This window comes from Streptomyces sp. MMG1121 (genome assembly GCF_001280015.1).
Taxonomy (GTDB): Bacteria; Actinomycetota; Actinomycetes; order Streptomycetales; family Streptomycetaceae; genus Streptomyces.
In genome coordinates this window covers 1-45,151 of record NZ_LGDV01000215.1, presented here as the reverse complement: position 1 = coordinate 45,151, position 45,151 = coordinate 1, and the positions used below count along the sequence as shown (strand labels likewise).

At 71.6% G+C, this 45,151-nt stretch carries 40 protein-coding genes; 18 read left to right on the top strand and 22 right to left on the bottom strand.

What is annotated here, in order from left to right:
* The first annotated feature begins 144 nt into the window (after nucleotides 1–144).
* The 3 genes from ADK64_RS31465 to ADK64_RS31455 all read left to right on the top strand — a co-directional run bounded on the left by ADK64_RS31465 (nucleotide 145) and on the right by ADK64_RS31455 (nucleotide 3,730).
* Nucleotides 145–957: a GNAT family N-acetyltransferase gene (locus ADK64_RS31465; protein ID WP_107093141.1), complete on the top strand. Its 813-nt coding sequence runs from the start codon at nucleotides 145–147 to the stop codon at nucleotides 955–957.
* 101 nt (nucleotides 958–1,058) lie between these two features.
* On the top strand, nucleotides 1,059–1,577 hold the full coding sequence (locus tag ADK64_RS31460) for a hypothetical protein (RefSeq protein WP_053664592.1): 519 nt from the start codon (nucleotides 1,059–1,061) through the stop codon (nucleotides 1,575–1,577).
* 101 nt (nucleotides 1,578–1,678) lie between these two features.
* Nucleotides 1,679–3,730, top strand: a complete 2,052-nt coding sequence (locus tag ADK64_RS31455) for an NAD(+) synthase (protein WP_053664590.1) — start codon at nucleotides 1,679–1,681, stop codon at nucleotides 3,728–3,730.
* A gap of 9 nt (nucleotides 3,731–3,739) precedes the next feature.
* Here ADK64_RS31455 and ADK64_RS31450 read toward each other — a convergent pair whose 3' ends face one another.
* The 3 genes from ADK64_RS31450 to ADK64_RS31440 all read right to left on the bottom strand — a co-directional run bounded on the left by ADK64_RS31450 (nucleotide 3,740) and on the right by ADK64_RS31440 (nucleotide 6,670).
* Nucleotides 3,740–4,795: a hypothetical protein gene (locus ADK64_RS31450; RefSeq protein ID WP_053664587.1), complete on the bottom strand. Its 1,056-nt coding sequence runs from the start codon at nucleotides 4,793–4,795 to the stop codon at nucleotides 3,740–3,742.
* Between the two features lie 106 nt (nucleotides 4,796–4,901).
* Complete coding sequence (locus tag ADK64_RS31445; RefSeq protein ID WP_053664585.1) at nucleotides 4,902–5,654, bottom strand: TIGR03943 family putative permease subunit; 753 nt, start codon at nucleotides 5,652–5,654, stop codon at nucleotides 4,902–4,904.
* Complete coding sequence (locus ADK64_RS31440) at nucleotides 5,651–6,670, bottom strand: permease (protein WP_053664583.1); 1,020 nt, start codon at nucleotides 6,668–6,670, stop codon at nucleotides 5,651–5,653. Before ADK64_RS31440 ends, ADK64_RS31445 begins: the two co-directional genes overlap by 4 nt.
* 159 nt (nucleotides 6,671–6,829) lie before the next feature.
* Between ADK64_RS31440 and ADK64_RS31435 the strand changes: the two genes are divergently transcribed.
* Nucleotides 6,830–8,671 (top strand): NAD-binding protein, encoded by a 1,842-nt coding sequence (locus ADK64_RS31435; RefSeq protein ID WP_053664581.1) that lies wholly within the window; start codon nucleotides 6,830–6,832, stop codon nucleotides 8,669–8,671.
* Nucleotides 8,672–8,675: 4 nt separating this feature from the next.
* Here ADK64_RS31435 and ADK64_RS31430 read toward each other — a convergent pair whose 3' ends face one another.
* Nucleotides 8,676–10,511 carry a prolyl oligopeptidase family serine peptidase gene (locus ADK64_RS31430; protein ID WP_053664579.1) on the bottom strand — a complete coding sequence of 612 codons (1,836 nt, stop codon included), beginning with the start codon at nucleotides 10,509–10,511 and terminating at the stop codon, nucleotides 8,676–8,678.
* 83 nt (nucleotides 10,512–10,594) lie between these two features.
* Between ADK64_RS31430 and ADK64_RS31425 the strand changes: the two genes are divergently transcribed.
* Nucleotides 10,595–11,437, top strand: a complete 843-nt coding sequence (locus ADK64_RS31425) for a class I SAM-dependent methyltransferase (RefSeq protein ID WP_234384768.1) — start codon at nucleotides 10,595–10,597, stop codon at nucleotides 11,435–11,437.
* 60 nt (nucleotides 11,438–11,497) lie between these two features.
* Complete coding sequence (locus tag ADK64_RS31420; protein WP_199829756.1) at nucleotides 11,498–12,292, top strand: SURF1 family protein; 795 nt, start codon at nucleotides 11,498–11,500, stop codon at nucleotides 12,290–12,292.
* Nucleotides 12,293–12,301: 9 nt separating this feature from the next.
* Here the strand turns inward: ADK64_RS31420 and ADK64_RS31415 are convergent, their stop codons facing one another.
* The 4 genes from ADK64_RS31415 to ADK64_RS31400 all read right to left on the bottom strand — a co-directional run bounded on the left by ADK64_RS31415 (nucleotide 12,302) and on the right by ADK64_RS31400 (nucleotide 16,977).
* Nucleotides 12,302–13,417, bottom strand: coding sequence for a hypothetical protein (locus tag ADK64_RS31415; RefSeq protein ID WP_324614460.1), 1,116 nt, complete (start codon nucleotides 13,415–13,417; stop codon nucleotides 12,302–12,304).
* 148 nt (nucleotides 13,418–13,565) lie between these two features.
* Nucleotides 13,566–14,240: a SigE family RNA polymerase sigma factor gene (locus tag ADK64_RS31410; protein WP_078992948.1), complete on the bottom strand. Its 675-nt coding sequence runs from the start codon at nucleotides 14,238–14,240 to the stop codon at nucleotides 13,566–13,568.
* A gap of 384 nt (nucleotides 14,241–14,624) precedes the next feature.
* On the bottom strand, nucleotides 14,625–15,677 hold the full coding sequence (locus ADK64_RS31405) for an aspartate-semialdehyde dehydrogenase (RefSeq protein ID WP_053664575.1): 1,053 nt from the start codon (nucleotides 15,675–15,677) through the stop codon (nucleotides 14,625–14,627).
* Nucleotides 15,678–15,705: 28 nt separating this feature from the next.
* Nucleotides 15,706–16,977 (bottom strand): aspartate kinase, encoded by a 1,272-nt coding sequence (locus ADK64_RS31400; protein WP_053664573.1) that lies wholly within the window; start codon nucleotides 16,975–16,977, stop codon nucleotides 15,706–15,708.
* Between the two features lie 198 nt (nucleotides 16,978–17,175).
* Here ADK64_RS31400 and ADK64_RS31395 point away from each other — a divergent pair, with 198 nt between their 5' ends.
* Nucleotides 17,176–17,901 (top strand): sulfite exporter TauE/SafE family protein, encoded by a 726-nt coding sequence (locus ADK64_RS31395; protein WP_053664596.1) that lies wholly within the window; start codon nucleotides 17,176–17,178, stop codon nucleotides 17,899–17,901.
* 61 nt (nucleotides 17,902–17,962) lie between these two features.
* On the opposite strand, the gene ADK64_RS31390 is transcribed toward ADK64_RS31395, so the two are convergent.
* The 3 genes from ADK64_RS31390 to ADK64_RS31380 are packed head-to-tail and all read right to left on the bottom strand — an operon-like array spanning nucleotide 17,963 to nucleotide 19,613.
* A complete protein-coding gene (locus ADK64_RS31390) occupies nucleotides 17,963–18,625 on the bottom strand; it encodes a DUF5063 domain-containing protein (protein WP_053664571.1) in 663 nt (220 codons plus the stop codon).
* The gene (recR, locus tag ADK64_RS31385) at nucleotides 18,618–19,217 is read right to left on the bottom strand and encodes a recombination mediator RecR (protein WP_053664569.1); all 600 of its coding nucleotides are present in this window, start codon (nucleotides 19,215–19,217) and stop codon (nucleotides 18,618–18,620) included. Before recR ends, ADK64_RS31390 begins: the two co-directional genes overlap by 8 nt.
* A gap of 51 nt (nucleotides 19,218–19,268) precedes the next feature.
* Nucleotides 19,269–19,613 carry a YbaB/EbfC family nucleoid-associated protein gene (locus tag ADK64_RS31380; protein WP_053664594.1) on the bottom strand — a complete coding sequence of 115 codons (345 nt, stop codon included), beginning with the start codon at nucleotides 19,611–19,613 and terminating at the stop codon, nucleotides 19,269–19,271.
* Nucleotides 19,614–19,880: 267 nt separating this feature from the next.
* Between ADK64_RS31380 and ADK64_RS31375 the strand changes: the two genes are divergently transcribed.
* Nucleotides 19,881–20,630: an SLATT domain-containing protein gene (locus ADK64_RS31375; protein ID WP_053664567.1), complete on the top strand. Its 750-nt coding sequence runs from the start codon at nucleotides 19,881–19,883 to the stop codon at nucleotides 20,628–20,630.
* A 16-nt stretch (nucleotides 20,631–20,646) separates the two neighbouring features.
* Here ADK64_RS31375 and ADK64_RS31370 read toward each other — a convergent pair whose 3' ends face one another.
* Both ADK64_RS31370 and ADK64_RS31365 read right to left on the bottom strand, forming a co-directional pair.
* The gene (locus ADK64_RS31370; protein WP_053664564.1) at nucleotides 20,647–22,188 is read right to left on the bottom strand and encodes a substrate-binding domain-containing protein; all 1,542 of its coding nucleotides are present in this window, start codon (nucleotides 22,186–22,188) and stop codon (nucleotides 20,647–20,649) included.
* Nucleotides 22,189–22,318: 130 nt separating this feature from the next.
* Nucleotides 22,319–24,259, bottom strand: a complete 1,941-nt coding sequence (locus tag ADK64_RS31365) for a serine/threonine-protein kinase (RefSeq protein WP_053664562.1) — start codon at nucleotides 24,257–24,259, stop codon at nucleotides 22,319–22,321.
* Between the two features lie 203 nt (nucleotides 24,260–24,462).
* Between ADK64_RS31365 and ADK64_RS31360 the strand changes: the two genes are divergently transcribed.
* The 3 genes from ADK64_RS31360 to ADK64_RS31350 all read left to right on the top strand — a co-directional run bounded on the left by ADK64_RS31360 (nucleotide 24,463) and on the right by ADK64_RS31350 (nucleotide 27,385).
* Nucleotides 24,463–25,818, top strand: coding sequence for an aspartate aminotransferase family protein (locus tag ADK64_RS31360; protein WP_053664560.1), 1,356 nt, complete (start codon nucleotides 24,463–24,465; stop codon nucleotides 25,816–25,818).
* Between the two features lie 115 nt (nucleotides 25,819–25,933).
* A complete protein-coding gene (locus ADK64_RS31355; protein WP_053664558.1) occupies nucleotides 25,934–26,629 on the top strand; it encodes a GntR family transcriptional regulator in 696 nt (231 codons plus the stop codon).
* A 105-nt stretch (nucleotides 26,630–26,734) separates the two neighbouring features.
* Nucleotides 26,735–27,385 (top strand): hypothetical protein, encoded by a 651-nt coding sequence (locus tag ADK64_RS31350; RefSeq protein ID WP_053664556.1) that lies wholly within the window; start codon nucleotides 26,735–26,737, stop codon nucleotides 27,383–27,385.
* Here ADK64_RS31350 and ADK64_RS31345 read toward each other — a convergent pair.
* Complete coding sequence (locus ADK64_RS31345) at nucleotides 27,378–27,770, bottom strand: hypothetical protein (protein WP_053664554.1); 393 nt, start codon at nucleotides 27,768–27,770, stop codon at nucleotides 27,378–27,380. The genes ADK64_RS31350 and ADK64_RS31345 overlap by 8 nt on opposite strands.
* 116 nt (nucleotides 27,771–27,886) lie before the next feature.
* Here ADK64_RS31345 and ADK64_RS31340 point away from each other — a divergent pair, with 116 nt between their 5' ends.
* The 3 genes from ADK64_RS31340 to ADK64_RS31330 all read left to right on the top strand — a co-directional run bounded on the left by ADK64_RS31340 (nucleotide 27,887) and on the right by ADK64_RS31330 (nucleotide 30,550).
* Nucleotides 27,887–28,732 carry a helix-turn-helix domain-containing protein gene (locus tag ADK64_RS31340; protein ID WP_053664552.1) on the top strand — a complete coding sequence of 282 codons (846 nt, stop codon included), beginning with the start codon at nucleotides 27,887–27,889 and terminating at the stop codon, nucleotides 28,730–28,732.
* Nucleotides 28,729–28,977 carry a DUF397 domain-containing protein gene (locus ADK64_RS31335; protein WP_053664550.1) on the top strand — a complete coding sequence of 83 codons (249 nt, stop codon included), beginning with the start codon at nucleotides 28,729–28,731 and terminating at the stop codon, nucleotides 28,975–28,977. Before ADK64_RS31340 ends, ADK64_RS31335 begins: the two co-directional genes overlap by 4 nt.
* Nucleotides 28,978–29,218: 241 nt before the next feature.
* Entirely contained in the window at nucleotides 29,219–30,550 is a 1,332-nt protein-coding gene (locus tag ADK64_RS31330; RefSeq protein ID WP_159046376.1) for a hypothetical protein, read from the top strand.
* 79 nt (nucleotides 30,551–30,629) lie between these two features.
* Here ADK64_RS31330 and ADK64_RS31325 read toward each other — a convergent pair whose 3' ends face one another.
* Both ADK64_RS31325 and ADK64_RS31320 read right to left on the bottom strand, forming a co-directional pair.
* The gene (locus ADK64_RS31325; protein ID WP_053664546.1) at nucleotides 30,630–32,444 is read right to left on the bottom strand and encodes a bifunctional metallophosphatase/5'-nucleotidase; all 1,815 of its coding nucleotides are present in this window, start codon (nucleotides 32,442–32,444) and stop codon (nucleotides 30,630–30,632) included.
* 169 nt (nucleotides 32,445–32,613) lie between these two features.
* The gene (locus ADK64_RS31320; protein WP_053664543.1) at nucleotides 32,614–33,897 is read right to left on the bottom strand and encodes an adenylosuccinate synthase; all 1,284 of its coding nucleotides are present in this window, start codon (nucleotides 33,895–33,897) and stop codon (nucleotides 32,614–32,616) included.
* 197 nt (nucleotides 33,898–34,094) lie between these two features.
* Between ADK64_RS31320 and ADK64_RS31315 the strand changes: the two genes are divergently transcribed.
* On the top strand, nucleotides 34,095–34,913 hold the full coding sequence (locus tag ADK64_RS31315) for a hypothetical protein (RefSeq protein WP_053664541.1): 819 nt from the start codon (nucleotides 34,095–34,097) through the stop codon (nucleotides 34,911–34,913).
* A 139-nt stretch (nucleotides 34,914–35,052) separates the two neighbouring features.
* A complete protein-coding gene (locus tag ADK64_RS31310; protein ID WP_053664539.1) occupies nucleotides 35,053–36,564 on the top strand; it encodes an APC family permease in 1,512 nt (503 codons plus the stop codon).
* Between the two features lie 90 nt (nucleotides 36,565–36,654).
* Here ADK64_RS31310 and ADK64_RS31305 read toward each other — a convergent pair whose 3' ends face one another.
* Nucleotides 36,655–37,155, bottom strand: a complete 501-nt coding sequence (locus ADK64_RS31305; RefSeq protein ID WP_053664537.1) for a GbsR/MarR family transcriptional regulator — start codon at nucleotides 37,153–37,155, stop codon at nucleotides 36,655–36,657.
* Nucleotides 37,156–37,229: 74 nt separating this feature from the next.
* On the opposite strand from ADK64_RS31305, the gene ADK64_RS31300 reads away from it, so the two are divergent.
* Both ADK64_RS31300 and ADK64_RS31295 read left to right on the top strand, forming a co-directional pair.
* Nucleotides 37,230–38,123: an ABC transporter ATP-binding protein gene (locus ADK64_RS31300; protein ID WP_053664535.1), complete on the top strand. Its 894-nt coding sequence runs from the start codon at nucleotides 37,230–37,232 to the stop codon at nucleotides 38,121–38,123.
* Complete coding sequence (locus tag ADK64_RS31295; protein WP_053664533.1) at nucleotides 38,120–39,694, top strand: ABC transporter permease; 1,575 nt, start codon at nucleotides 38,120–38,122, stop codon at nucleotides 39,692–39,694. The genes ADK64_RS31300 and ADK64_RS31295 overlap by 4 nt, the downstream gene beginning before the upstream one ends.
* Here ADK64_RS31295 and ADK64_RS31290 read toward each other — a convergent pair whose 3' ends face one another.
* The 5 genes from ADK64_RS31290 to ADK64_RS31270 all read right to left on the bottom strand — a co-directional run.
* Complete coding sequence (locus ADK64_RS31290) at nucleotides 39,695–40,918, bottom strand: cytochrome P450 (RefSeq protein WP_053664531.1); 1,224 nt, start codon at nucleotides 40,916–40,918, stop codon at nucleotides 39,695–39,697.
* Between the two features lie 19 nt (nucleotides 40,919–40,937).
* Nucleotides 40,938–41,603 (bottom strand): response regulator, encoded by a 666-nt coding sequence (locus tag ADK64_RS31285; protein ID WP_053664529.1) that lies wholly within the window; start codon nucleotides 41,601–41,603, stop codon nucleotides 40,938–40,940.
* Nucleotides 41,600–42,946: a sensor histidine kinase gene (locus ADK64_RS31280; RefSeq protein ID WP_078992946.1), complete on the bottom strand. Its 1,347-nt coding sequence runs from the start codon at nucleotides 42,944–42,946 to the stop codon at nucleotides 41,600–41,602. The genes ADK64_RS31285 and ADK64_RS31280 overlap by 4 nt, the downstream gene beginning before the upstream one ends.
* Nucleotides 42,947–43,056: 110 nt before the next feature.
* On the bottom strand, nucleotides 43,057–43,740 hold the full coding sequence (locus tag ADK64_RS31275) for a response regulator (RefSeq protein ID WP_053664525.1): 684 nt from the start codon (nucleotides 43,738–43,740) through the stop codon (nucleotides 43,057–43,059).
* Nucleotides 43,737–45,151: sensor histidine kinase (locus tag ADK64_RS31270; protein ID WP_053664523.1), on the bottom strand; the 1,415-nt coding region annotated here is incomplete at its 5' end. The genes ADK64_RS31275 and ADK64_RS31270, both read right to left, overlap by 4 nt.

The window sequence follows — 45,151 nt, the reverse complement described above, 5'->3', positions numbered from 1 at the left end:
GCGACGAGCGGGTCGCCCCGGCACCGGCCGCGACGGAGGACCGCACGGTCCGCCGCCTGAACAAGCTGGCGGACCTGCTGGTCGGCCGCACCGCCTGAACCTCCGGCGCCTCGGCGGGAGCACCCGGACCGCCGGACCGCCGGAATGAAGAACACCGGACCGACCGAAGCGGAGTTCCTGTTGATCGAGATCCCGGCACCGGATCCACGGGCCCTCGCACGCTGGTTCCCCACCGGCGCCCCCGGCCCCGCCACGATCGGCGAGCACGCGCTGGCCACCGGTATCGGCCGGTGGTGGGCCGACCGGCCGGTCCAGCCGCGCACGGTCGCCGTCGCCTGCGCCGGCCACGTCGTGCTGCGCGGCAGCCCCGAGGACCTCGCGCCCGGCCTCCTCGCCCCGCTGGCTGGCAACCGGGTCGAGGCCCCGGCCCGGTTCCTGCCCGCGCTCGGCGCCGCCTTCGACCGGCTCACCCCGTGGGAGCGCATGGTCTGGACGCTCCAGGCCCCGCCCCGGCCCGCGCCCGTCCCGCACGCGGTGACCGTACGGCGCCTGGAGCCGTCGGACGCCGACGCCGTGCGCGCCCTCGGCCCGGACGCCTCCTGGCTCTCGGCCAGCTGGGGCGGACCGCGCGGCCTCGCCGGCTGCGGACACGCCTGGGCCGCGGTCACCCGCAGCGGCCGCGTCCTGGCGGTGGCCTGCACCTATTTCCGCGGCACCGAGTACGAGGACGTGGCGGTCTACACCGTCCCCGACCGCCGCCGCCATCACCTCGCCCTGGCCTGCGTCACCGCCCTGTGCCGGGACATCACCGCCCGCGGCCACCGGCCCGGCTGGAACTGCTCCCTGCACAACCGCGCCAGCCGCCTGCTGGCCTGGCACGCGGGCTTCCGGCTGGTCCGCGAGTACGTCCATTACGCCGCGGGGAGCCCGGTACGCCACAGGAGGCTCACCGCGTAGCCGGGGTGCGCGTAAGGATCGCGTCAGGATCGAGCCGGGCCGCGTCAGGGGTGCGTCAGCAGCGGTCGCCGGGTCCCCCGGGGGCGCCTAGCGTCGGCAGTATGCGACGGAGCGGAGCGGCGAGCACCGCCGGTGACCGCCACTGGCATGGCAGCGCCCGGCTCGCGGTGGGCTGCGCCGTCCTCTTCGCCACGCTGGCCTTCCTGGTCGACTGGGACGCCGGCACCCTGACCGCGCCGCGCGCCCTGCTGTGGACCGCCCTGTCGGCCGCCGTGTGCGTCGTGCTGCTGCCGCAGCGGGTGAGCGCGGGCCCCGGCTGGCTCGCGGTGCGCACGCCCTGGCGCCGGCGCGTGGTGCGCACGGACGCGCTGGCCGCCGTACGGCAGTACGACGGCGTCTCCTCGCATCTGGTCCTGCGGGACGTCCACGGCCACATCCTGGAACTCGACCCCCGGATACTCGTCGCCAACCCCCTGCTCTGGCACGAGCTGGACACGGGCGTGCGCCGCTCCCTGGAACGCGGCACGCTGCGCCACGGCGCGGACGTCCTGGACCGGCTCGGGCACCGCATAGACGACGAGGCCGCGCAGGCGGTCCTCCGCGCGTCGGGCCTGTCCTGACCTCCTCGGCACCTTCCCCGCCCCCTCTCCCCGGCCCTCTTCGCGCGACCCCTTTAGGCTTCCCCTTGTAGGAACGTCGTGGAGCCGTGAGTGAGGTCCCGTTGAGCTTCTGGTCGATCTATCAGCACGGCTTCGCACGTGTCGCCGCCTGCACCGGCCACACCGTCATCGCCGACCCGCCCGCCAACGCCGCCTCCGTCCTGCGCCACGCCCGCCGGTGCGCCGAGGAGGGCGTGGCCGTCGCCGTGTTCCCGGAGCTGTGCCTGACCGGGTACGCGATCGAGGACCTGCTGCTCCAGGACGCGCTGCTCGACGACGTCGAGAAGGCGCTCGCCACCGTCGTCGCCGAGTCGGCCGACCTGCTGCCGGTGCTGGTCGTCGGCGCCCCGCTGCGCCACCGCAACCGGATCTACAACTGCGCGGTGCTCGTGCACCGCGGCCGGATCCTGGGCGTCGTGCCGAAGTCGTACCCGCCGAACTACCGCGAGTTCTATGAGCGCCGGCAGCTCGCCGGAGGCGACGACGAGCGCGGCGGAACGATCCGGCTGGGCGGCGCGGACATCCCCTTCGGCGTGGACCTGCTCTTCGCGGCCGACGACGTCCCCGGTCTCGTGCTGCACGCGGAGATCTGCGAGGACATGTGGGTCCCGGTGCCGCCGAGCGCGGAGGCGGCACTGGCCGGCGCGACCGTCCTCGTCAACCTCTCGGGCAGCCCCATCACGGTCGGCCGCGCCGAGGACCGCAAGCTGCTGTGCCGCTCGGCGTCCGAGCGCTGCCACGCCGCCTACGTGTACGCGGCGGCCGGTCTCGGCGAGTCGACCACCGACCTGTCCTGGGACGGCCAGACCCTGATCTACGAGAACGGGGTGCTGCTGGCCGAGACCGAGCGCTTCCCGCTCGGCGAGCAGTACGCGGTGGCCGACGTCGACCTCGACCTGCTGCGCCAGGAACGGCAGCGGATGGGCACCTTCGACGACAACCGCCGCACCCACGCCGCCCGCACCGACGACTTCCGCACGGTGTCCTTCGCGCTCTCCGCGCCGGCCACCACCGACCTGGGCCTGCGCCGCCGCCTCGAGCGCTTCCCGTTCGTGCCCGCCGACGCCGGCCGGCTCGCCCTGGACTGCTACGAGGCGTACAACATCCAGGTCGCCGGCCTCCAGCAGCGCCTCGCCTCGATCGGCGGTCCCAAGGTCGTCATCGGCGTCTCCGGCGGGCTCGACTCCACGCACGCGCTGATCGTCGCCGCCCGCGCGATGGACCGCGCCGGCCGCCCGCGCAGCGACATCCTGGCCTTCACCCTGCCCGGCTTCGCCACCAGCGACCACACCAAGGACAACGCCCACCGCCTGATGCGCGCGCTCGGTGTCACCGCGGCCGAGCTGGACATCACGCCGACCGCACGGCTGATGCTGAAGGAGATGGACCACCCCTTCGCCTCCGGTGAGCCGGTCTACGACGTCACCTTCGAGAACGTCCAGGCGGGCCTGCGCACCGACTACCTGTTCCGGCTGGCCAACCAGCGCGGCGGCATCGTGCTCGGCACCGGCGACCTGTCCGAGCTGGCGCTCGGCTGGTGCACGTACGGCGTCGGCGACCAGATGAGCCACTACAACGTCAACTCGGGCGTGCCGAAGACGCTGATCCAGCATCTGATCCGGTGGGTCATCAGCAGCGGGCAGTTCGACGACGAGACCGGCAAGATCCTCGCCGCGATCCTGGACACCGAGATCAGCCCCGAACTGGTGCCGGGCGAGGAAATGCAGTCCACCGAGTCGAAGATCGGCCCGTACGCGCTGCACGACTTCACCCTCTACCACGTGCTGCGCTACGGCTTCCGGCCCTCGAAGATCGCCTTTCTCGCCTGGCACGCCTGGCACGAGAAGGAGGCCGGCGCCTGGCCGCCCGGCTTCCCCGAGGCCGACCGGGGGGCGTACGACCTGCCGGAGATCCGCCGCTGGCTGGAGGTCTTCATCCGCCGCTTCTTCGGCTTCTCCCAGTTCAAGCGCTCGGCGATGCCGAACGGTCCGAAGGTCTCGGCAGGCGGCTCCCTCTCCCCGCGCGGCGACTGGCGGGCCCCGTCGGACGGCAACGCCCAGGCGTGGCTGCGCGACCTGGAGCGTTTCGACATGACGGAGCCCACCGGGCGCTGACCGGTCCTTTCACCCCCGCACGGGCTGCAACGCGCGCAGGATGAGGGCGAGGTCGTCGGGGTCGGCGGCGAGCCGGACCGGCCGGCCGGCGTCGCCGAGTTCGGCGATGTGCCAGCTGTGCGCAACGAGCTCCCCCTCCTCGCCCCGGGCCCGCCGCACCGTCCGCAGCGTGAGCCGGTCGACGGGTATCGCCTTCGCCGCGAACCGCCCCGGCCCGGGATGCGGCGTCACGGCGGGCCCCTGCGCGCCGAGCACGACATGCGTGCCGAAGCGGTGCGGGTTGTAGTCGGTGTGCTCCAGGAACCGGGCGGGCAGGAACACGTCCTCCCCGTCCGGGAGTTCACGGGCGGCGCGCGCCGGCACGGGGGTCTCCTCGGGCACCCGGATCCGGGTCGCGTGCCAGGCCCAGCCGGTCAGGCCCAGGCTGACCACCCCGCCGACGCCCCACCACAGGAGTGTCCCGGTGGAGCCGAACAGGGACGTCGGGTGCTGACAGCACAGCGGCAGCAGCCACACCGCGGTGCCGAGCAGCGGGGCCAGGAACGGCAGCGGCGAGGGCAGGACCTCCTCGGCCGGCCGGCGGCGCCCGCGCACCAGAAGCAGCAGCCGCGCTCCCGGATACCCGGCGCCCAGCGCGAGCCCGGCGGCGAGGACGGCCATGCTGCCCCCGGTGGTCACGTGCTCGTGCCAGACGTAGTGCTTCCCGGAGACCTTCATCACCTCCCCCCGCCAGTACGTCAACTCGACCCGGTCACCGGCCTCGAAGGACTCGGCGGCCTCGTACGACACCTCCAGCCGGGCCGGCGGACGGTCGCCGGTGAAGTACAGATGGCTGCTCTTCCTGGGCCGGTGCGGGTCGGTGCGCTCGATCACGGCCGGGACGGTGCTCAGACACTCGTGCCCGCGTTCCCCGGCCGCGCAGGGGCCGGCCGCCTGCCACGCCCGCTCGTACGCGGTGGTATCGGCCACTGCCTGGGCGACCCCCCACGCGAGCAGCAGCAACAGCAGACAGGCGGCCAGCGGCTTGGTCCAGCCGCCGGGTGCGGCACCTTCCCGGATGTACATGCCCGGCATTCTCGCGCCACCGGCACCCGCCGTTCATGTGCTGGCTCCGGCAGCCTGAACCGGGCCCTGGCTGCCGGAGCCAGCACATGAACGGCGGGGGGCCGGTTCAGTTGTTCCAGGTCTCGTCGTACGGGTCGTGCGGCACCGGTACCGGCTGTGCCGAAGTGACCGACAGATACGGGATCGGGCCGTTGTTGACCGGGTCGCGGCCCAGCCGGGGGCTGTAGCTGCCGGTCACCTGCAGCCAGGCGTCCGGCCGCAGCACCGGGGGCAGCTGCCCGGTCAGCGCGATCTTGATCGGCTGGGCGTCCGCGGCACAGCAGTTGAGGGCCATGCGCACCAGATACGGCGCCCCCGAACCGTCCAGCGCGAGAAACCCGGTGACCCGGACCGGACGGCCGTCGAGGGAGCGGCCGTGGCCGTAGGCGGCGCGGGAGGCGTAGTCGACCACGGAGAGCGGGACCGGACCGCTGCCGCGGGGCAACGGCCCGAGGTCGTACGGCTTCTGCAGCGCCGTGCCCGAGCGCAGGGCGCTGTAGGAGCCGAGGGCGGGCGGGGCGACGAGGATGAGGGCGAGGAGGGGGAGCAGGAGGAGCCAGGAGACACGGGGTTCGGGGTGGGCGTGGCCGTGGCCGTGGCCGTGGCCGTCGGATTCGGCGGGGGTGTGCCCCTGACGGCGATTGCGCCGGTGCTCGTACCAGACGGTGGCCAGCGCCCCCGCGATCAGCACCGCGCCCGAGGCGAGCAACAGCGGCTGCAGTCCCGCCTTGACGTAGCGCAGGTAGAGGCCGGTGCTGCCCGCGTGCAGCAGGGCGGCGCCGAGCAGGAACATCACCGCCGCCTGGGACGGCCGGTTCACAGCAGCACCGTCCCGGTCACGACCGCGCCCGCCACGGCCATCGCGAAGGTGGCCGGCGCGAAGCGCAGGGCGAAGCCGCGGCCGAAGGTGCCGGCCTGCATCGCGAACAGCTTGAGGTCGATCATCGGGCCCACCACCAGGAACACCAGCTTGGCCGTCAGGGAGAACTGGGTGAGGGAGGCCGCGACGAACGCGTCCGCCTCCGAGCAGATGGACAGCAGCACGGCCAGCACGGCGAGGGCGAGCACGGAGACGAGCGGGTTTCCGGCCGCCGTGCGCAGCCACTCCGCCGGGGTCGCCGCCTTCAGCGTGGCCGCGGCCATCGCGCCGAGCACCAGGAAACCGCCGGCGTGCACGGTGTCGTGCCGTACCGAGTTCCAGAAGGCCTCCCCCTTGGTCGCGCCCTCGTGCGCGGCGTGGGCCGGCGGGCGCAGCCAGTCGGTACGGCCCAGCCGCTGCCACAGCCAGCCCATCACGCAGGCCACCAGCAGGCTCGCGAGGAACCGGCCGAGGACCATCTCCGGGTTCCTGGGGAAGGCGACGGCGGTGGCGGTCAGCACGATCGGGTTGATCGCCGGAGCGGAGAGGAGGAAGGCCAGGGCGGCGGCCGGGGTGACTCCCCTGCGCACCAGGGCGCCTGCCACCGGCACCGACGCGCACTCGCAGCCCGGCAGCACCGCGCCCGCCATCCCGGCCACGGGCACGGCCAGGGCGGGGCGACGCGGCAGGGCGCGCGCGAAGAAGGACGGCGGCACGAACACCGCGATCGCCGCCGAGAGCAGCACGCCGAGCACCAGGAAGGGCAGCGCCTGCATGGTCACCGCGACGAACACCGTCATCCAGCTCTGCATCAGCGGGGTGCCGAGGAGCCCGCGGATCGGGGACTGGGCGAGCACCGCGAGCAGCAGGATCAGCGTCAGCACGAGCGGGGAGCTGAGCCGCCGGCTCTCCTGGCCCGACGGTACGTCGGCAGGGCCGGCCGCCGCACCGGGCGGGGCGTCTTCGGTGATGGCCACGGATGGCTACCTTTCGGCTGGGTGCTCCCTCCCCTTCAGTACGCGGGTCCGGGTGCGCGCGTTCAGTCCGTCGCTGGAACCACCCGCCCTCTTGGGGCACTCTTTTCCCTCGTGGCGAGCGTTCCGTATCAAGGGGGGCCGGGTGCCCCGCCGGCGCACATGGTGGTGTGCGGTGACGACGGGCTCGCGCACCGGCTGACCGCCGAGTTGCGCGGAGTCTACGGCGAGCAGGTCACCCTGGTGGTACCGCCGAACGGGCGCACGGCGCGGCCCCCGGTGGTCGGCCGGGCCCGGGCCGCGTCGGCGGCGCTGTTCGACCGTATGGTCAACGCCGCCGTCGGCCGGACGGGCGCCGCCACCGGGGCCACGGCCTCGCCGCCGAGCACCTCCGGCGGCCCCAACGGGGTCGACGGGCCACGGGTGTTGGAGGCCGCCGAGCTCAGCGAGGCCGTGCTCGCCGAGGCCGGGGTGGAACGGGCCACCGCGCTCGCCCTCGTCTTCGACGACGACGAGACCAACATCCGGGCCGCGCTGACCGCCCGCCGGCTCAACCCCCGGCTCCGGCTCGTCCTCAGGCTCTACAACCGCCGCCTGGGCCAGCACATCGAGGAACTCCTCGACCAGGCGGCCGCGTTGGCGACCGGCAACGGGGAGGGCGGCACGGACGCGTCCACGACCGTGCTGTCCGACGCCGACACCGCCGCCCCCGCGCTCGCCGCCACCGCCGTCGCGGGCACCAGCAAGGTCGTCCAGACCGAGGGGCTGCTGCTGCGGGCCGTCGAACGGCAGCCGAACCCCGACGGGCGGGTGCCCGCCTCGGGGCTGTGCACGCTCGCGCTGCTCTCCCCGGCCGGTGCGGACCCCACCGGCGGGGACGGGCCCGAGGGCGGCGCCGACCAGGAGCCGCGGCTGCTGCCGGACGACGACGAGGTGCGGCAGGCCGTGGGGCGGGCGGCCGTGGTGCTGGAGCAGGCGTCGGCGGCGGTCGGCCCGGAGTCGGCCGCGCCCCGCCGCCGGGTGGGCGGCGTGCCCCCGCTCGCCTCGCTGTTCTCGCGGCGGCTGCGCTGGTCGCTGGCCGGCATCGTGGGCTGTGTGGTCGCGCTCGCCGTCGCACTGTGGCTGGTGACCGGCATCCATCCGCTGGGTGCCTTCTACCTCACGCTGCTCGACCTGTTCGCGATCGACAACCCGGCCATCGGGGAGTCGCTGGGCCGTCAGATCCTCCAACTCCTCTCCGGACTGGTCGGGTTGCTGCTGCTGCCGGTGCTGCTGGCGGCCGTGCTGGAGGGGCTGGGCACCTTCCGCACCGCCTCCGCCCTGCGCAAACCGCCGCGCGGCCTGGGCGGGCACGTGGTGCTGCTCGGGCTCGGGAAGATCGGCACCCGGGTGCTGACCCGGCTGCGCGAGCTGAACGTGCCCGTCGTGTGCGTCGAGTCCGACCCGGAGGCGCGCGGGCTCGCGACCGCGCGCCGCCTGCGGGTGCCGGTGGTGCTCGGTGACGTCACCCAGGAGGGGGTGCTGGAGGCCGCCAAGATCCACCGGGCCTACGCACTGCTCGCGGTGACCAGCGGCGACACCACGAACCTGGAGGCCGTGCTGTACGCGCGCACCGTACGGCCCGATCTGCGGGTGGTGCTGCGGCTGTACGACGACGACTTCGCCACCGCCGTGTACCGCACCCTGCGGGCCGCGTATCCGCAGGCGCTGACCCGGAGCCGGAGCGTGACGCACCTGGCCGCGCCCGCGTTCGCCGGGGCGATGCTCGGCCGGCAGGTGCTCGGGGCGATTCCCGTGGAGCGCCGGGTCCTGCTGTTCGCCGCCGTCGACGTCGCCGGCCATCACCAGCTGGAGGGCCGCACCGTACGCGAGGCCTTCCAGGCCGGTTCCTGGCGCGTCCTGGCCCTGGAGGGCCGCACCGACACGGCCCCCGACCATGTCCTGGAGAAGGGCGACCGGGTGGTGGTGGCCGCGACCCGCCGGGGGCTCGCGGAGCTGCGGTGACCGGCTACGCGCCCGGCAGGTTTCTCTTCGCGAAGTCCATCTCCAGGCGGAGCTGCTTGATGCGCTCGTCCACCACCAGGGAGCCGTGCCCGGCGTCGTAGCGGTAGACCTCGTGGGCGGCGCCGCGGGCCTCCAGGCGCTTGACGTAGTTGTCGATCTGGCGGATCGGGCAGCGCGGGTCGTTGACACCCGCCGAGATGTAGACCGGGGCCTTGACGTCGTCGACGTACGTCAGCGGGGAGGACGCCTCGAAGCGCTCCGGGACCTCCTCCGGGGTGCCGCCCAGCAGGGTGCGGTCCATGGCCTTCAGGGCCTCCATCTCGTCGTGGTACGCCGTGACGTAGTCCGCGACGGGCACGACCGCGATGCCCACCGTCCACGCGTCGGGCTGCGTGCCGATGCCGAGCAGCGTGAGATAGCCGCCCCAGGAGCCGCCGGTGAGGACCAGACGGTCGGGGTCGGCGAGGCCGGTGGAGACCGCCCAGTCGCGCACCGCGGCCACGTCCTCCAGCTCGATCAGGCCGACCCGGTGCTTGAGCGCGTCGGTCCAGGCGCGGCCGTAGCCCGTGGAGCCGCGGTAGTTGACGCGGATCACGGCGTAGCCCTGGTCGACCCAGGCGGCCGGGCCCGCGGCGAAGGAGTCGCTGTCGTGCCAGGTCGGGCCGCCGTGCAGGTCGAAGACGGTGGGCAGGGGGCCGCTCGCGCCCGCCGGCTTCTGGATCAGGGCGTGGATACGGCCGCCGGGGCCCTCCACCCAGGCGTCCTCCACCTCCACCGACGGCGGGCACGTCAGACCGGGCGGGTCCAGGACGACCCCGCCGGACGTGGAGCGCACCGTCGACGGCTGTGCGGCCGACGACCACAGGTACTCCACGCTGCCGTCGGGGCGGGCCGTGGCGCCGGAGACCGTGCCGGGCGGGGTGGGGATGCGGGTCAGCTCGCGGGTCGCCAGGTCGTAGCGGAACAGCTCGCTGCGGGCCTCGAAGCCGTGGGCGACGAGCAGGGCGGAGCCGTCCGGGTACCACTCGGCGCCGACGTCACCCGGCAGGTCCAGGTCGAGGTCCGTCTGCTCGCCCGTCGCCACGTCCCACACCAGCGGCTCCCAGCGGCCCCTGCGCTGGTGGCCGATGAGCAGCCGGGTGTCGCCGTCGACCGGGGCGAAGCCGAGCACCTCCAGGCCCAGTTCCTCGGTGCCGCCCTTGGTGTCGTCCAGCTCGGCGACCGCCCGGCCGTCGGGGCGCAGCACGCGCAGCGCCGCGTGCATGGCGTCGCCGTGCTCGGTGTGCTCGACGGCGATCAGGGAGCCGTCGTGGGAGAGGTCGCCGACGCCCGCCGACTCGCGGTGCCGGTAGATCTCGACCGGTTCCTCGCCCCGGCGGGCGAGGTGGATCGTCGTACCGTCCTCGTCCGTGGAGCGGCCGACGACCGCCGTGCGCCCGTCACGGGCCAGGGCGAGCCCGGCCGGGTAGGAGGCGTCGAGGCCGGGGACGGCCGCTTCCGCCTCGCCGCCCGCGAAGGGCTGGCGGCGCCAGATGCCGAACTCGTCGCCGTCCTTGTCGTCGAACCACCAGATCCAGGTGCCGTCCGGGGAGAGCACGCCGTCCGTCGTGCCGTTCGGCCGGTCCGTCGCCTGCCGCTGCTCGCCCGTCGTACGGTCCCAGGCGTACAGCTCGTACGTCCCCGTCGCGTTCGACACGAACAGGGAGCGGTCCGGCGCGTCCTCCGCCCAGTCGGGCAGCGACACCCGCGGCGCCCGGAAGCGCTTCTCCCAGTCCGGCATGTCCCGCGTATCCGGCGTGCTCGACGCATGCGGCGTGCTCGGCGTGTTGCTCTCACTCATGGCCCCAGTCATGCGCCCATACTGCCTGGCCGCGCCGACAATTGGGTGGCGAGCGCCCCCAGCCTGTGGATAACTTTCCGATCATGAGTGCCGAACCCACCGCGCCGTCCGTCCCCTCCCGCTGGCGCGAGGACAACCGGGCCATGTGGGATGAAAGGGTCCCTGTCCATGTCGCGGGCGAGTTCTACGACCTCGACGGCTTCCGCGCCCGCCGGGACGACGTACGGGACTTCGAGGCAGCGGAGGTCGGCGACGTCACCGGCAGGACCCTGCTTCACCTCCAGTGCCACATCGGCACCGACACCCTCTCCTGGGCCCACCGTGGCGCCGCCCGCGTCGTCGGCCTGGACTTCTCCGCCCCCGCCGTGGAAGCCGCCCGCTCCCTCGCCGCCGACCTCGGCTACGGCCCCGAGCGCGCCGCCTTCGTCACCGGCGACGTCTACGACGCACGACAGACGGTGCCCGAGGAGTCGTACGACATCGTCTACACCGGGCTCGGCGCGCTGTGCTGGCTGCCGGACATCCGGCGCTGGGCGCAGACGGCCGCCTCCCTCGTCTCGCCCGGCGGCTTTCTCTACCTGGCCGAGTTCCACCCGATCACCGACGCCCTCGACGACGCGACCGGCACCCGGTTCGTGCGCGACTACTTCGCCCGCGACGCCCAGGTGTGGGACGAGGCCGGCACCTACGCCGACCTGTCCGCCGCGACGGTCCACAACCGCAGCGTCCAGTGGACGCACACCCTGGGCGACGTCGTCTCCGCACTCGCCGCGACCGGTCTGCGCCTGGAGTTCCTGCACGAGCACGACGTGTCGCTCTTCCCGCGCTTCGAGAACCTCGAGGTCCACGACGGCTACCACCGCTTCCCGCCCGGCCATCCCCGTATCCCCCTCGTCTACTCGCTGAAGGCGAGCAAGGAGAGCTGACGGTGGGCGAGGGCCGACCCGCGGGCGGGCGCCCGGCACCGGCGCCGTACCGTGGAGGGCGTGTACCGGTTTCTGCTGACACCCCGCTGGTGGGGCATCAACGTCTTCGTGCTGCTCGCCATCCCGTTCTGCATCTTCATGGGGTCGTGGCAGCTGAGCCGGTTCGAGGGGCGGGTGCACGACAGTCGCGCCGCGACCGAGCAGGCCGCCTCCGACCATCGCGAGGCGGCACAGCCGCTGGACAAGATGCTGCCCGTCGACAAGGCGACCTCGGGCCGCCGGGTCAGCGTGCACGGCCAGTACGGCAAGCAACTGCTGGTGCCCGGCCGCCAGCTGGACGACAAGAACGGCTTCTACGTCCTCACCCTCCTGCGCACCGACTCCGGCGAGGCACTTCCGGTGGTGCGGGGCTGGCTGCCGGGCCGGGCGGACGCCGCGAAGGCCCCGGCCCCGCCCGCCGGCGAGGTCACCGTGACCGGCGCGCTCCAGGCGTCCGAGACGCCCGGGGACAACGGGGTCAGCGCCCAGGGCGGGCTCCCCGCCGGACAGACGGCGGCGATCAGCTCGGCGTCCCTGGTGAACCTGGTGCCGTACAAGCTGTACGACGCCTGGGTCACCCTCGACAAGGCCGACTCGGGGATGAAGGCCGTCCCGGCGAGCGTCCCGGACGGCAGCGGCCTGGATCTGAAGGCCTTCCAGAACCTCGGCTACACCGGCGAGTGGTTCGTCTTCGCCGGCTTCGTGGTCTTCATGTGGTTCCGGCTGCTGCGGCGCGAGGCGGAGACGGTACGGGACGTCGCGCTGGGCCTGGTGCCGGCGGAGGAAGAGGCTCCGGCACAGGTGAGCGCCGGCTGACCGGCGGGGCTACGAGCCCGCCAGCACCCCGGTGTAGTAGACGGTCCCCGCACACTCCTGCGGCACGGTCGCCGAGGTGGACGGCGATCCGCCCGCTGCCGTGTGCGTGACCACGACACTGCCGTCGGCCGTGCCCTCCTCCGTGACCAGCTGGGTCGTCGTACCCGACGCACTGCCCGTGTCGGAGCCGCCGGCGGCACTCGCGTCCTGCGAGGGCGTCGGGTCCGGCGACGCGCCGCCGGTGTCCGAGCCGCCGGTCGTGGTGGAGCCGCCGGTCGTGGGACAGGCCTGCGAGGGCACGAAGGCGAACTTCTCCTCGTAGGCCGCGCCGGGCTGCAGCACCAGCCCGGAGATCTCCAGGCTGGGATCGGGCAGAGCGGTCGCCGCGTCACCGGCCGCGTGCCGGGCGGTGGTGATCTTGGCAGGGTCGGCCGCGCCCTGTGCGGTGGGGGTGACGGTGCCCGCGCCGCTGACGGTGCAGGCGGCGGTGGAGGTGTTCGTGACCCGGAACGTGCCGTAGACGACGCCCGCGGAGTCCGGGACCTCGGCGCTGCCGGTGGCGGAGCCCAGCTGGGCGGGGCTGCACAGCGGGGCGCTGCCCGAGGCGAGCGTGGCGGTCGGGTTGACGCCGCCGGTCGAACCGGTGACACCGCCGCCGCGCTTGCCCTTCTCGCCGCCCGCGTCGGTCGGCCTGCCGGGCGTGGCGCTCGGACCGCCGGTGTCCTTGCGGCCGCCCGTCCCGTCGCCCTTGTCCTTGCCCTGCCCGCTGCCGCCCTGGGCCTGCGAGGACTGGCCGGCCATGGCGGTGTCGGGGTCGGAGCCGCCGGAGGCCGAGACGTGTACGAGGGCCGGGATCGCGGTGCCGAAGAACAGGGCCGCGGCGGCCATCCCGACGACGGCCTGCCGCTTGCGGGCCCGTCGGGCCGGCACCGCCCGCCGCAGTTGTTCCAGTGTCCCGGCGCGCGGCTCCACGTCGTCGACGGCGGAGTGCAGCATCCGCCGCAGAGCGAGCTCGTCGTCTCCGAGTCCGCCGAGATCCGACCCGAGCCCGCCGAGGTCCGAGCCACCCCCGCCTGCTTCCGGGCCGAGCCCCTCGGGGTGCTTCTCGTCGGGGCCGTGGTTCACAGTTCCGTTCCCAGCGTGCGATTGCGTGTGCTCTTGCTCAGTCCGCTTCGTCGGCCGGCGCCGGGCGAAGGGCTCGTGGCGTTCGGGGGAACGACCCGCATCGGGATCACCCCCTGCCTCTCGCTCGCTCATGTTCCGCCCCGCTCGCTCATGCCGGTGCCTCCATGGCCACCCGCAGTGCGGCGATGCCCCGCGAGCCGTACGCCTTCACCGAGCCCAGGGAGATCCCGAGGGACTCGGCGACCTGCGCCTCGGTCATGTCCGCGAAGTAGCGCAGGACCAGGACCTCGCGCTGACGGCGCTGCAGGCCCTTCATCGCCTTGATGAGATCGCGGCGCTCCAGCTGGTCGTAGGCGCCCTCCTCCGCACTCGCCATGTCCGGCATCGGCTTGGACAGCAGCTTCAGGCCGAGGATGCGCCGGCGCAGCGTGGACCGGGAGAGGTTGACGACCGTCTGGCGGAGGTAGGCGAGGGTCTTCTCGGGGTCGCGGACACGTTTGCGGGCCGAGTGCACGCGGATGAAGGCCTCCTGGACGACGTCCTCGCAGGAGGCGGTGTCGTCGAGGAGCAGCGCGGCCAGGCCCAGCAGCGAGCGGTAGTGCGCGCGGTAGGTCTCGGTGAGGTGGTCGACGGTCGTCCCGGCGACCGCGTCCGCCGCGGCCTCCTCGGATCCGTCACGTTGACCTGGTATGCGGGTGGGCCGCGCGGCGGGCATGGGCGCGATCACCGGCATGCCGCCGGACGTGCGGGGCCGGAGCACCGCACGGGGCGGCCGGAGAGCCGCGGTGCCGCGGGCCGCACTGAGTTCGAGTACCTCTGCCACGCCTGTTGGACACGTCTCCCCCCGCCAGGGTTGTACGTGCCGGGCGTCACATGTGCGACAACCGGCGGCGCCTCAAGTGCCGTCATGCGTCCCGCTCTTCCCTTATGTCCCATGCGCCCTGAGCGTCCCCACGCCCCGGTCGCGACGTCCCCACGTCAGGATCGTTCGCCCTCAGGCCCCGCAAGGGTGACCGCAAAGACGCTCCCCGCCCTGCAGCGGTTGCGCAGGGCGGGGAGGAAAATCCTCTGCTGATCCTCTGTTGCCGTAAGGCCTGGTTCAAGTGGTCCGGACCATGCTCCTGAACACATTTCTTACTCAGACCCTACAAATTCCACACACAAGGAACGACGTCGCGTACGAATACGCGTGGGCGGGGCCCGGCACTCAGCAGAACTCCGCGGCGACCAGCTCCGCGATCTGCGCGGTGTTCAGCGCGGCGCCCTTGCGGAGGTTGTCGCCGCACACGAAGAGTTCGAGCGCGGTCGGGTCGTCCAGGGTCCGCCGGACCCGGCCCACCCAGGTCGGATCGGTGCCCACGACATCGGCCGGGGTGGGGAACTCCCCGGCGGCCGGGTCGTCGTACAGCACCACGCCCGGCGCGGTGGCGAGGATCTCGCGGGCGCCGTCGACGGTGACCTCGCCCTGGAAGCGGGCGTGCACGGTCAGGGAGTGCGTGGTGACGACGGGCACCCGGACACAGGTCACGGCGACGGGCAGCCGGGGCAGTCCGAGGATCTTGCGCGCCTCGTCGCGGACCTTCATCTCCTCCGAGGACCAGCCGTCCTCGCGGAGCGAGCCGGCCCACGGCACGACGTTCAGCGCGACGGGCTCCGGGAACGGCCCCGTGTTCTCGCCGACGGCCCGCCGTACGTCACCGGGGGTGGTCCCCAGTTCCGTACCCGCGACCAGGGACAGCTGGGCCCGCAACGTCTCCACGCCCGCGCGCCCCGCCCCGCTCACCGCCTGGTACGACGACACCACCAGCTCGCGCAGCCCGAACTCGGCGTGCAGCGCGCCCAGGGCGACGATCATCGTCAGGGTCGTGCAGTTGGGGTTGGCGACGATCCCGCGCGGACGCATCCGTACGGCGTGCGGGTTGACCTCGGGCACCACCAGCGGCACCTCGGGGTCCAGCCGGAAGGCGGCCGAGTTGTCGACGACGACCACACCGCGCGCGGCGGCGATCGGCGCCCACTCGGCGGCCACCTCGTCCGGCACGTCGAACAGCGCGATGTCGACCCCGTCGAAGGCGTCCTCCGTCAGGGCCGCCACCTCGACCTCCTCCCCGCGCACGGCCAGCTTGCGGCCGGCCGAGCGGGGGGAGGCGAGCAGCCGGATCTCGCCCCAGATGTCCGCCCGCTGGGACAGGATCCGGAGCATGACCGCGCCGACGGCTCCGGTCGCTCCCACGACCGCGAGCGTCGGCTTGCCGGTCATCGTCGTACGCCTCCGTACCGGGAGAAGGTCATCGGCCGGTGCCGCCGTAGACGACGGCCTCGTCGGTGTCGGAGTCCAGCCCGAAGGCGGTGTGCACGGCACGGACGGCCTCGGGCACGTCGTCCTTGCGCGTGACGACCGAGATGCGGATCTCGGAGGTCGAGATCAGCTCGATGTTCACGCCCGCGTCGGACAGCGCCTCGAAGAACGAGGCGGTCACGCCCGGGTTGGTCTTCATACCGGCGCCGACCAGCGAGATCTTCCCGATCTGGTCGTCGTAGCGCAGCGAGTCGAAGCCGATCCCCGGCCGGTTTCGCTCCAGCGCGTCGATGGCCCTGCGACCCTCGGTCTTCGGCAGCGTGAACGAGATGTCCGTCAGCCCGGTGGACGCGGCGGACACGTTCTGCACGACCATGTCGATGTTGATCTCGGCATCGGCGATGGTCCGGAAGATCGCGGCGGCCTCACCCGGCTTGTCCGGCACGCCGACGACCGTGATCTTGGCCTCGGAGGTGTCGTGCGCGACACCGGAGATGATGGCCTGCTCCACCTTCTGGTCCCCAATCGGCTCACTGCTGACCCACGTGCCCTGAAGTCCGCTGAAGCTGGACCGCACGTGGATCGGGATGTTGTAGCGGCGGGCGTACTCGACACAGCGGTGCAGCAGCACCTTGGAACCGGAGGCCGCCAGCTCCAGCATGTCCTCGAAGGAGATCCAGTCGATCTTCTTCGCCTTCTTCACGACGCGCGGGTCGGCGGTGAACACGCCGTCGACGTCGGTGTAGATCTCGCAGACCTCGGCGTCGAGCGCGGCGGCGAGCGCCACGGCCGTCGTGTCGGAACCGCCACGACCGAGCGTGGTGATGTCCTTCTTGTCCTGGCTGACGCCCTGGAAACCGGCGACGATCGCGATGTTGCCCCGGTCCAGGGACTCACGGATCCGGCCGGGCGTGACGTCGATGATCCGGGCTTTGTTGTGGACCGAGTCGGTGATGACGCCTGCCTGGCTGCCCGTGAACGACTGGGCCTCGTGGCCCAGGTTTTTGATCGCCATCGCCAGCAGGGCCATGGAGATCCGCTCTCCGGCGGTCAGCAGCATGTCGAATTCGCGCCCGGCAGGCATCGGAGACACCTGCTCGGCGAGATCGATCAGCTCGTCCGTCGTGTCGCCCATCGCGGAAACGACGACGACAACCTGGTTGCCGTTCTTCTTCGCTTCCACGATCCGCTTGGCGACGCGCTTGATGCCTTCGGCATCGGCTACGGAGGAACCTCCGTACTTCTGCACGACAAGGCCCACGTGCGCTCCTCGCTCGGTTCGTTTGTGTCGGCTCAGTCTAACGAGCGTCCGAATTCCACCACCCTGCTCCCGCATGGTGAGACATCGGAATGGTGAGGCACCGGACGTCCGCATCCGGCATCTGCCCAGCGTTCGGCCTGCCACGCGGAAAAGTGCCCTGGGTCACAGCACCACCGCCGGTGGTGTATGCAGATGTTCATGACAATGGAGGTGTCGCTCGCGGCGATCGTCCTGCTCGGCGGATGCGTCCAGTGGCTGACCGGCATGGGCTTCGCCCTGGTCGCCGCACCGGCCCTGGTCCTGCTGCTCGGCCCGGCCCAGGGCGTGATCCTCGCGAACTGCGCCGCCGGAGCGATCAGCGTCGTGGGCCTGGCGGGCGGCTGGCGCCGCGTCCGTCCGGCGGCGATGGTGCCGCTCTGCCTGGCGGCGGCCTGCACGGTCCCGGCGGGCGCCTGGATGACCCGCCAACTCCCGCGCCCGGTCCTGCTGTCGGTGACGGGCGCGCTGGTGACGGCGGCCGTCCTCCTCGTCCTGCACGGCGCCCGCGTCCCGGCCCTGCGGGGCGGCAAGGGAGCGGTGACGGCGGGAGCGGTGGGCGGCTTCATGAACGCGGCGGCAGGAGTGGGCGGCCCCCCGATCTCCCTCTACGCCCTCAACGCGGGCTGGACGGTACGGGAGTTCGTCCCCAACGCCCAGTTCTACGGCGTAGCCGTCAACACCCTCTCCCTCGCCGCGAACGGCGCCCCCCACCTGACCGCCCCCCAGTGGGCCGTCACCGCCACGGCCCTGACGGCAGGCGCCCTGACAGGCAGCAGGATCGCCCCCCGCATCCCCGAACACCGGGCCCGCCACCTGGTCCTGCTCCTGGCGGGCGGCGCCACGACGATGACGAAGGGCCTGTGGGGAGTGTGGGCCGGACATTAGACCCGGACATGAGACACGGAGCCGGCCCGTCGCATCGGTTTCCGGCCGCCGGTCGCTCCTGCTACTTCCCCCGCCGCATCCCCAACGGCTCGCCGATCTCCTCCTCCATGACCCGGCCCGCCTCGAACTCCAGCGTCTCGTCACCCATCGTCGCCTGGTCGGTGTCGAGGCCGTCCAGCTCCTCCAGGGGCTGGTTGAGGCGGACGTGGATGAGGACCGACTGCAGGGCGCGCAGGACGGCGGAGGCGGTGGGGCCCCAGTTGGAGAAGTAGGAGAACTGCCACCACCACAGGGCCTCCGTCGTACGGCCCGAGCGGTAGTGGGCCATGCCGTGGCGGAGGTCGGTGATGGTGTCGGCCAGGTCGTCCGAGATACGGGCCGGGACGGGGGCCCTGCGGGGCTCGTAGGGGTCGAAGACCTCCGAGTAGACGTCGACCGGCTCCAGCAACCGCGCCAGGTTCTCGCGGAGTTCGTCCACGTCCGGTTCCGGGCCCAGGTCGGGCTCGTAGCGCTCGTCGGGGACGATGTCCTCGTGCGCGCCCAGACGGCCGCCGGCCAGCAGGAGCTGGGAGACCTCCAGCAGGAGGAAGGGCACGGTCGAGCCGGGCTCGTCGCCCCTCGCCACCTCCGTGACGGCCACCAGGAAGCTCTCGATCTGGTCCGCGATCTGGACCGCGAAGTCGTCCGGGTCCTGCATCGTGGCGTGCAGCGTGGCGTCAGACATCTAGGAGTCGTCTCCCCTCGAAGGCGCGGCCGAGGGTCACCTCGTCCGCGTATTCCAGGTCGCCGCCCACCGGGAGGCCGCTGGCCAGGCGGGTGACCTTCAGGCCCATGGGTTTGATCATCCGGGCGAGATACGTCGCCGTCGCCTCGCCCTCCAGATTCGGGTCCGTCGCCAGGATCAGTTCCGTGACCGTCCCGTCGGCCAACCGCGCGAGAAGTTCCCGTATACGGAGATCGTCGGGACCCACACCCTCGATGGGGCTGATCGCGCCGCCCAGGACGTGGTAGCGGCCCCGGAACTCACGGGTGCGCTCGATCGCCACCACGTCCTTCGGCTCCTCCACCACGCAGATGACCGAGGGGTCGCGGCGCGGGTCACGGCAGATGTTGCACAGCTCCTCCTGTGCCACGTTGCCGCAGGTCGCGCAGAAGCGGACCTTCGCCTTCACCTCGAGCAGGGCCTGGGCGAGGCGCCGTACGTCCGTCGGCTCCGCCTGCAGGATGTGGAAGGCGATCCGCTGCGCGCTCTTGGGACCGACGCCGGGCAGCCGCCCCAGCTCGTCGATGAGGTCCTGGACCACGCCTTCGTACACCGGACTGCCCTTCCTGGAGACCTTTCGGTACGTACGGTAGTTGGCCGGGACTCAGAACGGCAGACCGGGGATGCCCGTGCCGCCGCCGAGTCCCTGGGCCAGCGGGCCGAGCTTCTGCTGCTGGAGGGTCTGCGCGTTCTCGTTGGCCGCGTGCACGGCCGCCACGATCAGGTCGGCGAGGGTCTCGGTGTCCTCCGGGTCCACGGCCTTCGGGTCGATCTTCAGCGCACGCAGCTCGCCGGCGCCGGTCACGGTGGCCTGCACCAGACCGCCGCCCGCCTGCCCGTCGACCTCCGTGTTCGCCAGTTCCTCCTGCGCCCGCTGGAGGTCCTGCTGCATCTTCTGGGCCTGCTGGAGCAACTGCTGCATGTTGGGCTGGCCACCACCGGGGATCACGATCAGCTCCTCTACGTTCTTCTCCTTGAGCATGAGCCTACGTGGTCCACGGCCCCGTCGCCCCGCCACTCTTTCGAGTGAGAAGTCCAGCAGTCCTATACCTGATCAAGACCCTCTTCCGGGCGGAAAAGCCGGGAAAGCTCCCTCTCCGCCACCCATTGGGCGGTAGGAAGGATCCCGCGCGTCGTCAGGCGATGTCACGCTACGTGACCGGTCGGGATCATCGGGATCAGTCGGGATTCAGTCAGGATCAGTTGGGAGTGCCGGGTGGGTCAGCCGGAGATGCAGCCCGAGGGACCGCCTCAGGACGGGCGGGGCGAGGGTTGGGCCGGGCTGCGGCCGGGCGAGCTGACCGGGCGGGCCTTTCCGCTCGGGGACTGGGGGGAGCCCGCCGAACGGCTGGACGAGCTGTACCAGTGGGTGGAGCGCGGAGCGCTGCAGACGGCGTCCTGGTATCTGCGCGACCGGGTCTGGAAGCGGCGCGGGGCCCAGGGGCTGCGGGCCGGTGCGGCGGCGGGCGCGGCGGCCGGTGCGGCGCTGCCGCTGCTGGATCTGACCGGGGTGGCCCGCGGGGTGGCGCCCTGGGGCTGTCTGGCGCTGCTCCTCGCGGTGGCCTGCGTCGGCATCGACCGGTTCTTCGGCGTGACCTCCGGCTGGATAAGGGACGTGGCCACCGCGCAGGCCGTGCAGCGGCGGCTCCAGGCGTTGCAGTTCGACTGGGCCTCCGAGAGCATCCGGGAGGTGCTGGGCCCGGCGGAGGGCACGGCGAGCGAGGCGGCCGAGCGGTGCCTGGGCGTGCTGCGGCGCTTCTCGGAGGACATCACGGAGCTGGTGCGCACGGAGACGACCGACTGGATGGTCGAGTTCCGTACGGGGTCGGCGCCGCTGGGCATCCAGACGGCGGTCGCCTCCGTACCGAGGCAGGAGGGCGCGGGGCCCGGGGGCCGTTTCCCGCTGCCGCCCGCCAACGGGACCCGGCCGAACATGCCGAGGCAGCGACCGCCGGAGCCCCGGTAGACAGCCGCTCACGCGGCTACGCGCACAGCTTCATCCCCTCCGGGGTCCAGCACGGCACATGCCCGTGCGTCCGGATGACGTCCTGCCCGGTCCCCCGGATCAGATAGGTCAGGAAACTGGACACCAGGGAGTCGGCGGGCGGCTGGCCGTAGGTGTAGGCGTACTCGATCTCGCGGTAGGGATAGGCGCTGTCGCCGTGCTCGATGGCGTCCACCGAGGGCGCGTCGCCGTCCAGGTCGAGCACGCGCAGCCCCTTCGCGTCGGTGGCGAGGTTCAGCTCGCTGTAGCCGATCGCGCCGGGCAGCTGGGCGACCTCGTTCAGCACCTGCTCGGTGGAGTCGAGTTCGCAGCGGGTCACCGGGGCCGTCGGGTCGTCCTTGTGGACGCAGTCGACGGAGGAGTTCGCCATCTCGCCCCGGCCCAGGACGCGCCGCTGGAAGACCTGCCGGGTACCGGAGTTGGCGTCCCGGCTGACGAGACGCACGGGCAGTGAACGGCCGCCCAGCTGACTCCAGTTGGCGACCTTCCCCTGGTACAGACGTCGTACGTCCGCCGTCGACAGGTTCCGCACCCCCACGTCGTCGTTCACGACGAGTGCGAAGACCGACAACGCGACGCGGTTCTCCCGCAGTTCGGGCATGTCGTCCGGCTTGGGCCCGTCGGAGAGGGCCACGAGGGCGGGCGACCCCTTCGCCTTCGCCTGCTCCCCCGCCGCCGCCAGCTCCCGTACGCCCGCCGTGGATCCATGCGCGTCCACCGTGACGCTCGACCCCGTGCAGTCGTGCTCGTACTTCTTCGCCACCTCCTGCATCACCGGCGCGAACGCGGTCGACCCGGTGACGGTCAGCTCGCCCTTCGCGCAGCCGATCGGCGGCGGGGCGCCGTCGCGGGCCACGACGATCGCGGCCAGGGTGACCACGGACACCGTCAGCATGACGGTGATGAGCCGGGAGGCGCGGCTGAACAGCGGCGGCTTGTCGTCGAGGGTGGCGCTGCGGTTGGGATGGACCTCGCCCTCCCGGATCCCGCCGACGATCCGGATGTCCCGGCCGACGTCCCCGCCGGTCAGCAGCACGAGCAGCTTGAAATGGTCGCCCTTGTTCAGCGGGACGCGCGGGATGCGCAGGGTGTTGCCGTCGTAGCCGAAGCCGCGCTCGGTGGTGAAGTGGTCCATCAGGTGGTCGGTGTCGGTCGGCTGGGTCACCGAGACACCGCGGACGGTACGGTCCGTGAACACCGCGGTCAGACCGTGCCGCTCGGGGCTGGTGTAGTCGTCACGGTCGATGCCCATCGAGCCGTCGTTCTCGATGCGGAGCAGGACGAGCGTCGCGTCGCTCATGTCCGGCGCCCCGTCGAAGTCGAAGAGCAGCAGACCGAGCCGGCGGTCGGCGCGGCCCGAACGGACGTCGTCCCCTATGGGGTTGTCCATCTGCACGCGGTAGCCGACGCGCTTGCGGCGCGGCACCCGGCGCTCGTAGCCGACCATGCCGGCGGACGCGGCGATGCCGAGCAGCGCCGTGCCGACCGCGACGATGTTCTCCGTGCTCAACCACGACATGTGGTGCCCCCGCCACTCCCCGGAGCCGGATCGTGGGGGTCACGGTACGCGCGCGGAAGGGGACGAACCGGACGCGTTCGCCGAAGTTCGCCGAACGTTCAACCACCCCATCGGAAGCGGGAGTTCAACGTCACCGTCTGCTGTACGTCAGGCTCTCCCCGCCACCCTTCTGCACCCGCTTCAGCGTGCCGCCCGGCTGCAGCGTGATCTCGGTGGCGTCGCCCGGGGTGCAGGAGGAGGCGGGCTCGCCGGAGCTGACGGTGGACGGCCCGATCTCCAGCGGACCGTCCGCGCCGGGCTGTTGGGTCAGCCTGGCCTCGAAGACGCAGTGGTACGACCCACCGCCGTCGGCCGGCCCCTCCGCGACCAGGCTCAGTACGGCGTCGCCCACCGCGCCCTGCCGGATGGTCAGCTGACGGAAGCCGGTCCCGGTGGTGCTGTCGATCGTCGCCCCCCAGGTGCCCAGATAGGCCGCCGGTATCGCCCCGCCCGGGGCGGCGGAGGAGGACGGCGCGGAGGTGGTCGGGCCGGAGGAGGCCACGGCGGGCGCGGAGCCCCCCTTCCCGCCGTCTCTGGTGTGCCCACCGCCGCCGTTCATCAGGGCGTACACCGAGCCACCGGCTCCCAGGGCCACGACCAGCGCGACCGCGACGAGCAGCGCGGTCGACCGCCCGCTGCGCCGCTCCGGCTCCTCCTCGCCCGGGCGGGGGAACGCCGGAGTCGAGTAGCCCGGCCGGGCGTACGGCGGGGCGGTCGGGGGGGACGACGTGGCCGTCTCGGCATACGGCGGGTACTGCGGATGCTGCTGCGCGTGCCCCTGCGCCCCCGGCACGTCCCCGGGCCCGGGAGTCACGGGGGGCACCCCGGGCGCCGGAAGCCGGCCCGACACGACAGTCGTCTGCCGATCGATCCCGCCCCCGCCCGAAGTGGCCCCCTCATCAGAGACAGCGGCATGCTCGGGGGACCCACCAGCGCCGTCGGCACCACCCGCGTCGGCTTCCGTCGGCCGACCGCCCGCGGCGCCCGTGCCGCCAGGCCCACCGGAATCATCAGGCCCACTCGCCCCGCCGGTGTCCCCCGCACCCGCCGACGACGAGACCGTCGCGGGTGGTGCGGGCGGGAGCGGAGGGGCGGCGTCGTTTGCCTCCGGCTCCTCCACTTCCAGCAACCGCACGGCGTGTCGGCCCAGTTGAGCGACGAGCACCCCCGGCAGCCAGGGATCACGAGAGCGCCCGCCGGACACGGTGTCCTCCGCCCCGGTCCGCTCGAGGATCGCCTCCAGCGAAGGCCGCTCCCCCGGTTCCTTGCGCAGGCACCCCCGCACCAGGTCGGCGATCCCCTCCGGCACCCCCGTCAGATCCGGCTCCTCCTGGGCGATCCGGAACATCAGCGCGTGCACACCGCTGGTGGCCGTGCCGAACGGCTGTGTCCCCGACGCGGCGTAGGCGAGCACGGACCCCAGGCAGAAGACGTCGCACGCCTGCGTGATCCGGTCCCCCCGCACCTGCTCCGGCGCCATGAACCCGGGCGACCCGACCAGCGACCCGGTCTGGGTGAGCCCCTCCCCGCCCAGCGAGGCCGTCTCCAGCGCCCGGGCGATGCCGAAGTCGATGACGCGCGGCCCGTCGATGGTCACGAGCACGTTCGACGGCTTCAGGTCCCGGTGCACGATCCCCGCCGCGTGGATGTCCTTCAGCGCGTGCGCGAGCCCCGCCGCCAGGATCCGTACCGACCGCTCGGGCAGCGCCCCGTGATCGCGGCCGACGACCTGCTGCAGGCTGGGCCCGGCCACGTACCCGGTCGCCACCCACGGCACGGCCGCCTCGGTGTCCGCGTCGAGCACGGGCGCGGTCCAGTACCCGCCGACCCGCCGCGCGGCCTGCACCTCCTGCCGGAAGCGGGCCCGGAACTCCTCCCGCTCGGCGAGTTCCCCGCGGACGAGTTTCACGGCGGCCGTACGGCCCCGGTCCGACCGGGCCAGGTACACGTGCCCCATCCCGCCGGCCCCCAGCCGCGCCAGCAGCCGGTAGCCCCCTATCCGCTTCGGATCCCCCGCCCCCAGTTTCTCCATGCCCGTCCGCCTTCCCCACCCCAGACATACAACGCACGCATACGTGTACGACGGACCGAGAATAATGCGGCCCTACGGGGAGTCGCCCGACCCGGGGGGCGCGGTTCCGCCACCCGCTTTCGACAATCTGTCGCGGAAACCGCCCGTCCACAGAACAAGACGCCGATAGGCCTTCCGCATCGTGGACATCTACGCTCGGCCGCATGACCCCTCAGCCCCATCCCGAAGCCGGCGCCGCAGTGAAGGCCGCGGACCGCGCGCACGTCTTCCACTCCTGGTCCGCCCAGGACCTCATCGACCCGCTCGCCGTCGCCGGCGCGGAGGGGTCGTACTTCTGGGACTACGACGGCAAGCGGTACCTGGACTTCACCAGCGGGCTCGTCTTCACCAACATCGGCTACCAGCACCCCAAGGTCGTCGCGGCGATCCAGGAGCAGGCCGCGACGATGACGACGTTCGCGCCCGCGTTCGCCGTCGAGGCGCGCTCGGAGGCGGCCCGGCTGATCGCGGAGCGGACCCCCGGCGACCTGGACAAGATCTTCTTCACGAACGGCGGCGCCGACGCCGTCGAGCACGCGGTGCGCATGGCCCGGCTGCACACCGGCCGCGCGAAGGTCCTGTCGGCCTACCGCTCGTACCACGGCGGCACCCAGCAGGCGATCAACATCACCGGTGACCCGCGCCGCTGGGCCTCCGACGGCGGCGCGGCCGGTGTCGTGCACTTCTGGGCGCCGTTCCTCTACCGTTCCCGCTTCTACGCCGAGACGGAGGAGCAGGAGACCGCGCGGGCGCTGGAGCACCTGGAGACCACGATCGCCTTCGAGGGGCCGGGCACGGTCGCGGCGATCATCCTGGAGACCGTCCCGGGCACGGCCGGGATCATGCTCCCGCCGCCCGGCTATCTGGCCGGTGTGCGCGAGATCTGCGACAAGTACGGCATCGTCTTCATCCTGGACGAGGTCATGGCGGGCTTCGGCCGCACCGGCGAGTGGTTCGCGGCCGACCTCTACGGGGTCGTCCCGGACCTGATGACCTTCGCCAAGGGTGTGAACTCGGGTTACGTCCCCCTCGGCGGTGTGGCCATTTCACAGAAGATCGCCGAGACCTTCGGCAAGCGCCCCTACCCCGGCGGACTGACCTACTCCGGCCACCCGCTCGCCTGCGCCGCCGCCGTCGCCACGATCAACGTGATGGCCGAGGAGGGCGTGGTGGAGAACGCCAGGCACCTCGGTGCCACCGTCGTCGGTCCCGCGCTCGCCGAGCTGGCCGAGCGCCACCCGAGCGTCGGTGAGGTGCGCGGCACCGGCATGTTCTGGGCGCTCGACCTGGTCAAGAACCGCGAGACCCGCGAGCCGCTGGTGCCGTACAACGCGGCCGGCGAGGCCAACGCCCCCATGGCCGCCTTCACCGCCGCCGCCAAGCAGCACGGCCTGTGGCCCTTCGTGAACATGAACCGCACGCACGTGGTCCCGCCCTGCAACGTGACCGAGGCCGAGCTGAAGGAGGGCCTGGCCGCGCTGGACGCCGCGCTGACCGTGGCCGACGAGCACACGGCGTAGTACGTCGCAGTACGTCCGAGGATCCGAACGCGTAAGGTGACGTGCTCGTGAGACATACGCGAATACGTGCGTATGTACGAGCATCACACCCGAACGCGTGAGGAGAGCCCCGATCATGCCCGGCAACGGCGCCGTGACCCGCAGCACCCTGCGCCAGCAGATCGCGGACGCGCTCCGCGACGAGGTGCTGGCGGGGCGGCTGCGGCCGGGCCGGGCGTTCACGGTCAAGGAGATCGCCGAGCAGTACGGCGTCTCCGCCACCCCCGTCCGCGAGGCGCTGGTCGACCTGTCCGCGCAGGGCATCCTGGAGGCCGACCAGCACCGCGGTTTCCGCGTGCCCGAGTACTCGCTCGCCGACTACCGGAACATGATCGAGGCCCGCAGCCTGGTCACCGACGGCATGTTCCAGGCCCTCAGCACCGGCCACCCCGCCTTCCGCACCCCGCCCGAGGACCCCCGCACGGCCACCGCGCTCGCCACCGTCCGCCGTCGCGGCGAGGAGGCCGCGCGGGCCGCGTCGGCCGGCGACCTCACGATCCTCATCGGCTACGACCTCCGCTTCTGGCGCGAACTGAGCGCCCTCTTCGGCAACCCCTACCTCGGCGACTTCCTGCACCGACTGCGCGTCCAGTCCTGGGTCTGCGCGGTCCAGCACCTGCTGCGCCTGCCCGACCTGCGCGGCCGCCTCTGGGCCGGGCACACGGACCTGGTCGACGCGCTGGCCCACCGCGACGCCGACGCCGCCCGCTCGATCGTCGCCGCCTCCAACGCCCACTCGCTGGCGCTGCTGGAAGGAATGGCCGCCGGCTGAGCGGACGCACGGGTAGCGGTCGAGAGGGGTATGGGACCTGGACCGCACCGACTACCCTGCCCAGACCACCTTCTCTGACCACCTTCTCTGTCCGAGGAGCCCTCTTTGGCCTGTGACCTGTGGCTGGTACCGCTCGTGGACGTGTTGTGCCACACGCCGGACAATCCGTTCGCCGAGGAACTCGCGCACTACAACAACGTGCTGGCGGAGGCCGGGCTCCCGCCGGTGCCGGTGTACCAGTACATGCCGGGCCTGTCCGGCGAGGTCGCCCCCGTGGCCGGCTTCGACTACGACGCCCTCCACTTCCTGCGGCGCGCCTACCTGCTCCAGATCTGCGGCCTGCCGGTGACGCCGGTGGGCGAGCTGGGCGGCGACTACGAGCAGCTGCTGGAGATGTTCGAGTCCACGGCCCAGCAGTCCCATCTGGTCTGGCACTACGACCACGCGGGCGCGTACGTCCCGGTCGACTTCCCGCACCCGCTCTCCAGCGACGAACTCCTCGCGGGAGGCGGCCCGTTGGGCTCCTCCCAGACCCTGCTCCGCGAGCTGGAGCACGTCGCCCCGTCGATCGGCATCGACCCGGCGAACCCCCCGGCACCCCCGGCGGCCCCCGCGGGCCCCACGGAGCTGGAGGAACCGGCGGTCCCGGCGCCGTACGACCCCAGCCCGTTCGCCCGCGAGCGGCACGTGTGGCTGGGGCTGCACGCGGCGGCGACCCGTTCCCTGGCCCAGGGCTCGATGATCGTCTTCAGCTGAGCGCACCGCGCAACAGGCGGGTGTGGACCAGCCGGCCGGGCGCGGTGGGGGGATAGCGCCAGGTGAGCGGCCAGGTGGGCCCGTCGAGCGCGGGTACGGGGATGAAGCTGATCCGGTACGGGCCACTGGTCAGCCGGGTCACGCATTCCGGCCAAGGACGGCGGGCGGTACTGCCGGGGGCGACGAGGAAGTAGACGCAGCGCCGCCCGCTGTCCGACTGGATGACCGGTCCCGGGTCACCTCCCGTCAGACCTGCAAGCCGGTCGGCTACGTCCCGCCCGTGGTCCCCGTCGAGCCGTACGGCGTCGAATTGGACCCCTGCCTTGCGGAGTTGGATGCCGGTGGCGGGAATCCACTCCACGGCGAGGTGACTTTGAGTGTTCATGGGGTCAGTGTCAGTGATGGCCGCTACCTTCTTCTATAACTCTCCGTCCATATCTTGGAGCAGTGCGGAGTCGACGTGGAGTGACCATGACCGGTTGAGTTCGGTTGAGTCCGGGGGTGACCGCGATGGCGCGGGCCGAGAACAAAGAGGAAGCAGGCGGTACGGCACATCTCGTCGCCGCCCTGGCGAAGGCGCTGCGAGAGCAACAGGGACTCACACAGGAGGTGTTGGGAAAGAAGCTCGGGTATACGGCGTCCGCTGTGAGCGCGATGGAGACATGTGCGCAACCGGCGAGCGACAAGATGCTGGTCGCGCTGGAGGAGCACATCGGGGCCGGGCTGGGGGTGTTCCAGAAGGCGCGCAGGTGGATGCTCCTGGAGAAGTACCCGGCAAGGTTCAGGGGCTTCTCGGAAATGGAGTCGGGGGCGATCACGATCAGTTCATACGAAACCCTGGTGGTCGACGGCCTGTTCCAGACGGAGGACTACGCGAGGGCGTTGATCGGGGGCGGCTATCCCCCGGTCTCCGAGCAGAAGCGGGAAGAACTGGTCGAGGCGCGTCTGCTCCGCCGGGCACTCTTCGACCGGGCTCCAGCCCCGATGATCGAGCTGATCCTCGAAGAAAGCGTGCTGAGGCGGCCGTTCGGAAGCCGGGAGATCCTCCGAGGACAGCTGCGCTCACTCATCGAGGACGCCCAGCGGGACAACGTCTGCCTTCAGGTGCTCCCGATGGACCGAGGCCTGCGAGGGTCGCACGCGGGTGACCGAGGCGGGATGAAGCTGGTCGAGACCAAGGACCACGAACACGTCGTCTACATGGAGATCGAGGACCAGGGCATCCTCATCAGCGATCCACCAGACGTATCCCCACTGGCCCACCGCTATGCGAAGATCCGGGCACAGGCCCTGAGTCCTGACGACTCGCTGAGCCTCATCGATCGGCTGGCAGGGGAGAAGCAATGACCGGCACCGAAGCGCTTCGGTGGTTCAAGTCGAGCTACAGCGATGCTGGGGGCGGACAGTGCGTCGAAACCGCCTACACCTGGCGCAAGTCCTCGTACAGCGACAGCGGAGGCGGCAACTGCGTCGAAGTCGCCCCCTGCCCATCCGCGATCCACATCCGGGACTCCAAGAACCACCCCACCGCCGCCCACCTCACCGTCACCCCCACCGCCTGGGCCGATTTCCTCGCTCACGCCACGAAGTGACCGTTGGGGCAGTGGTAGTGCCCCCGCGTTTCCTGGTGGGTCGCGGCCGACGCTGCGAGACTCGGGTGTCATGCATGCGCATGAACAACAGAAGGCTCGGGGAACCTCGCGGCTGACGGCGCCGACGCGGGCCCAGGCCCAGTCCACGTCCGCCCCCGCGTTGCACACACTGCCGCGCGGTGCGGGGAACGCGGCGATGGCGGAGGCTCTGCGGCGGGGGCAGGACGTTCCCGTGCAGCGCATGCCGGCCGATACCGCCGCGACGGCGGCCACGCTGGGCGGGCTGGAGGCCCGGCTGAAGGAGTGTGCCGGCGGCGCCGACACGAGTGTGGTGAAGCGGCACACCGCGATCCTGCACCTCGACGCGGACGTGGAGAAGCTCGAGAACGACCCTCAGTTGGCCCCCGCGGACCAGCAGCGGGTGGCCGGGCTGCGGCGGGGCGTCGATCAGCAGAAGGCGGCCGTCGAGGCGCGTGCACGGCAGCTGGACCGCTATCTGGCCAAGGACGGCGGCCCCTACACCATGATGGTCGAGAACGGCCTGCTGTGGACGGACCAGTACTGGCCCAACGCCTTCGCCAAGATGCGGGAGCGTCTGAACCCCAGCTGGTGGGGGGAGGCCGCGGGCCAGGCGTACTTCGAGAAGATGTCCCGCCAGAACGTGGCGGGCATGCGCCAGGACACGTCCAAGGTGCAGGGCGACTGGAAGCAGCGGATGCGGGACGGATTGCAGGACCAGCTCCGCAGGAGTGTGCTCAGGCACTACACGACCCTCAGACGGGCCGAACTCATGCTGACCGGCGGCATGAAGACGAAGGCCGACCTGGAGCACAGCGAGTTCGACTACGACCACAACACCTCCGCCTTCGACGAACACGGGCTGTCGAACTCGGGGTTCCTCTTCTTCTTCATCGAGGACCCCGCCGCGCCGTTCCGGGACACCCGGTTCAAGAAGGAGGCCGACGGTACGGAGGGGACCCCGGCCCGCATCACCCTGGGCATTCAGGAGTCGGGTCTGCTGTCGAAGGGCTGGGTGATGCTCAGCGACTTCGCCCAGCGGGAGTATCCGACGATCATGGCCGACGAGAACGACCCCGCCCAGACCGACTCCTTCCTGCCCACCCGGGAGGACGAGCGCAGGCATCCGGAGTACCAGCTCCTGGTCCGCAGGTTCACACCGGGCCGGGAAACCCTGACCGAGGCCGACGTGGACACGTTCATGGAGCTCTCGGAGCGGGATTCGACGCGGGGGCAGGCGTTCAGCGTCGTCCGGCCGATGGTGAGGAACGACGCGAGCAACGCGATGACCTATGGCGCCGGACCGCAGCAGCAGAACTATCCGGAGCCGCTCGTCCGCAACATCCTCACCGGCAAGGACATCATCCCGGGCCTTGCGGAGCGGGCCGTGCTGGAAGTGAGCCGGTTCGAGCAGACCACTCCGCAGCTGGCCGACCGGCTCAAGGCCATGTCCCCGCAGGCACTGATGAAGTTCCTGCTCAAGGACCTCCTGCGACCACAGGCGATGCTCCCGAGGCAGCTGGAGATCAAGCGGAGCGACATCGAGAGGCGGTAGGACGCCGTCCGTGGCGGACAGGAAACCGGCCGGACCGGTCCGCCACTGACGCCCCGGCCCGCAGGCCCGGACGACCGGCTCAGAAGACCGGCGTACCGTTCTGCGTCAGCTTCCAGTTGACGGCGGCGAAGTCGGCCGGGTCGAGGCTCTTCTTCGCGGTGACGTAGTCGATCATCAGCTGCCGGATCTCGTTGGTCGAGCTGTACGCGATCGGCGCCGAGGCGATGTGCGGGTAGCCCGAACCGCCGTTCGCGCGGTAGTTGTTGACGGCCACGACGAAGACCTGGTCGTCGGCGACCGGGGCGCCGTTGTAGGAGAGGTTCTTGATGCGGGACCCCTCCGGCTGCGCGATGTCGATCTCGTAGTCGACGCCCGCCGCCACGTCGTACATGTAGTCCCAGAAGCTGTTGGCGTTGGTGAGGGTCGCGGTGTCGACCTTCGTACCGGCCGGGACCTGGTGGTAGTACTTCGCCGCGTACTCCAGGTAGTCCTTGAGCTGCGCGCCCGTCAGCTTCTTGCCGTACAGGGTGTTGTCGTAGATGTAGAGCCCGGCGATGTCCTTGATGGTGACGTTGCCCTGGGGGATGTCGGCCGTGCGCGAGAACGGCGCCGCCACCGAGATCAGCGGGAGCGCGGCGTCGGCCGCCGACAGGCCCGCCTTGACCGTGTCGGCCTGGACCTTCTGGATGAAGTCCATGATCGGCACGTCCTTCCAGCAGGACTCCGCCGCCGAGAGGTCCGCCGTGCAGGTGCCGACCGCCGTGTTGACGTACTTCACGACCAGCTCGTGGTCGGCCGTCAGGAGCTTCTTGATCTCCGGGTCCTCGTCCGCCGTGTTGGGGTTGAGGGTCTGCGCCGTCTTGCTCGTCACCTTCCACTGGCCGTGGTGCAGTTCGACCTCGAAGTCGAAGACGCTGAGGCGGTAGCCCCAGCAGTACGGCTCGGAGAGGAGCACCTCCTCGCCGGTCTCCTGGTTCTTGACCGTGTAGGAGGGGACCTCGACATGGGTGTGGCCGACGAGGATCGCGTCGATGCCGGGGACCTGCTCGGCGACCAGGTTGGAGGCGTTCTCGACGTAGGGAAGCTCGTCGCCGTACGAGGACGAGCCGTCGAGGCCCGAATGATCCGTCAGGAACACCACGTCACAGCCGAGCGCCCGCAGCCGGGGCACGTACTTCTTCGCCTGCTCCACCAGCCCGGGGAAGACCATCTTCCCGCTGACGTTGTCCTTGTCCCACAGCGCGATGCCGGGGTTGGTGAGCCCGAGGATGCCGACCTTGATGTCGGGGGCGCCGGGCACACAGATGCGCTTGACGGTGTACGGGTGGAAGGCGGGCTTCAGCGTCTTGGCGTCCAGCGCGTTCGCGCCGAGCAGCGGGAAGTGGCACTGCTGCTCGAACTTGCGCAGCACCTCGATGCCGTAGTTGAACTCGTGGTTGCCGAGGGCGGCGGCGTCGTAGCGCATGTGGTTCATGGCCACGGCCATCGGGTGCCTGGGCCCCTTCTTGCCGTCGGTCCCGGTGATCGGGTCGACGCGCGCGAAGTAGTAGGCGAGCGAGGTGCCCTGGATGATGTCACCGGCGTCGACGAGCAGGACGTGGTCCTCGCCCTTGGCCTCCCGCTGCTGCTTGATGAGCGTGGCGACACGGGCGACGCCGACCGAGTTGCCCGCCTTGTCGCTGTAGGCCGCGTCCTTGTAGTAGTCCCAGTCGAAGACGTGGCTGTGCAGGTCGGTCGTGCCGAGGATGGAGAACTTCCAGGTGCGCGGGCGGTGTTCGCGCTTCTGCTCGGCCGCCTCCGCCGGAGCGGCGACCGCGCCGGCGGCCGCGACGGCCGCTCCGGTGACGGCCGACTTCTTCACGAACTCCCGGCGGTTCATGGGACTGACGGGCATACGGGGCTCCTGGGGCGAGGACGAGGAAGAGGGAGGAACACAGGCAACTACCCGCGTAGATGCTTGCCTCCGGTTCATCTCCTGAGAACCACGAACAGCCCAAGGGCCGGTCAAGGAACTTCATGTCCATGACCGGCCCGTGAAGCGGAGCCGAACTACCGGAGTCGGACTACAGGAACGAGTTGATCTCGATCGTCTCGTCCCGGCCCGGGCCCACGCCGATCGCGGAGATCGGGGCGCCGGACATCTCCTCCAGCGCCTTGACGTAGTTCTGGGCGTTCTTCGGCAGGTCCGAGAAGGACTTCGCCTTGGTGATGTCCTCGGACCAGCCCGGCAGGGTCTCGTAGACCGGCTTCGCGTGGTGGAAGTCGGTCTGGGAGTACGGGAGTTCCTCGACGCGCTTGCCGTCGATCTCGTACGCCACGCAGACCGGGATCTGCTCCCAGCCGGTCAGGACGTCCAGCTTGGTGAGGAAGAAGTCGGTCAGGCCGTTCACCCGGGTCGCATAACGGGCGATCACGGCGTCGAACCAGCCGCAACGCCGGTCACGGCCGGTGGTGACACCCCGCTCGCCGCCGATGCGGCGCAGCGCCTCGCCGTCCGCGTCGAACAGCTCGGTCGGGAACGGACCGGCGCCGACGCGGGTCGTGTACGCCTTGAGGATGCCGATGACCCGGCTGATCTTCGTCGGGCCCACGCCGGCGCCGGTGCAGGCACCGCCGGCGGTCGGGTTGGAGGACGTGACGAAGGGGTACGTGCCGTGGTCGATGTCGAGGAGGGTGCCCTGACCGCCCTCGAAGAGCACGACCTTGTCCTGCTCCAGCGCCTCGTTCAGGAGCAGCACCGTGTCGGCGACGTACGGCTTGATCTGCTCGGCGTAGCCCAGCAGCTCCTCCACCACCTGGTCCACGGCGATCGCGCGCCGGTTGTAGAGCTTGGTCAGGAGCTGGTTCTTGACGTCGAGCGCCGCCTCGACCTTCTGGGTCAGGATCGACTCGTCGTACAGGTCCTGGATGCGGATGCCGACGCGGTTGATCTTGTCCGCGTAGGTCGGTCCGATCCCGCGCCCCGTCGTACCGATCTTCCGCTTGCCGAGGAAGCGTTCCGTCACCTTGTCGACCGTCACGTTGTACGGCGTGATGACGTGCGCGTTACCGCTGATCAGGAGCTTGGACGTGTCTACGCCACGCTCGTTCAGACCGCTCAGCTCGGAGAGCAGGACCGACGGGTCGACGACGACACCGTTACCGATGACCGGCGTACAACCGGGAGAGAGGATTCCGGAAGGGAGGAGGTGGAGCGCATACTTCTGGTCGCCGACGACGACCGTGTGGCCGGCGTTGTTGCCGCCCTGGTAGCGCACTACATAGTCCACCGAGCCACCGAGCAGGTCGGTCGCCTTCCCCTTGCCTTCGTCACCCCACTGAGCACCGAGCAGCACAAGTGCGGGCACGCGCGTACACCCCTTCCGGGCGGGGCATGTCCAAGGTCGGGGGCGTGGGCGTAAGGTTCACCGCCGCGTGCCACAGCGACCGCCGTTGGTCGCACAACCGTCGGACCGGATGCCCCGGAATAGACGAAGCCCCTGGCGCAATAGCGCAAGGGGCTCTTGCACAAAGATGCTACCCGAGGAAGCGAGGCAGGACCGAGGTGGCGACCTTCGCGACGTCCGAGCAGCTGCTGGTGATCATCGATCCGGGGGCACGGCAGACGGACGGAGAGTCCGTGCGCATCGCGAAAGACGTGCTCAGCGCGGGTGCGGCGGCGAAAATGTGCCTCCCGGACGGCCCGGAGGAATTCGCCCGCGCACTGGGCCGAAGGGGGTCGCGGCGGCCGGTGGTGATCGGCGACGACCACGCCCTGGTCCGCGCGGTCACCCTGCTGCACCGCGAGCGCGAGCTGACCGGATGCGGTCTGTCGGTGGTCCCGGTCGGAGAAACGTCTCTCGCCCAGTCCCTGGGCGTGCCCGGCGGGGCCGTGGCGGCGGCCCGGACGGTCCTGGACGGGACGGAACGACGCCTGGACCTGCTCATCGACGACAGCGACGGAGTCGTCCTGACCGAACTGTCCATCCCCCCGACCCGGGTCTCGGCCCCCGCCCTGTCCGCGCGCCCCTGGTACCGCACCCTGGCCCGCACCCTGACCGCCCGCCCCGCCCGCCTCGCGTCGGTGCCCTCGCCCGGCGCCTCCCGCCTGCGCGTGGAGGTCGACGACGAGCCGCTCGTGGACCTGGGCCAGCCGGTGCAGGCGATCTCGGTGACGCCGGGCGCCCACGGCCTGGCCGAGGTGGAGGTCCGCCCCCTGTCGGTGGGCGCGGAGGCGACCCCCCTGCGCGCCTTGGGCCGCACGGTGACGGTCACGGGCCCGGACTTCCGCTACCGCGCCGACGCGGCCGTCTCAGGGCCCGTACGCAGGCGCACGTGGCAGGTGGCGGAGGGGGCCTGGGGGCTGGTGCTGCCTTCCGTGTGAGGCGCCCTTCGGTCCACCCAATGGTCTGGTGACAAATATTTAACCTCGCCGACCCCTTCCCGCGCCCCCGTCTCGTCCAGCATCCTGCTCCATCAGGACCCACCAGGACACATGGACCGGACACGGAGGGGGCCACCCGATGGCAGTGGACGAGGGCGTTGCCCCGGCGGCACAGGCGGATGACGGCGAGGCGGTTCATCGGCTGAAACCCAATGCCGTCGGGCTGCTGGGGGTCGTGTTCATGGCCGTGGCGACCGCCGCGCCGATCACCGCGATGACCGGGAACGTGCCCTTCATGGTGTCGTCCGGCAACGGCGTCGGGGCACCCGCGAGCTATCTCGTCGCAATGGTCGTCCTGGCAATCTTTTCCGTCGGTTTCACCTCGATGGCGAAACACATCACGTCCACCGGGGCGTTCTACGGATTCATCTCCTACGGGCTCGGGCGCACGGTCGGGCTGGCCTCCGGGCTGCTCGCCACCTTCGCCTACGTCGTCTTCGAACCCGCCCTGATCGGGATCTTCTCCACCTTCGCGACGACCACCTTGAAAGACCAGACCGGCCTCCACGTGCCCTGGTGGACCTTCGCCGTGCTGATGCTCGCGATCAACGCGACGGGTACCTGGTTCGGGATCAGCGTCGCCGAGAAACTGCTGGTGGTGCTGCTGGCGACCGAGGTCACCGTCCTGGCGGCCATGGCGGTGTCCGTCGCCCTGCACGGCGGCGGCCCGCACGGGTTCACCTTCGCGCCGGTCGACCCGGTCAACGCCTTCAAGGGCACGTCCGCCGGGCTCGGGCTCTTCTTCGCCTTCTGGTCCTGGGTCGGCTTCGAGTCCACGGCGATGTACGGCGAGGAGTCCCGCGACCCGAAGAAGATCATCCCCAAGGCCACGATGATCAGCGTCCTGGGCGTCGGCGTCTTCTACGTCTTCGTCTCCTGGATGGCCATCACCGGCAACGGCGAGGCCGAGGCCGTGAAGGCCGCCTCCTCCGCCAACCCGCTCGCGATGTTCTTCAACCCCACCGAGCGCTACGTCGGGCACTGGGCGGTCGACGTCATGCAGTGGCTGATGATCACCGGCTCGCTGGCCTGCGGCATGGCCTTCCACAACTGTGCCGCCCGCTATCTGTACGCCCTGGGACGGGAAGGCGTCGTGCCTTCGCTGAAGAACACCATCGGCCGCACCCACGCCCGGCACGGCTCCCCGCACCTCGCCGGGCTGGTGCAGACGGCCGTCACCGCGGTGCTGCTCGGCGCCTTCTGGGCCGCGGGCAAGGACCCGTACACCGGCACGTACGTCCTGCTCGCCATCCTCGGCACCATGGCGATCCTCGTCGTCCAGGCCGTGTGCTCCTTCGCGGTGCTGGCCTACTTCCGCTCGCACCACCCCGAGAGCCGCCACTGGTTCCGCACCTTCACCGCCCCGCTCCTCGGCGGCATCGCGATGCTGGCCGTCGTCGTGCTCCTGGTGTCCAACATGAGCGCGGCGGCCGGCCCCGAGTCCGGCTCACTCGTACTGAAGGCGACCCCGTGGCTGGTGGCGCTGGTAGCGGCGAGCGGCATCGGCTGCGCCCAGTACCTCAAGCGGCGCGCACCCGAGCGGTACGCACTGCTGGGGCGGACGGTGCTGGAGGAGACCAAGGAGCGGTAGCGCTCCGCCGGAAGTGCCGCGATGCGCCGTCGGCCGTCCGCGACGCCGTCGCGGACGGCCGCGCGGTTCCCCGCGCCCCGCAGGGGCGCTTCAGCGCCCGTACTTCTCGTCCCGGTACACCCGCCACCGTTCCATCACCTCGACGACCTCCTTCTCCACGAACTCGAAGAAGTCCAGCGTCTCGCCCAGCCGGCGCCCCGCGGGGGTGTCGGCTCCGAGGCTCGCCACCCCCTCGCGCAGGGCCTCCTCCCAGCGCTTGATGATCGCCTCGCGGTTGGTGAGCGCCTCGTACCACTGGTCGCTGTGCACCCGGTACCGCTCCCGGCGCGAGCCCGGCTCGCGCTCGCGCGAGACCAGGTGCACCTGGGCGAGATAGCGCACGGCACCGGAGACGGCCGCGGGGCTGATCTTGAGCTGCTCGCCCAGCTCGGCGGAGGTCAGGGTGCCGGCGTCGGAGGCGAGCAGCGCGCCGAAGACCCTGGACGGCATACGCGGCATGCCCGCCTCGACCAGCTGCGCCGCGAAGTGCTCCACGAATCGCGAGACCGACTCGGGGTCCCGCTCCGCGCTCTCAGAACTCGGCTCGGTCATGCCTCTCACCCTATCCGGCATTCATGCGTTTCCTTAACTTCACAAATTTCTGAAAGAAGCGTACGTTCGGAAGCATGACGAAGGCAATCACGGTCTCCGGGCTCCACAAGTCCTTCGGCCGTACCCACGCGCTGGACGGCCTCGACCTGGACGTCGAGGCCGGTGAGGTGCACGGCTTCCTCGGCCCCAACGGCGCCGGCAAGTCCACCGCCATCCGCGTCCTGCTCGGCCTGCTGCGCGCCGACGCGGGCGCGGCCCAGGTCCTCGGCCGCGACCCCTGGCGGGACGCGGTCGAGGTGCACCGCCGGATCGCGTACGTCCCCGGCGACGTCACTCTGTGGCGCAACCTCTCCGGCGGCGAGGTCATCGACCTCTACGGCCGGCTGCGCGGGGGACTCGACACACGGCGGCGCGCCGAGCTCATCGAGCGCTTCGAGCTGGACCCCACCAAGAAGGGCCGCACCTACTCCAAGGGCAACCGGCAGAAGGTCGCCCTCGTCGCCGCCTTCGCCGCCGACGTCGACCTGCTGATCCTGGACGAGCCGACCTCGGGCCTGGACCCGCTGATGGAGGAGGTCTTCCAGGCCTGCGTGGAGGAGGAGCGCGACCGGGGCCGTACGGTCCTGCTCTCCTCGCACATCCTCAGCGAGGTCGAGGAACTCTGCGACCGGGTCAGCATCATCCGCAAGGGCCGGACCGTGGAGAGCGGCTCGCTCGCCGACCTGCGCCATCTGACCCGCACCAGCGTGAGCGCCGAACTCGCCGGACCGCCCGACGGACTGGCCCGCCTTCCGGGCGTGCACGACCTCGACATCCGGGGCCACCGGGTCAGACTCCAGGTCGACACCGACCGACTCGACGCCGTACTGCGGTCGTTGAGCGCCACAGGGGTGCGCTCACTGACCTTGACCCCGCCGACGCTGGAGGAGCTGTTCCTGCGGCACTACCAGGAAGAGGCAACGGCGTGAGCGGCCGACTCACCGGCACCGGAACCCTGTTGAGATTCGCCCTGCGGCGCGACCGCGCGCTGATCCCGCTCTGGACCGGGGTGAACGCGCTCATGGTCCTCTCCATGCCGAACACCCTGAAGACCCTGTACGCCACCGCCGCCCAACGCGCCGGCCTCCAGCACCAGATGGCCACCAACACCTCGCTGCGCGCCGTGGTCGGCCCGGTCTTCGACGACTCGCTCGGCGCGCTGACCGCCTGGCGGATCGGGGTGTACGCGGGCGCGCTCGCCGCCGTCATGAGCCTCCTCGTCGTCGTACGGCACACCCGCGACGAGGAGGAGAGCGGGCGGCAGGAACTGGTCTCCTCCGGGATGGTGGGGCGCCGGGCCCCGCTCACGGCGGCCCTGCTGGCGGCGGCCGTCGCGAACACGGTCCTCGGCCTGCTGATCGCCGCCGGACTGGCCGGACAGGGCGCGGCCGGCGCCGTGGTCTTCGGCCTCGGGGTCGCGGGCGCGGGCATGCTCTTCGCCACGGCGGCGGCGATCTTCGCCCAGCTGACCGAGAGCGCCCGGCTGGCCCGGGGCCTGACGGCGGCGGTGCTGGGCGCGGCCTTCGTGCTGCGCGCGGCGGGCGACTCGGCCTCCGCCGACGGCTCGTCCGTCCTCACCTGGCTGTCCCCGCTGGGCTGGCTGGAGAACCTGCGCGCCTTCGCGGCCGAACGCTGGTGGGTACTGCTCCTGTTCGCGGCCGCCATCGCCCTCCAGACGCTCCTGGCCTACGGGCTGGCCGGCCGCCGGGACATCGGCATGAGCTTCCTGCCGACCCGCCCGGGACCGGCCGCCGGGCGCCTCGGCACCGCCGGCGCGCTGGCCTGGCGGCTGCAACGCGGCAGCGTGCTCGGCTGGGGCCTCGGCTTCTTCCTCGCCGGCGTCGTCTACGGCGGGCTGACGGACGGCGCGGCCAAGCTCGTCGGCGACAACGCCCAGGCCCGCGAGATCTTCCAGCGCATGGGCGGCCGGTCGGGGCTGACGGACGCCTTCCTCGCCGCGATGGTCGGCATGCTCGGCCTGGTCGCCGCGCTCTACGTCGTCTCGTCCGTGCTCCGGCTGAGCGGCGAGGAGACCTCCGGCCGCGCCGAACCGGTCCTGGCCGGTGCCGTGGGCCGACTGCGCTGGGCCGCCGGACATCTGCTGATCGCCTTCGGCGGCTCGGCCCTGGTCATGCTGCTCGCCGGTCTGGGCTTCGCCGTCGGCTACGGCAGGCAGATCGGCCCGGTGCTGGGCGCGTGCCTGCTCCAGGTCACCGCCGTCTGGGTCATCGGCGGTATCGCCGTCCTGCTCCTCGGCATCCTGCCGCAGGGCGCGGTGGCGGCGTGGGGCGTGGCCGGCGCGGCCCTGCTGATCGGCTGGATCGGCCCCGCCCTGAACGTCCCCCGCCCCGTCCTGGACCTCTCCCCCTTCGGCCACCTCCCCAAGCTGCCCGGCGGACACCTCGACTGGACCCCGGTGGGCGTCCTGCTCGCACTGGCGGCCGTGCTGGTGGCGGCCGGTCTGGCGGGCCTGCGCCGCCGGGACCTGACCGCCGGCTGATCAGCCGACCGCCACGCGCAACTCCTCCAGCCCCCGCATCACGAAGTTCGGCTTCCGCTCCGGCTCGGCCGCCAGGGCCAGGGCGGGAGCCTGCTCCAGCAGGGCCCGCGTCGAGGCCGCCAGCTCGATACGGGCCAGGGGGGCGCCGATGCAGTAGTGGATTCCCGCGCTGAAGGAGATGTGCGGGTTCTCGGCACGGGTCAGATCCAGGCGGCCGGGGTCGGCGAAGACCGCCGGGTCGTGATTGGCGGCCCCGAAGAGCAGGGCGACCTCCGAACCCCTGGGGATCGTCGTCCCGTCGATCTCGATGTCGTCCAGCACCCAGCGCTCGAAGAGCTGGAGCGGGGTGTCGTAGCGCAGCGACTCCTCGACGGCGCCGGGCACGAGGGAATGATCGGCTCGCAGCGCGGCCAGCTGCTCCGGATGCCGGAACAGCGCGAACCACCCGTTGCCCGTGGCGTTGACGGTCGCCTCGTGCCCGGCGTTGAGCAACAGGACGGCCGTGGAGATCATCTCCTGCTCGGTCAGCCGGTCGTCGTCCTCGTCGTGCGCGGCGATCAGCCCGGAGATGAGGTCCTCCCCCGGCTCCCTGCGCCGAGCGGCGATCAGCTCCCGCAGAAACCCGGAGAACTCCACCGACGCACGCACCGCCCTGGCCGCCGTGTCCTTGGACGGATTCAGCTCGTACATCCCGCAGATGTCCGCCGACCACGGCCGCAACTGCCCCCGCTCCCCCTCCGGAATCCCCAGCATCTCGGCGATCACCGCGACGGGCAGCGGCTCCGCCACCTCCGCCAGCAGATCCCCACCGCCCTCCCGGACCAGCCCCGCGACCAGCTCGTCCGCCAGCTTGCGCACATACGGCGCCAGCCGCTCCACGGTGCGCGGCGTGAACGCCTTGGACACCAGCCGCCGGATCCTCGTGTGATCCGGCGGCTCCAGATCGAGCATCCCGTGATCGTTGAGCGTGTGGAACGGCTCCTGCTCGGGCGGCGGCGCACTGCGCCCGAAGTCGTCGTGCGTGAACCGGTGCTGGTAGGTACGGCCCAGCCGGCGGTCACGCAGGAGCGCCGAGACGTCCGCGTGATGGGGGACCAGCCACTGATCCGTCGGCTCGTACCGGATCACCCGGCCCAGGGCCCTCAACTCGGCGTAGGCCGGGTACGGGTCGGCCAGGAACGCGGGGTCCCAGGGGTCGAAAGCGAGGTCCGCAGCAGCTGCCATGAACGGACGCTAGCCCGGCTCACCCCGGTGTGACCAGCCTCGCCTCGTACGCGAACACCGCCGCCTGCGTACGGTCCCTGAGCCCCAGCTTCACCAGGATGCGGCTCACATGGGTCTTGATGGTCGACTCCGCCACCACCAGACGCTCGGCTATCTCGGCGTTCGACAGGCCCTGGGCGATCAGGACCAGGACCTCCGTCTCCCGCTCCGTCAGCTCGCCGTAGGCCGCCTGGGCCGCCGGGACGAGACGCGGGGACTCCACCAGGCGGGAGAACTCCGTGATCAGACGTCTGGTGACCGAAGGGGCCAGGAGCGCCTCACCGGAGGCGACCACCCGCACGCCGTCGGCCAGTTGCCGGGCCGAGGCGTCCTTCAGGAGGAAGCCGGAGGCTCCCGCGCGCAGCGCCTGGTACACATACTCGTCCAGGTCGAACGTGGTCAGCACCAGCACCTTCGCCGCCGCGTCCGCCGCGACGATCTCCCGGGTCGCCTCGATGCCGTTCAGCTCCGGCATCCTGATGTCCATCAGGACGACGTCCGGGGCCAGCTCCCGGACCCGCTCCACCGCCTCCCTCCCATTGACGGCCTCGCCGACGACCTCGATGTCCGCCATCGCGTTCAGCAGGACCGAGAAGCCCTCGCGGACCATCATCTGGTCGTCCGCGATCAGTACGCGGATGGTCATGCGTCCCCTTCGGTCGCGGCGGCCGGCACCGGCAGGAACACCGTCACCTCGTAGCCCCCGTCGTCCACCGGGCCCGCCGTCATCTCACCGTTCAGCATCGAGACGCGCTCCCGCATACCGGTCACCCCGTGCCCGGCACCGGGCGAGGGCTTGATCAGGTGCGGGGCGGGCGGCGGACCGTTGACTATGCGCAGACCCAGGCCACCGAGAACGTACCCGATCTCCACCCGCGCGGCCGCCCCCGGTGCGTGCCGCAGGGTGTTGCTCAGCGCCTCCTGCACGATCCGGTAGGCCGACAGCTCCACCCCCTGCGGCAGCTCCCGCACCGCGCCCGTCACCGCCTTCTCCACTTCCAGTCCGGTCTCCCGCACATTGGCGAGCAGCCCGTCCAGATCGGCGAGCATGGGCTGCGGGGCGTCCGGGGCCTCGTAGTCCTCCGCGCGGACGACGCCCAGGACCCGGCGCAGCTCGGTCAAGGCCGCCACCGCGTTCTCCCGGATGGTGACGAACGCCTTCTCCAGCTCCGGCGGCGGATTCTCCACCCGGTACGGCGCGGCCTCCGCCTGGATGGCCACCACCGACATGTGATGGGCGACCACGTCGTGCAGCTCGCGGGCGATCGTCGTCCGCTCCTCCAGCAGCGTGCGCCGCGACCGCTCGTGCGCCGTCACCGTCTGCTGCGCGGTCACCTCCTGCTGTGCCTCCCGGCGAGTGTGCCGGACCGTGACGATCAGCAGGATCAGCGCGGACAGGAACAGCATCGGGGCGGTGTCGGTGTCGTAGTTCCCCCAGCCGAAACCCGTATCGGCGAAGAAACCGAACAGGGCGGTGAACACCCACATCCAGGCCGCCGTGCGCGGGCGGGTGCGTATCGCGACGATCGTGAGCACCAGCAGATGGGATATGAAGCTGCCCGGCAGCCACGGCCAGCTGATGTCGGCACCTCCGGTCACGGCCGTGGCAGCGGTGGCCGCGAGCGACGCCCAGAACGCGCCCACCGGACGCACCAGCGTCAGCAGGACCGGGACCAGCGCGAGCAGCCCGCACATCAGGGACACCACAGGGCTGTCCGCCCGCGCCATGGCGACGAACATGGCCACCACACCGCCGATGGTCACCAGCAGGTGCCGGGTCCAGGCCGCGTACTCCCGCGCCCGGCCCGACATGCGCCGGGAGATCCAGCCCGCATCGGACCTGCGGGGCAGCGGGTCGTAGGCGAAGGCGTCCTGGAACAGGTCCTGCCGCAACCCCCGCAGGGCATCCGCGGCAAGCCGGAACTCCGGACTGCGCGGTCGGCCGGCCGCCCCCGGCGGTGTCGTCTGCGTGTGCGTCGTCTCGGTCACGTACAGAACGGTAGGCCGAGGTGGCCGCAGCGGTCGTCCCCTTGGAGAGGGGTCCTGCGGGGTCCCTCTCAGGTACTACGGGTCTTCGGGGACCGGGGATCAGGGTGCGATCAGTAGGTGCCGCCCGGGCGGACCAGGCCCGATTCGAAGGCGAAGACCGCTGCCTGGGTGCGGTCGCGCAGGCCCAGCTTCACCAGGATCCGGCCGACGTGCGTCTTCACCGTCTGCTCGGCCACGACCAGCCGCTCGGCGATCTCCGCGTTCGACAGGCCCTGCGCGATCAGCGCCAGTACCTCCGTCTCCCGCTCCGTGAGATCGCCGACGCGCTGCTTGAGCGGGGCCCGGACGCCGCCGTCCAGACGGGAGAACTCGGCGATGAGGCGCCGGGTGATGCCGGGCGCGAGCAGGGCGTCGCCCGCGGCCACGACCCGCACCGCCTCGGCCAGCTTGTCCGCGGAGGCGTCCTTGAGCAGAAAGCCGGAGGCTCCCGCGCGCAGCGCCTCGTACACGTACTCGTCCAGGTCGAACGTGGTCAGCACCAGCACCTTGACGCCGGGATGCTCGACGGCGATCCGGCGGGTCGCCTCGATGCCGCCCAGCTCGGGCATCCGGATGTCCATCAGCACGACGTCCGGGCCCAGTTCGGCGGTTCGGGCGATCGCGTCCAGCCCGTCCACGGCCTGCCCGATCACCTCGATGTCGGGCTGGGTGTTGAGCAGCACGGTGAAACCCTGCCGGACCATCTCCTGGTCGTCGGCGATGAGTACGCGGATGGTGCCGGCGCCGCTCGTCATGGGGCCTGTTCTCCTGTCGGGGGCTCGGGGCTGTGCGGGTCTGATGCGGGGGATGACGGCGGGCGCGCGGGCTTGAACGCGGAGGGCCGGCCGATGTCCGTCGGCTCCGGGGTGCCCTCGCGCGGCAGGAACGCCGTCACCCGGAAGCCCCCGAGCCGGTCGCCCGTCGCGACGACGTGCCCGCCCAGCATCGCCGCGCGCTCCCGCATCCCCAGCAGACCGTGACCGCTGCCGGGAGTCGGCGGGGCCGGGCGGCTGGGGCGGGAGTTGGTGATGTCCAGACATATGCCGTGCGCGTAGTGGAGGACCTCCACGCTGACCGACGCGCCCGGCGCGTGCCGCAGGACGTTGCTCAGCGCCTCCTGGACGATCCGGTACGCCGACAGCTCCACGCCGGGCGGATAGCCGCGCGGCTCGCCCTCCACCTTCATGGCGACGTCCAGACCGGCCGCCCGTGTGTTCTCGATCAGCGCGTCCAGCCGGGCGAGGTTCGGCTGCGGGGCGTCGGGGGCCGGGCCGGTGCCGGGGGCGGACAGCCGGTAGGTGTCGTTCACGGCCTCCGGGTCGTCCGGGCCCTCCGACCGCAGGACACCGAGCACGCGGCGCAGCTCCGTCAGGGCCTCCAGGGCGTTGTTGCGGATGCCGGCGAGGTTCTCCTTCAGCTCCTCGGAAGGGTGGTCCACCAGGTGGGGGGCCACCTGGGCCTGAATCGAGATCACCGACATGTGGTGGGCCACCACGTCGTGCAGCTCGCGCGCGATACGGCTGCGCTCCTCCAGCAGGGCCCGGCGGGCCCGCTCCTCCGCGGTGATCGTCGTCTGCTGGGCCAGCTGCGTACGCGCCTCGCTGCGGCTGCGCAGGGCGGTGCCGATGAGGACCGCGATGGCGAAGAGGACGACGGCCATGACACCGGTCGGGGAGTATCTCTGGGCACCGATCAGGGCCTGCACCGCCCACGTCACCGCGACAGTGGCGCCGAGTGCGCCGAGCGTGCCGCGCAGTCGCACACGCAGGGCGAGAAGGGTCAGCACCACCATGTGGGCCAGCAGGACGGGCGTCGACCAGGGCCAGTTGGCGTTGGCGGCCGCGTCCGTCGCCAGATGCGGACGGGCGAACAGGGCGGTGAGGACGGCGGCCGCCAGGGACACGGCCCAGGCGGGGACGGGACGCCAGATCGCCACGATGACGGCTGCCCCCTGGACGAGACCGAGGAGCAGACCGACGGCGACCGTGAACCCGTACTCGTTGGCCAGTTCCTCCCCGCCGCCCAGACCGATCCCCAGGGCGGCGTAGGCCGTGAACATGTAGGTGAGCAGCCGGAGCCAGCGGTGCCGGGCGAAGGGGGGTGAGTGGGGGGAGGCGTTCTCGCCCAGCCAGGTGCGCAGACGGCGGCGCCGGGTGGGGGTGGGGG

What these genes read in the sequence shown, in the direction of transcription:
- ADK64_RS31465 (WP_107093141.1), top strand. Translation starts at nt 145, where the DNA reads ATGAAGAACACCGGACCGACCGAAGCGGAGTTCCTGTTGATCGAGATC.
- ADK64_RS31460 (WP_053664592.1), top strand. Translation starts at nt 1,059, where the DNA reads ATGCGACGGAGCGGAGCGGCGAGCACCGCCGGTGACCGCCACTGGCAT.
- ADK64_RS31450 (WP_053664587.1), bottom strand. Translation starts at nt 4,795, where the DNA reads ATGTACATCCGGGAAGGTGCCGCACCCGGCGGCTGGACCAAGCCGCTG.
- ADK64_RS31435 (WP_053664581.1), top strand. Translation starts at nt 6,830, where the DNA reads ATGGTGGTGTGCGGTGACGACGGGCTCGCGCACCGGCTGACCGCCGAG.
- ADK64_RS31430 (WP_053664579.1), bottom strand. Translation starts at nt 10,511, where the DNA reads ATGAGTGAGAGCAACACGCCGAGCACGCCGCATGCGTCGAGCACGCCG.
- ADK64_RS31425 (WP_234384768.1), top strand. Translation starts at nt 10,595, where the DNA reads ATGAGTGCCGAACCCACCGCGCCGTCCGTCCCCTCCCGCTGGCGCGAG.
- ADK64_RS31405 (WP_053664575.1), bottom strand. Translation starts at nt 15,677, where the DNA reads ATGACCGGCAAGCCGACGCTCGCGGTCGTGGGAGCGACCGGAGCCGTC.
- ADK64_RS31395 (WP_053664596.1), top strand. Translation starts at nt 17,176, where the DNA reads ATGACAATGGAGGTGTCGCTCGCGGCGATCGTCCTGCTCGGCGGATGC.
- ADK64_RS31390 (WP_053664571.1), bottom strand. Translation starts at nt 18,625, where the DNA reads ATGTCTGACGCCACGCTGCACGCCACGATGCAGGACCCGGACGACTTC.
- ADK64_RS31370 (WP_053664564.1), bottom strand. Translation starts at nt 22,188, where the DNA reads ATGTCGTGGTTGAGCACGGAGAACATCGTCGCGGTCGGCACGGCGCTG.
- ADK64_RS31365 (WP_053664562.1), bottom strand. Translation starts at nt 24,259, where the DNA reads ATGGAGAAACTGGGGGCGGGGGATCCGAAGCGGATAGGGGGCTACCGG.
- ADK64_RS31360 (WP_053664560.1), top strand. Translation starts at nt 24,463, where the DNA reads ATGACCCCTCAGCCCCATCCCGAAGCCGGCGCCGCAGTGAAGGCCGCG.
- ADK64_RS31355 (WP_053664558.1), top strand. Translation starts at nt 25,934, where the DNA reads ATGCCCGGCAACGGCGCCGTGACCCGCAGCACCCTGCGCCAGCAGATC.
- ADK64_RS31345 (WP_053664554.1), bottom strand. Translation starts at nt 27,770, where the DNA reads ATGAACACTCAAAGTCACCTCGCCGTGGAGTGGATTCCCGCCACCGGC.
- ADK64_RS31335 (WP_053664550.1), top strand. Translation starts at nt 28,729, where the DNA reads ATGACCGGCACCGAAGCGCTTCGGTGGTTCAAGTCGAGCTACAGCGAT.
- ADK64_RS31330 (WP_159046376.1), top strand. Translation starts at nt 29,219, where the DNA reads ATGCCGGCCGATACCGCCGCGACGGCGGCCACGCTGGGCGGGCTGGAG.
- ADK64_RS31325 (WP_053664546.1), bottom strand. Translation starts at nt 32,444, where the DNA reads ATGCCCGTCAGTCCCATGAACCGCCGGGAGTTCGTGAAGAAGTCGGCC.
- ADK64_RS31310 (WP_053664539.1), top strand. Translation starts at nt 35,053, where the DNA reads ATGGCAGTGGACGAGGGCGTTGCCCCGGCGGCACAGGCGGATGACGGC.
- ADK64_RS31305 (WP_053664537.1), bottom strand. Translation starts at nt 37,155, where the DNA reads ATGACCGAGCCGAGTTCTGAGAGCGCGGAGCGGGACCCCGAGTCGGTC.
- ADK64_RS31300 (WP_053664535.1), top strand. Translation starts at nt 37,230, where the DNA reads ATGACGAAGGCAATCACGGTCTCCGGGCTCCACAAGTCCTTCGGCCGT.
- ADK64_RS31290 (WP_053664531.1), bottom strand. Translation starts at nt 40,918, where the DNA reads ATGGCAGCTGCTGCGGACCTCGCTTTCGACCCCTGGGACCCCGCGTTC.
- ADK64_RS31285 (WP_053664529.1), bottom strand. Translation starts at nt 41,603, where the DNA reads ATGACCATCCGCGTACTGATCGCGGACGACCAGATGATGGTCCGCGAG.
- ADK64_RS31275 (WP_053664525.1), bottom strand. Translation starts at nt 43,740, where the DNA reads ATGACGAGCGGCGCCGGCACCATCCGCGTACTCATCGCCGACGACCAG.